Here is a 55,676-nt window from a genome sequence, read left to right as displayed (position 1 = left end):
CCCGGCCAGCGCGGCGGTGTGGGCGAAGGCGGCGGCGACGGCGGTCTCGGTCGGTTCGGTGGCGAGCAGCACCGACGCGCCGGGACCGATCGCGTGCTCCAGCGTGGTCTGCCGGGCGACGGCGTCGAGCAGCACGCCGGTGTCGAAGCCGACCGCGTCACCGGTCCGGGCGCCCGCCTCGGCCCACCGGTCGGCCAGCCTGCCGGCCACCCCGGCGAACGCGGCGACCCGCAGCGCGCCGTCCCGGTCCACGACGTGGTCCCGGGTCTTGCCGGCCGCGAGTACCAGCGACACCGCCGCGGCCAGCCGGGCGCCGGGGTCCGCGGAGGAGAGCACCGAGGCACCCTGGAAGCCGCGCAGCGCGCACGGCCCCGCCTGCCGGTACCGGGCTGGCGCGGCGCTCTGCGCCTCCAGGAGTACGGAGATCAGCAGGCCGTCGTAGTTGGTGGTCAGCCGGGCCCGGTGCCCGTGTTCGTCGCGCAGGGTGAGGCAGAGTCCACAGAGGTGACCGAGCCAGGCATTATGCAGTTTTGCGCACATCCGGTGCCGACACGGCCGCACGATTCCGAACAACACGTCTCCTAGATCATCTCTGAGTGCTGGGCGGAGCTTAGCGACTCCACCCTGCCGAGATGAGCCCGAAACGGCGTCCCGCCCGTGGCCGGCCGACGGCTGTGTATGTGGGGATCGCACCCGGACCACGGCCCCGGCGCGGCCGGCTGCCGCGCCGGGACCGCCGGTGCGCTAGCGGCGGCTGGCGCGCAGGAAGTCCGCCAGTCCGGCGAGGTCGTCGGTGTTGATGTGGTCGACGTCGGCGGCGCGCAGCTCCCGCCAGATCGCGTCCCGCTCCGGGCCGGCGACGTCCGGAGTGGCCCAGAACCGCACCCGCTGCTGGTTGGCGTGCGCGGTCCGGACGAACGAGCGCAGCTTCGCCCGCTCCGCCGTGGGCATCGCGCCCACGCCCTGCCAACCGAAGAGGTTGCCCCAGTTGTCGCTGATCAGCGGGATCAACGAGGCCGGCGCGGTGGTGCCGAGGTCGGCGGCGCGGCCGTCGTAGAAGGCGTACCGGGTCCGCTGTCCGGCCATCAGGTCACGCGGCCGGTCACCGCTGACGACGACGGTCACCGCACCCCGGCGCACCCGGCCTGAGCTGTACGTGGTCAGCATCCGCTGGTAGTCCCGGAGTACCCGGTGCAGTTCGGTGTAGGTGTCCACGCCGGTGTTCTTGATGTCGACCAGCAGTTGCAGTTCCTGGTGGCTGTCCCTGAAGACCTTGCCGTGGTTCGCCCGTACCCGCCGGGCCAGCGGGTCGAGGTAGAGGCTCTGCAGGGTACGACCCGGAACCACGTCCTCGGGGTCGTGGCCGACCAGCAGTTCGCCGTCGACCAGGTAGATGTCGGCCTCCACGCTGGTGAAGCCGTGGTCGAGCGCGTCGAACAGCGGGCGCTCGTGCTCGTAGTCGTTGTGGGCGTGGGCCTGCGGCAGCGGCCGGAGCTTGCCGCCGGGCCGTCGGTCGCCGGCCGCGCCGGAGGCCGGCTCGTGGCCGAGGAGGGGCCCGGCAGCCTGGGCGGCCGGCGAGCCGAGTCCCACGACGGCACCGGCCACCACCAGCGCACCCAGCATTCGACGCTTCATCGCGATCGTCTCCCTGTTCCCGTGGATCATGTCGGATCGCTCCGGACGGTAGGCGAGGGGTCGTGCGGCCCGACTGCCTCGCGGTGAACCACGGATGAAGAGCGCTCGACGCGGCGCCGGGATGGACGTCACCGAGCGCTGTGGACCCCGACCCGGCGGGCCGGTACGGTTCGACCGGCCGGTCGAACCGGTACGGTGCACCGGATCCGTTCGCGGTACGTCGGCCCGGGCACCGACGCCCACCGTGGCCGACGAGCGGAGGACCCGCCGCATGAGTGTCGAAGCCGCCAACGCCCTCAGCGCGCGCTGGGCGTCCACGTTGGACGGGACGCAGACGGTCTTCTCCGGCGTCGGCGTGTACCCACTGCTGGCGCTGCTCGCGCCGTACGCGGCCGGCCCGGCCCGCGACGAACTGCTGGCGGTCGCCGGTGTTCCCGCGCGGTTCGACCTCGCCGGCTCACCGACGACCCGGCTCGCGATGGCCGTCTGGTCCCGGCACGACCTGCCGTTGACGTCCGGGTGGCTCGACGCGGTGCCCGAGTCGATGCGGGGCGAACTGACCGGCGACCCCGGCACGGACCGGCCGGTCCTGGACGCCTGGGCGTCCAGGCACACCGAGGACCTGATCCCGAGGATGCCGGTCGAGGTCGACGGGGAGACGCAGTTGCTCCTCGCCAGCGCGCTGCTGGTCGTGACGACCTGGGCGGAGCCGTTCAAGGAGCAGTGGGTCCAGCCCGGTTCGGGGCCGTGGCAGGGCCGGGACGTCACCGGGCTGCGCCGCCGTAGCCGGGACCTGAGCGTGTTGCGGGTCGCCGACACCGGGGCCGGGCCGCTGACGCTGCTGACCGTCCGGGGCAGCGAGGACGTCGACGTCGTCCTCGCGCTCGGTGCGCCGGACCGGAGCGCGGCCCAGGTCCTGTCGGCCGCGATCGCCACGCCCGGCCCCGGCCCGACGCTCGCCGCCACCGACGGCCCCGGGGTCACCGAGGAGGTGGTGACGGCACTGGACGACCAGCCCGAGCTGGAGCTCTCGACGGTCCGGTTCACCGTGGAGGGCGACCACGACCTGTTGGCGAACGCCGAACTGTTCGGCCTGCGCAGCGCCACGGACCGCGGCCGGGGCCACTTTCCGGGGATCAGCCCGAGGCCGCTGGCGGTCTCGGCGGCCCGGCAGAGCGCGGTGGCCACCTTCGGGGCGAAGGGATTCAAGGCCGCCGCCGTCACCGCGATCGCGATGACCGTCGGCTCGCTGCCGCCGAAACCGACGAAGCAGAAGCGGCTGGTGCGGGTCGCCTTCGACCGTCCGTTCGGATTCCTCGCCGTACACCGGCGGACCGGCCTGGTGCTGGTCGCCGGCTGGGTCAGCGAGCCGGACCCGTACCAGCGGAGCGCCGTCCCCCCGGGCTTCTGACCGGTCGACCCGTCGAATCGGAGTTGCGATCGGTCCGGCAGGTGGTCCATGATCTCCGCCATGGTCTACAGGAAGGGCGGCCACCGCCCACTGCGGTGAGCGCCGGGACGCCGACCCGTCGGTCGGTTCCACCCGTCTCCATTCCGGTTCGTCGTGGGCGTTCGCCGACGAGCCATCCCCGCGTCCGGTCGCCGCGACGCCTCTCGTCACCGGCCGATCCCCGGCGTCGTCCGAGGACGCCAGTTCCGTTTCCGTTTCCCGCGCCCGGGACCTGCGCCGGGCGGGCCAGCCCAGCACGGGCCGGTGGGTGGGTTCGTTGTGCGGCAATTTCACATTCGAGTACGGAGGTTGCGCGGTGAGTGACGGCCTGGGCAAGGCGTGGGAGCTGGTGGAATCCGGTGATGCGGGGGCGGTGGTCCGGCACCTGCGGTCCACGGTGGACACGATCGCGCTCGGCGATCTGGCCCGGCTGCTCGAACGGGTGGCCCAGCTGGTCGAGCTGACCGACCTGGCCGAAGCGGCGGCGCGCCTGGCGGCGGATCCGGAACGCCCGCAGGCGCTGTACGACTTCGGCTACGCCTGCGTCGAACACGGCCTGGCGTTCGTGGCCGTACCGGCGTTGCGCGAGGCGGTGCGGCGGGTGCCCGAAGCGGACGGCGTGCTGGCCGAGCTGGTTTCCGCGTTGGAGGACGAGCATCGGCACGCCGAGGCGGTGGCCACGCTGGAGCAGCGGGACGCCACCCTTCCGCCGTGGCCGCACCGCTACCTGCTGGTCTACAACGCGATCATGGCTGGCGACCTGGACCGGGCGTTCCGGCACCACGACCGGTTGCCGGCGCCGCAGGACGAGGACTGGCGACCGGCGCACCAGCGGGTCCAACTGATGCTCGGCCGGGCCGGGCTGGTCGGTGCCGTCGGTCGGCTCGACGGTCAGGACCTGCGGGGCTGGCACTTCGTGCTGACCGGCGGCGTGCTGAGCAGCCTGTCACCGTACGGGTTCGACGCGGGGATGACCGGCCGGTACGCGTACCAGCAGGACAGCTTCGGGCTCTGCCGGCTCGGCCTGCACCGGTTGGCGTTGATCCTCGACGCCGCCGGCCGACGACCCCGGTCGGTGTCACTGTTGCCGGACCGGTCCAGCCGGATCCTGGGCCACGCGGTGGCGCAGGTGCTCGGCGTGCCGGCCGAGCCGTTCACCGGCGCCCGGCCGGAGAGCGTGGTGGTGGCCTACGACCTGAGTGAACTCGCCGACGGCGAGCTGTTGACCGCGCTGCGCGACCGGGCGCCCGGACAGGTGCTGTTCGAGCACGCCACCTGCTGGACCGACCCGCCGGCGGTGTCGGCCGACGTGAGCACGATGTTGACCCAGGTGGTTGTCGCACCGTGGGGCGAGCGGCTGCGGCAGGGCCCGGACGGTCGGGTCGAGCGGGGCGCTGCCGACGACCGGCCGATCGAGGAGATAGCGGCCGACATCCTGCGGGCCGACGGCGAACCCGACCCCGGTGACGGGGCCACCCCGCCGGACCCGGACGGCGCGCTGGTCGCCTTCGTGTCCGCCGTCGCCGGCCGCTGGCTGGCCGGGCCGCGCGGCCGGGTCCGGTCGCCGGGTCCGGTGCCCAGCTCGCGGTTCCTCTAGACCCGGGCGGTCCTGCCGGACGGCTGACGGGCCAGCCGTCAGCCTTCCGGCAGGGCGACCTCGCGGGCCGGTCCGGCGGTCGTACGGGGCAGCAGGCCGAGCCCGTTGACCGCCGCGGTGACCAGTTCCTCCGGGGTCAGTGCGACGTCCAGGGTCAGGATCCGCTCGTCCGGCTGCGGTGGCTCCAGGGTCGCGATCTGCGAGTCCAGCAGGCTGGCCGGCATGTAGTGCCCGGACCGCCGGGCCATCCGTTCCCGGATCACCTCGGCCGACCCTTCGAGGAAGACGAAGTCGACGCTCGGCGGCCCCTGCCGGAGCACGTCCCGGTACGAGCGTTTCAGCGCCGAGCAGGCCAGTACGGTGGAGACCCCCTCGGCGGCGCGGTCCGACATCCAGCCGGCCAGTTCCCGCAGCCACGGCCACCGGTGCGCGTCCTCGAGCGGCACCCCGGCGCGCATCAGGTCCACGTTGGACGCCGGATGGAACCCGTCCGCCTCGGCGAAGGTCAGCCCGGTGACCGCGCTGATTCCCTCGGCCACGGTGGTCTTGCCCGACCCGGACACACCCATCACCACGATGTGCCGGGTCGGAGCCGACCGTGCGGCGGTGCCGGCGGGGCCGTCACCAGTCATGGACCGTACCGTCCTTGAGCCGGTTGAACGGGAGGTACGCCGGCACGTACGGGAACCGCTCGGCGGCCGCCTCGTCGAGTTCGACGCCGATCCCGGGCTGGTCGCCGGGGTGCAGGTACCCGTCGGTGAAGGTGAACGACTGCCGGAAGACCTCGTCGGTCAGCGGACCGTGCCGCATGTACTCCTGGATGCCGAAGTTGTGGATCGCCAGATCCAGGTGCAGTGCGGCGGCCATCCCGACCGGGGAGATGTCGGTCGGCCCGTGGATGCCGGACTTGATCTGGTACTGCGCGGCGAAGTCGAGGAGTTTGCGCATCGCGGTGATCCCGCCGGTGTGCGTGACGGCGGACCGGACGTAGTCGATCAACTGTTCCCGGATCAGCGTCTGGTAGTCCCACACCGTGTTGAAGACCTCGCCGATCGCCAGCGGGGTGGTGGTGTGCTGACGGACCAGCCGCAGCGCCTCCTGGTTCTCCGCCGGGGTGCAGTCCTCCAGCCAGAACAGGTCGTACGGTTCGAGCGCCTTGCCGAGCTTGGCGGCCTGGATCGGGGTCATCCGGTGGTGCCCGTCGTGCAGCAGCGGCAGCTCGGGGCCGAATTCGTTGCGGACCGCCTCGAAGACGCCGGGCAGGTGCCGCAGGTAGGCCCGGGTGTCCCAGTCCTCCTCGGCGGGCAGCGGAGTGCGCTGGGCCGGCTCGTAGTCGTACCGCTTGCCGTCGGCGCTGGGCTGGGCGGCGACGCCGTACACCGCGTTGATTCCCGGCACCGAGGTCTGCACCCGGATCGACTTGAATCCCTCGTCGAGGTGACGCCGGATCGAGTCGAACAGCTCCGGGACGTCCCGCCCGGAGGCGTGCCCGTACGCCATGATGCCGGTCCGGGACGCGCCGCCGAGCAGTTGGTACAGCGGCATCCCGGCGGCCTTGGCCTTGATGTCCCAGAGCGCGACGTCCACCGCCGCGATCGCGGCCATGGTGACCGGGCCGCGCCGCCAGTACGACGACCGGTACAGGAACTGCCAGGTGTCCTCGATCCGGTGCGGGTCACGCCCGAGCAGCAGCGGAACGACATGGTCGGTCAGGTACGACGCGACCGAGAGTTCCCGGCCGTTGAGAGTGCCGTCGCCAAGTCCGGTGATGCCCTCGTCAGTGGTGATCTTCAGGGTGACGAAGTTGCGATCAGGGCTGGTGACGATCACGTCGGCGGCGACGATCTTCACGACACGCCTTTCTTCCGGTATGGAATGTCTTCCGGTATGGAATGTGAATGGCCGGCGAGGTGGGCTGGTTCACCACTCCGCGAAGGAGCCGTCGGGGTGGCGCCAGGTCGGTCCGCGCCAGGCGTGCCCGCGCTTGTCCGCCAGCCGTACCGCGTTCTCGTCGATGTCGACGCCGAGTCCCGGGCCGGTGAGCCGGGCGATGTGCCCGTCGGCGAAGTCGAACGGCGTCCGGTCCACGACGTAGTCCAGCACCTCGGCGTCGGAGTTGTAGTGGATCCCGATGCTCTGCTCCTGGATCAGGTAGTTCGGCGTCGCGAAGCCGACCTGTAGGCAGGCCGCCAGGGCGATCGGTCCGAGCGGACAGTGCGGGGCGAGTTGTACGTCGTACACCTCGGCCAATGCCGCGATCTTACGTACCTCGGTGATCCCGCCCGCGTGCGAGACGTCCGGCTGGGCGACCGCGATGCCGGCCTGGAGGACGGGCAGGAACTCCTGCCGGCTGTAGAGCCGCTCGCCGGTGGAGACCGGCGTGGTGGTGGACCTGACGAATTCGCCGATCAGGTGCGAGTTCTCCGGTACGACCGGCTCCTCCAGGAAGAACGGCCGGAACGGCTCCAGCAGCGGGGCGACCCGGCGGGCGTTGGCCAGGGTGAACCGGCCGTGGAAGTCGACCGCGACGTCCCGGTGCTCGCCCAGCACCTCGCGGGCGGCGGCGACCCGGCGGACCACCCCGTCGAGTTCGGCGACGGACGCGACCGGGCTCATCCGACCGGACGCGTTCATCTTGACCGCCGTGAGCCCGGCGGCCAGCTGTTCGGCGATGTGGTCGGCGACCTCGGCCGGCTCGTCGCCGCCGACCCAGCCGTAGACCCGGATCCGGTCCCGGACCGGGCCGCCGAGCAACTGGTGCACCGGTGCGTCGAAGTGCTTGCCGGCGATGTCCCAGAGCGCCTGGTCGAGCCCGGAGACGGCACTGGCCAGGATCGGCCCGCCCCGGTAGAACGACCCCTTGGTCATCAACTGCCAGTGGTCCTCGATCCGCAGCGCGTCCCGGCCGATCAGCAGCTCGCTGAGTTGCTCCACGGCGGTGCGTACGGTCTCCGACCGGCCCTCGCAGGTCGCCTCGCCCCAGCCGACGATCCCGCTGTCGGTCTCGATCCGGACGAACAGCCAGCGGGGCGGGACGAGAAAGGTCTCGACCCTAACGATCTTCGTCACTTCGTCTCGACCTCAGCCCTTGGTGGCCCCGGCGGTGAGGCCGGAGACGACGTACTTCTGCACGAACAGGGCGATCAACATGATCGGCAGGGTGACCACCGTCGACGCGGCCATCAGGCCGCCCCAGTCGATGCTCGCGTAGCCGACGAAGTCGAAGATCGCGACCGGCAGGGTCTTGGTGTCCGCGCCGGAGAGCACCAGGGCGAACATGAAGTTGTTCCAGGAGAAGATGAACGACAGGATCCCGGCGGTCGCGATGCCCGGTGCGGATAGCGGCAGCGTGATCCGGCGGAACGCGCCGATGTGGGTGAGCCCGTCGACCAGCGCGGACTCCTCCAGCTCCAGCGGGAGCCCGTCGAAGAAGCCCATCATGATGTACACGACCAGCGGCAGTGACACGAACATGTGGCTGAGGATGAGCACCGAGAAGCCGCCGACCAACTTCAGGTTGGAGAAGACGTAGTACCAGGGCACCAGCAGCGAGACGCCGGGGATGACCCGGGCCATCAGCACCACCAGGGCCGACTTGCGCATGTTGAACCGGCTCATCGAGTACGCCGCCGGCACGCCCAGGATCAGCGACAGCACGGTGGCGGCGAACGCCACCCACAGGCTGTTGCCGATGAACTGGAAGTAGTTCGCCTGGTCCAGGACCTTCGTGTAGTTGTCCAGGACCGGGGTGAAGGCGAACGCCTTGCCCGTGTCGTAGATGTCGACGTTCGTCTTGAACGAGGCGGCGACCATCCAGACCAGCGGGGCGAGCAGCGAGACCACCACGAGGGCCAGGGCAACCGCCCGGAACACCTTGTACGGGGTACGGCGGGCCTTCATCGCGCGCCCTTCTTTCGCCGGGAGGTCAGTGCCCACATCGAGCCGATGATGATCAGGAAGAAGATGATGAGGACGGTCGAGGAGATGCCGTACTCGTTGTAGTCGAAGCTCAGGCCGTAGGCGTACACGTTGAGGGTCTCGACCTCGTGGAACGACCCGCCGCCGCGGCCCTTCGTGGCGTAGAGGATGTCGAAGGTCTTCAGGGCGTCGATCCCGCGCAGCAGGATCGCGACGATGACCGTCGGCATCAGCAGCGGCAGGGTGATGTGCCGGAACCGCTGCCAGGCGTTGGCGCCGTCGACCCGGGCCGCCTCGTCCGGCTCGTTGGACAGCGAGGTCAGCCCGGCGAGCAGGATCAGCACGACCATCGGCGTCCACTGCCAGACGTCGATGAAGATCGTCGTCGGCAGGGCGCTGTGCTGACCGGCGAGCCAGGGCTGCGGGCCGATGCCGACCCAGCCGAGCAGCTGGTTCGCCATTCCGATGTTCGGGTCGAAGATGAGCCGCCACATCATGCCGACCGCGACCGGGGTGGCGACCAGCGGCATCAGGATGGCGACCCGGACCCACTTCTCGCCCCGGAACGGCCGCCACAGCAGCAGCGCGATTGCCATTCCGAGCACGACCTCGAAGAGCAGTGCGACGCCGGTGAACCCGACGGTCCGGAGTACGGCGGGCCAGAACCGGTCGGTGTCGGAGAGGACTTCGAGGTAGTTCGCGAATCCGATGAACTCGGACTCGGCCCGGACCGATCCCTCGGCGTCGGTGAGGCTGAGGTACAGCGTCCAGGCGAGCGGGAAGATGATCAGTGCACCGACGAACACCATGGCCGGCGCCGCGAACAGCCACTTGCGGTGGCTGTTCGCCCAGCGGCTCCAGGCGGACGTGTCGGTCGAGGACGGTGGGGTGGATGCGATGACTGCCATGAGGGGTCTCCGGCTTCGGCGGGCCATGTGACGCGGGGGTGACGGAACTGGTCCGTCACCCCGCGCGGTTGGCTTACTTCTCGTCGTCCAGGAGCTTCTGGAAGGCCTCGTTGGCCGTGGCCGTCGAGCCGGCGACGTCCTTGCCGGTGATGGCGTCGACGATCGGCTGGCCGACGATCTCGCGCGCCTCGGCCACCTTCACGACCAGCGGCCGGTCGTGGCCGACGCCGTTCGCGGTGCTGATCGCGATGGCGTCCGCGAGGTCCTTGGGGTAGGTCGCGATGCCCTCGGGGTTGGCCCAGACCGAGGTACGGGCGCCGGGGACGCCGGCCTTCTGCTGCGCCAGCGTCTGGTCCTTGCCGGCCGCCCACTCGATGAACTTCCAGGCGTTGCTCTGGTTCTCCGAGGACTCGTTGATGCCGAGCGCCCACGAGGGGACGTTGTACGGCTTCGAGCCGGCCGGACCGGCCGGGAACGGCGCGAACCCGACGGTGTCGGAGACCTTCGACTTGGCCGGGTCGGTGGCGTTCTTGTAGAGCGAGTTGGCCTCGGTGTAGAACGCGGCCTTGCCCTGGGTGAAGATCGCCATCGCCTCGGACCAGCTCATGTCGGTGCTGATGTTCTGCGGCCCGTGGTCCTTGAGCAGCCCGCCGTAGTAGGCGTACGCCTGCTTGGCCTGCTCGCTGTTGACCGTGGCCTTGCCGCTGCCGTCGACGAAGTCGCCGCCGAAGCTGTAGAGGAAGCTGGAGAACTGGGTGACCGCGGCCGCCTTACCGGTCCGGGCGACGAAGCCCGCGGTGCCGGCGTTCTCGGCCTCGACCTTCGCCGCCATGGTCTTCAGCTCGTCGAGGGTCTTCGGCGGCGCGCTGTAGCCGGCCTTCTGCAACAGGTCCTTGCGGTAGTAGAGGACCTCCTGCTCGGTGATGATCGGTACGCCGACCACCTTGTCCTCATAGGTGGTCGCCTGGACCGGTCCGGCCTGGAAGTCGTCGAAGCCGAAGGCGGCGTTCCCCTTGGTCTTGTCGGTGAGGTCGGCGAGGTACTTGTTCTTGGCGAACAGCTTCCCCTCCTGCAACGGCCGGTACATCATCACGTCGATGTCGCTGGATCCGGCGTTCAGCTTGACGTTGTACTGGTCAGACAGCTGGTCCTCGCCCAACTGAGTGACCTCGACCTTCAGGCCGGTCTGCTTCTCGAACTCCGGCAGGGCCTGCTTTATGTTTTCCGTCCAGACGTGGTTGACCAGCGTCACGCGCAAAGTATTCGATTCGCCGCTGTCGTCCCCGCCGCCACCGCAGGCGGACAGGCCGAGGGCAGCCACCACGGCCAGAGAGGTTCCGATTACCGACCGACGTAACACGTCCATCTCCCCTTCCGTCGCGGCGACCCGCCGTTGGGGCGCCGCAGCGGATGCCCTACATCCGCTTAATGCCGGATGCTAGGCCGATAAACCAGACTTATGCAAGAGTGGCCCTCCCACTGATAGGCTTTATTTATGGACATGCCGTCACCAGAGGATGCGTCTGTCCGGCTCGGCACCGCCGAACCGGGCCTGCACGCCCGCGTGCTCGACCTCCTCGGCACGGCCGTCTGCGCCGGCCAACTCGCGCCCGGCTCGGTGCTCTACATCGACGACCTCGTCGAGCAGTACGCCGTGTCCCGCTCGGTCGTCCGCGAGGTGCTGCGGGTGCTCTCCTCGATGGGGCTCGTGGAGTCCCGCCGTCGGGTCGGCACCCTGATCCGGGCCGCCAGCGAATGGAACGTCTTCGACCCCCAGGTGATCCGCTGGCGACTCGCCTCGGCAGGCCGGATCGCACAACTCCGCTCGATCACCGAACTCCGGGCCGCGGTCGAGCCGCAGGCCGCCGCGCTCGCGGCCGTCCGGGCGACCCCACAGGAGGCCAGTGAGCTGATCGGCCTCGCCGCGAAGATGTGGGCGGCCGGCAAGGCCGGCGACGAGCCCGAGTTCCTCCGGCTCGACATCGAGTTCCACCGGCAGGTGCTGGTCGACTCCGGCAACGAGATGTTCGTGAAGCTGCACGAACTCGTGGCCGAGGTGCTCGCCGGTCGGTACCACTACGACCTGATGCCGCACTACCCCCACGAGGAGGCGTTGCAATTGCACGCCGAGGTGGCCCAGGCGATCCAGCGGCACGACGGCGAACGCGCCAAGGTCGCGATGGTGCAGATCATGGAGCAGGCCATGAAGGAGATGAGCGCCATCTGGGCGCAGACCGAGCCCACCACGGTCACCGGAACGGCCGCGCCGGCCTGATCCTGTCGTCCCTTCACGGGGCCGGGGGTGGCCGACGGGCTGGCCGGGCCCGGGGCTGGTGATCATCTAGCTCGGTGTGGCGGACTATGGTTGCCGGATCGCGCCGTCGCGGTACGCGAAGCCGGCGCGTACCGACAAGGAGCCCGCGTACAGAAGCAGAGGGGACCCCCCATGGATGCATCACCCCGACCGCCGTTCCGCGCCGACCACGTCGGCAGCCTGTTGCGGCCGGCGCGACTGCTGAGCGCCAGGCAGGACCGGGCCGCCGGGCGGATCACCGCCGAGGAGTTGCGCGCCGTCGAGGACGACGCGATCCGCGAGGTGGTACGCCTACAGGAGAGCATCGGCCTGCGTACCGCGACCGACGGCGAATTCCGTCGTACGTCGTGGCACATGGACTTCATCTACCAGCTCGGCGGCATCGACCCGGCGGACGAGAAGCTGACCGTGCAGTTCTTCAACGAGGCCGGCGCGCTGGAGTTCAGCTCGGCCGCGCTGCGCGTACACGACCGGGTGACGCTGAAGGACACCATCTTCGGTGACGCCTTCTCCTTCCTGAAGGAGCAGACCACCACCGCGACGCCGAAGCTGACCATCCCGTCGCCGAGCATGGTGCACTACCGGGGTGGCCGGGCGGCCATCGACACCGGCGTCTACCCGGACCTGGACCAGTTCTGGACGGACCTGAGTGCCGCGTACGCCGAGCAGGTGAGCCGGCTCGCCGCACTCGGCTGCACCTACCTCCAGTTCGACGACACCAGCCTGGCGTACCTGAACGACCCCCGGCAGCGGGACATGGTGGCCGCGCAGGGCGGCGACCCGGAGCACCAGCACGAGCGGTACATCCGGCAGATCAACGCGTCGCTGGCCGGGCGCCCGGAGAGCATGTCCATCACCACGCACATGTGCCGGGGCAACTTCCGGTCCTCCTGGGCCGCCGAGGGCGGGTACGACTTCGTCGCCGAGGCACTCTTCACCCAGCTCGACGTCGACGGCTTCTTCCTGGAGTACGACGACGAGCGCTCCGGCGACTTCGCCCCGCTGCGGTTCGTGCCGCCGGGCAAGAAGGTGGTGCTGGGCCTGGTCACCACCAAGCGCGGCGAGTTGGAGAGCAAGGACGACCTCAAGCGCCGGATCGACGAGGCCGCCCGGTACGTACCGCTGGAGCAGCTCTGCCTCTCCCCGCAGTGCGGCTTCTCCTCGACAGTGGAGGGCAACGCGCTCACCCAGGAGGAGCAGGTGGCCAAGCTCCAGCTCATCGTGGAGACCGCCCAGGAGGTCTGGGGCGACAACTAGTAAGGGCCGGGTGACCGGCGTGCTCTGACGAGCTGGTACGACCTGACCGGTGCGATGGGCGGCCTCGAGCTTTCGCTGCCCATCGCACCGGCAGTCCTCGGTCAGGCGGTCGGTACCCAGAATCGCAACATCCCGCCGCGTTGATCCTCGAAGACGCCACCGTTGGCCTCGATCACCTTGCGGGATGCGACGTTGTCTACGTCGCAGGTCAGCAACGCGGACTCGATGCCCAGGCCGTGTGCCACCGGCAACGCGGCGCGCAGCATCGCGGTGGCATGGCCCCGACGCCGCGCCGATGGCCGCACGTCGTAGCCGATGTGGCCGCCGGCCTCGCGCAAGTGAGGGGTCAAGCGGTGCCGGATCGCGAGGCGGCCGAGGTAATCGTCATCCTGGATCCACCACAGGCTGGTCGACGGCACGTAGCCGTCAGGTCGGGGTGAATCCTCCAGGGCTTGGGACCGCAACCAGTCGACGTACGCGGCGAAGTCCTCAGGTACCGCCCAGCGGCTCCCGAACTCGCGCAGTTCAGCCCCGATCATGGTGTCATCGCCGGAGCTACCGCGTCCTTCGGCGCGGAACTCGGCCATGGCGGCAACGAACGATCGATGCACCCGTACGGTGGGCGGACTCAGCTCGGGCATAGCGACATTGGTATCGAATCGGCCATGCCTGCGCATCCTCAATTCCAGAGGCGGAAGCCGAGCGGCTCGATACGGGTGGACCTCCGCCAGGCCCCGCGCCTCGGCAACCGTCGCTGACCAGCCCCGCGTCGCTGGCGGAGTAAAGATTTATTGACACCGTGTCAGCGTTGCTTTACATTCCTAGTGTCAAACTTGTTTTACATGGGAGCGGGCATGTCCTCCGAAGAGAAGCAGTCGTGGATCTACGCCTTGGTGGCGGTCGTCGTACCCCTGGTCTACTTCGCGACTGTCCTGTCGAAGGTCCCGGGAACGGACGTCGCGACGATCGGCTACGTGTGGCCGATGTTCACCGCGATCGGGGTCGGGATCGGCGCGAACATCGTCCTGAACATCACGGCCGCGATCATTTCGCCGAGGGAGGCCGGCAGGACCGACGAGCGCGACCGGCAGATCAACCGGCGGGGCGAGCACGTCGGGTTCTACGTCATGAGCGTCGCCGCGATCGTTCCGCTCGGCCTGGCGATGGCGAGGATCGACCAGTTCTGGATCGCCAACGCGCTCTACCTCGCGTTCGTCCTGGCGGCCCTCACCTCGTCGGTCGTGAAGATCGTCGCGTACCGGCGGGGCTTCTGACCATGGCCAAGCCCACCAGGGTCACCAACTCGATCCGAGCCCTGCGGTTCGCCCATGGGGAGATGACGCAGGCGGAGTTGGCCGACCGCATCGGCGTAACCCGCCAGACCATCATCGCCGTCGAGCAGGGGCGCTACTCGCCGTCACTGGAGGCGGCCTTCCAGATCGCCCGAGTGTTCGGGGTGCCGCTCGACGACGTCTTCCAGTACCCCGACACCGAGGACTGACCGCTACACCACTACCACCGGCGCGCGAGGACACTGCCTCGCGGCCATCCTCCTGCACACCCGAGAACAGGAGAGAACCATGTCCACCTCTCAATGCCCCGTCCGGATCGCCAGCCCGGCCGAGCTGGTCCGCACCGCCCGTATTACCGGGCTGTTCTATCTCGGTATGGCCATCGTGGCCGTGCTTGGATATCTGGTCATCCGGCCGCGACTTTTCGCGGCCGACGATCCCGGTGCGACGCTGGCGCACCTGGTCGGGAACGAGTCGCTCGCGCGCACCGGGGTCGTGCTGGAAATGCTCATGGTCCTCACCCAGGCGCTCACCGCCATCTGGTTCTACCGCCTGTTCCGCACCGTGGAGGCCTTTGCCGCCGGCAGCATCGCCGCCTTCGGCCTGGTCAACGCGGTCCTGGGCCTCAGCAGCGCGGCGTTCCTGGCGACGGCGGTCGAGGTCGCGTTCGACCCGGTCGGCGACGCGCCGGCAACCGTCTACCTCCTGTACCTGATGAGCGGCAACCTGTGGGGCGTGGGAGGGATGTTCTTCGGCCTGTGGCTCGTCCCCATGGGCTTCTGCGTGCTCCGCTCGGGGTGGATGCCCCGGCCGCTGGGCTGGGCGCTCATCGGAGGCGGCGTCGGCTATCTGCTCGGCGCGTTCATCGTGTACCTCGCTCCCGAGGCACGAGTCGTCGCCGAAATTCTCGCGGTGCCCGCGCACGTGGGCGAGTTCTGGATGGTCGGCTACCTGCTGGTACGCGGCGTCCGCCGTCGCGCGCTCCGGGGGTTGGACTGAATCCACGGCTTTCGGCGACATCTCAGGTGTGGTGACGCCCTCCCGATGCATTATGCATGAGGCCGCCGATTGGTCCCGGATGCGCTTTCGGAAAGTGCCATACGACGCGTGGACCGTCTCGAATCCGCCGATCTCCACTCTGGAGCTGATCTTAGGAACAGCGGAAGATGGGCCGGGTACAGCGCTCGATATTTCGAGGTCAGGCACTTACGTGGCGCGTCCGGGAACAATTCGACCCGGGCGAGAAAGGTCCGGTAATAAATGAGGAACACTGGTCTTCCGAAAATCATCAAGGTCCTGCGGTCGACTCACGGGGTAACTCAGGAGCGGCTTGCCGAACGCCTGAGGGTCAGCACGTCGCTCATCGCCAAGTTCGAGACGGCCCGGCTCGTGCCGATGCCGGACACGGCGAAAAATCTGGACGAGGTGTTCGGCTCCGGAGACCTGATCCAGGAGTTGGCGACCGACGCCCGGAAGGCTCTGCCACCGGAGTGGTTCCAGGCGTGGCCGGAGATCGAGCTTGAGGCCGTTTCGCTCCGATGGCACGAACCCAACTACGTTCCCGGGCTGCTCCAGACCGAGGAGTACGCGCGGGCGGTGCTCAACTCGGGCCTGCTCAGTCCCGAGGAGGCAGAGGACGGTCTTGCGCTTCGGATGCAGCGCCAGGCAGCCGTGTTCGACCGGGAGAAGCCCCCGGTCTGCACCTTCATCATCGACGAACTGGGGCTGATGCGCGGGTCGCCGACGCTGATGAAGCCCCAACTGGAGAAACTGGCCGAGTGGTCGACCCGACAACGGATCTTCATCCACGTCGTACCGCGATCCGCCGGTCTGTACGTCGGACAGACCGGACCGCTGATCCTGGCGGCGCTGCCCGGTGGGGGTGAGACGGCGTACCTCGAAGACCAGGCGGCGGGGCGGGTGATCGCCGATCCGGACCAGGTTGCCGCGATGGTGCGGGTCTGGGACGCGATACGCTCGGTGGCACTTCCCCGAGACATGTCCCGGGACCTGATCGTGAGGATGGCGAGCGAGCTATGACCCCGAGCTGGCGGAAGGCGACGAGGAGCAACAGCAACGGCGGCGCCTGTATCGAGGTGGCCGACAACCTGCCGGGCCGGGTGCTGGTCCGGGACAGCAAGGATCAGCGGGGACCGGCCCTGACCTTCGGGCCGAACGCCTGGCGCGCGTTTGTCGTCGAGGTGGCCCGCCGGCCGTAGCGCCGAACAGCGCACGACGACGCCGCGCTGTCCGATCAACCCGGCGGCTCAGCCGGGGCGGGCGAACCCGCCCTTCGGCGCGATGAGTTCGAGGTTGGTTCCGTCCGGGTCGTTGAAGTAGGCGACCTCGGTGCCGGCCGCTTCCGGCGGCGACACCTCCTGGGCCGTGAAGGTGTACGGCGGGCCGAGGAAGTCCAGTCCGGCGTTGCGCATCCGGTCGTACACCGCCGACAGGTCGTCGACCTCGAAGCAGAGGTGCATCGAGCCGGGCCGGTTCGCGGCCAGCTCCGCCGGCTGACCGGCCGGCTCCAGAAACTGGATCAGGTCGATCCCGAGGTTGCTGAGTCGGAAGGTGGCGTACCGCAACCGGGTGCTGGCCAGGCCCTGGGAACGGGCGAACCCGGCACCGTGCATCGTCTCGTCGCGCACCACCGGTTCCACCCCGGTGAGCACCTGGTAGAAGGCGACCGAGCGGTCCAGATCGGCGACGGAGATCCCGACGTGCGCGGCCGTACGGAGCCCGATGGTTACCGTCGACGGATCCGGAACGGCGTTCGCCATCGCGCTTCCCTCCGACGGCCCGGCGGCGATCCTGTCGAGGTCAACGTAACCGCCCGTGACGTCACCCAGCAGGCGAATCCGGCCGTTGGCCTCCGGCGGTCCGGGTCGCGGCCCCGTCGTCCCGGCGTGCCATCCGGAGCAGCGAGGCGGTGGAGATGATCGCCCAACTTCCCTCCAGCAGCAGGAATCCCCACGACTGGTGCAGGAGTGCGATCACCGCCAGCACGGCCGAACCGACGATGTTGAGCAGCAGGTAGCGCACGGAGTGCGGGGAGAGTCGGCGGGTCTGGGCGGCGGCGAAGGCCGAGAGGATCAGCAGCGAGCCGCCGACCTCGATCAGATCGACAGGAGTCATGATTTTCTGCGCGCCGTCTTTGCTGGGCCGGGTACGGCAGCGCTCTCGTCCGGGGCGGTCGCGTGCCGGCGCCGCCTAATGATCAAGTTTAGCTCGGGCCACCCGCCGATGGGCCAACCGGTGTGAAACCTCACCAGGGCGCTGGACCCGGGACCGGACGGGTGGCCGGCGGATGGTTCGATGCACGCCAGTGACCGCGCGCGGGAAGGGGCATCCGGGGATGACGGGGTACGAGCGGAACACTGGTTTCGGCGGTACACGCACCCGGTGGGCCGAGCCGGTACGCCGGGTGATGGCCCGGATGTTCAACGTCGACGGGCTGCCCGCGTACACCCCGGGGCAGAACAGCCAGAACGCGGAATGCGTCGTGGACTGCGCGACGTACGTCGACGGCCGCCGGATGCCGGGGCGGCCCGACTACCGTGAGGCGCTGGCGGCGGCGCGCCGGGGTCGGGGCTTCGTCTGGCTGGGGCTGCACGAGCCGACGGAGCAGGACTTCGCGCCGATCGCCCGGACGTTCGGGCTGGACGACCTGGTCGCCGGGCACGCGCACAACCGTGATCACCGGCCCGCCGTCGAGCGGTACGACCAGGTGACGGTCATCGTGCTGCGCACCACCCGGTACGTCGAGCACTCGGAGCTGACCGAGACGTCCGAGGTGGTGGAGACCGGGTCGGTGACCGTGTTCGTCGGCCCCCGGTTCGTGATCACCGTGCGGCACGGCGCGCCGGGTGCGCTGGGGCCGGTCCGGGCCGACCTGGAGGCCCGGCCCACCCTGCTGGCACTCGGCCCGTGGGCGGTCGCCCACGCGGTCTGCGACCAGCTCATCGGCTCGTACGTCCAGGTGGCCGCCGCCGTGGAGGCCGACATCGACGCGGTGGAGGAGCAGGTCTTCGCCGCCGTGCGGGGCCGGGAGCGGATCGCGCACATCTACCAGCTCAAGCGGGAACTGATGGAGTTCAAGCGGGCGGTGGCGCCGCTCCAGCGCCCGTTCGCCGAACTGCTCGACGACCGGGAACTGCCGAGGCCGGTCGTCCGGTACTTCCGGGACGTCAACAGCGTGCTGGTCCGTACGGTGGAACGGGTCACCGCCTACGACGACCTGCTGAACTCGATCCTCCAGGCGCGGCTGGCCCAGGTGTCGGTCGACCAGAACAACGACATGCGCAAGATAGCCGCCTGGGCGGCGATCTTCGCGGTGCAGACCTTCATCGCCGGGATCTACGGGATGAACTTCGAGGCCATACCGGGGCTGAAGGCACCGTACGGCTTCTGGGTGGTGCTGGTGGTGATGCTGGTCGGCGCGGTCGCGATGCACCGGGGCTTCCGGCGCAACAAGTGGCTGTAGGTCGTGCCGCCCGACCGGTCACAACCAGTCGCGGCGCTTGAAGAGGATGAACAGGGTGCTACAGACCAGCAGCATCAGGAACAGCGCGAACGGGTAGCCGAGGGTCCAGTGCAGCTCGGGTATGTGGTCGAAGTTCATCCCGTACACGGTGCCGATCACCGTCGGGGCGAACAGGATCGCCGCCCAGGCGGAGATTCTCTTGATCTCCTCGTTCTGGGTGTAGCTGGCCTGGGTCAGGCTCTTGACCTCTTCGTTCTGCGACTGCGAGACCAGCGTGGCGTTCAGGGTGAGGATGTCCGCCAGGATCAGTCGGAACTCGTTCACCCGCTCCGAGGCGGTGGTGGCGTGGTCGGCCACGTCGCCGAGGTAGCGCCGCAGCTCCTCGTCGGTGCCGTACTTCTCGAACCCGGCCGTCAGGCCCGACAGGATGTCGAGCAGCGGCCGGGTCGCCCGCTGGAACTCGATCACCTCACGGGAGAGTTCGTAGATCCGGCGGCTCACCCGGGGATCGCCGCCGAAGACCTCGGTCTCGATCTCGTCGATGTCGTTCTGCAACCCGCCGACCACCGGGGCGTACCCGTCGACCACGCTGTCCAGGACCGCGTACAGCACCGCTTCCGGACCGAGGCGCAGCAGGTCGGGGTCGTTCTCCATCCGTCGCCGTACGGCGGTCAGGTCGGGAGCCTGGCCGTGCCGTACGGTCAGCACGAAGTTCGCGCCGACGAAGATGTGTACCTCGCCGAAGTCCACCTCCTCCGACTCGTCGAGGTAGCGGGCGGCCCGGAGCACCACGAAGAGGGTGTCGCCGTACCGTTCGAGCTTGGGGCGCTGGTGCGCGACGATGGCGTCCTCGATGGCCAGCTCGTGCAGCCCGAACTCCTCGGCCACGGTGAGCAGTTGCGCCTCGGTCGGCCGGTACAACCCGATCCACGCCATCGTGCCCGGCTGATCCCGCAGCCGCTGGCAGGTCTCCGCGAGGTTGGGCGGACCGTCCACCCGCTGGCCGTCCCGGTAGATCGCCGAGGTGACCACGCTCTCCTCCGCCGGCGGGGCCTTCTCCGGCTCGCCGCCGCGCGGGTCCATGGAGAGTTCCGGTGGCGACTGCGGATACCGGTCCTGCGAGCGGCGCAGAGCCCGCTTCGCGGGACGCAGGGCGCGCGAACGCCAGTCGGACATGGAAAGCCTCCACAACGAAGACATCGAGCGACGCGTGCGGGGATCCCACGGAAGACTCCGGTCACGTCTCCGGCCGCCGGCCCGGACCGGGCCGCCGTCCCATCCCACGCCCGCCCCTGGCCGAGGACAACCAACCGCCAGCCAACACCAGGAAGATGTTGACCAACAATCACCACGGTAGGCCGACCGACGGCCGTTCGCACCCCGAGTCGGCGGACAGCCCGAACCCGCCCGGGTGCCGGTCAGCCGCCAGCGACCGAGGGAATGACCTGGACCTCCGCATCCTTACCGACCGGGGTGTCGAGACCACCGGACTGCCGGCAGTCCTCGCCGTCGACGTACACGTTGATGTAGCGGCGCAACTCGCCCTGTTCGTCCCGGATCCGCCGGGTCAGCCGGGGCCAGTGCAGATCCATCGCGTCGAGTACGGCGCGCAGGGTGCCCGCCGTATCGACGGTCAGCCGGCCGGCGCCGCCCGAGTCGGTCCGCAGCGCGCCGGGCACGAGTATGGTGACCACCTCACACCTGCGCGGCTCGGACGCAGAGCACGTCGGGAAGGTGGGCGGCGACCAGCGACCACGAGTCGCCCTCGTCCCCGCTGGCGTAGACCTCGCCGGACCGGGTGCCGAAGTAGACGCCGGCCGGGTCGAGATCGTCGACGCACATCGCGTCGCGCAGCACCACCGGGTAGTACGGCTCGGTCGGCAGTCCGTTGGTCAACGGCTCCCAGGTCGTACCCGCGTCGGTGGAGCGGAACACCCGGCATCGCCGGTCGACGGGAAAGCGCTCACCGTCCGCCACCAGTGGGAAGGTGAAGATGGTGCCGCTCCGGTGCGGATGGGCGACCATCGCGAACCCGAAGTCGCTCGGCAGGCCGTCGGCGATCGACTCCCAGGTGACGCCGCCGTCGCGGGACCGGTAGACGCCGTGATGATTCTGCGCGTAGAGCAACTCGGGGTCACCGGCGTCCCGGGCGACCTTGTGCACGCACTGGCCGAACTCGGGCCACTCGTCCGGCAGGAAGTAGGCGCGGATTCCCGTGTTCTGCGGTCGCCAGGACGCGCCGGAGTCACCGGTGCGGTAGACCCCGCCGGTCGACATGGCCACCAGGACCTGCGCCGGATCGGCCGGGTGCGGGAGCACGGTGTGCACCGCCTGGCCGCCGAAGCCGGCATCCCACTGCTTGCGGTGCGGATGGTCCCACAGCGGGCGGATCATCTCGTAGTGGATCCCGCCGTCGACCGACCGGAAGAGGGCCGACGGCTGGGTGCCGGCGTAGACCACGTCCGGCTCGTCCGCCGTGCCGGGGGAGAGCTGCCAGACCCGTTCCAGGCTGGCGCCGGTGCCGGACGGGAAGGCCAGCGGCGCCTCCGCCGGCTCCTGCCAGGACGCGCCCAGATCGTCACTGGTGGCCACGCTCGGGCCGAAATGTGAGCTGGTGACGCCGGCGAGCAGCCGGGGCGCCGCCCGCCGCTTGTCGATGGCGACCGCGTACACGCCGGTCATCGGGAAGTGCGGCCCGCTGACCTGCCAACTCCTGCGGTCATCACCGCTGGTGGCGAGGAAGAGTCCCTTACTGGTGCCGATGGCGAGCAAGGCTGTCATGATCATCCCTCCGATCGGAACATGCGTCGTCGATGGCTGCCGGTCAGTATGCCCACGGGCACCGACAGAACGGTGCGACCACAGCCGCGGCGACGCGGTTTCGGGACCTATCGGGGGCGGTCCGGCCAGAGGCGGTTGACCTGGGCGTAGCCCAGCACGTCCTTGCCGAACCGGAAGGTGCCCGTCTCGTGGATCTCCCGGGCCGCGTCGACGAACGCACTCAGTGCCGCCCTGGCCAACGCCGAGCCGACGCTCACCCGACGTACGCCGCAGTCGGCGAGCATCGCCACCGTCACCGCGGGCGAGCCTCCGGCCAGCGCGTTCACCGGCCTGCCCACCGCCGCGCAGACCGAGCGGACCGCGTCGAGATCGGGCAACCCGGGCGCGTACAGCACGTCGGCGCCGGCCGCCTCGTAGGCCCGCAGCCGGCGGATGGTGTCGGACAGGTCCGGCCGGCCGTAGAGGAAGTTCTCCGCCCGCGCGGCCAGGGTGAACGGGAACGGAAGGGCGCGGGCCGCGGCCACGGCCGCCTCGACCCGGCGTACCGCCTCCGGCAACGGCAGGATGGGAGCGGCGGGATCCCCGGTGGCGTCCTCGACCGACCCGCCGACGGCGCCGGCCTCGGCGGCCAGCCGGATGGTGTCGGCGACGTCGTCCGGCGAGTCGCCGAAGCCGCTCTCCAGGTCCGCCGCCACTGGTAGCGGGGTCGCCCCGGCGATGGCCCGGATGTTCTCCAGCGTCTCGGCCCGGCTGACCAACCCCGCCCCGTCGCGGCGACCGAGCGCGAAGGCGAGGCCGCCGCTGGTGGTGGCGAGCGCGGGGAAACCCAACTGGGTCAGCACCCGCGCACTGCCGGCGTCCCAGGGGTTGGGGATCACGAAGGTCGGCCCCTCGTGCAACCGCTGGAAGGTGACGGCGCGGCGGTGCTGGTCGGCGGCGTCGAGGCTCATCGGGTGGCATCCTCTCCGGGGTACGGCTGCTGACTGGTCGTCCGCCCCAGGCCGACGGCGCCCACGTTTCGACGTGGGCACCAGTCTAGGAGGATGGCGCTTGCCGGCCCGGCTCCGAGGCGACCGGCCACCGGTGGAACCGGTCGCACCCCGAATCCGGCTCCTAGACTCGCGGGATGGTCAAGATGGTGGATCGCAGGGCGGCGGCGGTGTGGTCCGCCTTCGGGATGATCGCGATCGTCTCCTCGGTGCTGGTGCTGCGCCGACCCGATTGGGAACGCCTGTCCGACCTGCACATCTACTACGGGGCCATCCGCCACCTCCAGACCGGCCAGCCGCTGTACGACTTCGTCGCCGAGAACGGCGGCCCGTTCACCTATCCGCCCTTCGCGGCCCTGGTGCTCTTTCCGATCGGTGCCGTACCGGAGTGGCTCGTCCAACTGACCTGGCTGATGCTGACCTGCGCGGCGATCGCCGTCATCGCCGTGGCGGTGGGCCGGGCGGTCACCGTGGCCCAGCACCGGCGCCCCGTCGCCGTCGCCGCCATCGCCTGCGCGCTGATGCTCTCCGCGCCGGCCCAGAGCAACCTGCGGTTCGGGCAGGTCAGCGTCTTCATCGTGCTACTGGCGCTGGTCGACGGCATGGGGCTGACCCCGGCCCGCTACCGGGGGGTGCTGATCGGGATCGCCGCCGCGATCAAGCTGACCCCGCTGCTGTTCGTGGTCTTCTTCCTGCTGTCCCGGAGATACCGCGACGCCGGCCGGGCCATCGCGGCGTTCGTCGCCTGCGCCGTGCTCGGTGCCGCCGTGCTGCCCGCCGACAGTTGGACGTTCTGGACCGGGACGTTCCTGAACACCTCCCGGGTCGGCGACCTCGCCTCGCTGGGAAACCAGTCCCTGCACGGCATGCTGCTGCGGGTCGGCGTGGCCGGCGAGACGTTCCCGCTGCTCTGGGCCGCGCTCGTCCTGGTCGTCTGCGGCACGGCACTGCTGCGGGCCCGGCAACTGCACCTGTCCGGGCAGCCGGCCCACGCGGCCGTGCTGGTCGGCTGCGCCACGGTGGCGGCCTCGCCGGTCTCCTGGACCCACCACCAGATCTGGCCGGTGCTGGCCGCGATGCTCCTGATCGGGGCGTACGGAGTGGCCCGGCGGGTCGCCGGGGTCGTGCTGCTCGGTGTGATGGTGCTGTCCCTCGGCGTCCTGCTCAGCCGGATCTCGATGACCCCGGGACTACAGTTCCTGTTCGAGAACTCCCGGACACTCGCGGCGGTAACGGTCTGCCTGGCCGGATTCGGCGGGATCACGGTGGCGGTGGTCGCCGCCGGCCGGCGTACCTCGAACGCCCGGGGATGGCTGCGGGTCGGCACCGCCGCCGTGGCGACGGTGGCCTTCTTCGCCGTGCAGCCACTGCCGGCCGGCGCCGATCCGACCTTCAAGGCGTACAGCCTGGCCGACGTCGACAATCCCCGGTACTTCTTCGTCTGTCGCGGTGAGGTCGACTGTGCCGAGTTCTCGGGCGGTGCGCCGATCACCTTCGGCGTCACCGCAGAGAAGACCAAGGTCCGGGTCAACGGAATCGTCGACGCCACCGTCAGTCGGCTCGAATACCAGTCCGCTCCCGGAGGGGCCGCCCGGACCATCCCGCTGTTGCCGGTCTATCCGGGACAGTGGCACTTCTCGTTCCGGTCGGCGAACCTCTCACACGGCCGCCTGACCGCGTTCGGCGCCGACGGTACGCCGATCGCCGCGTACTCCGCCGAGCTGCGCCCGGGGTGAGCCGTGGGCCGGGACGGCGGGTTCGGGCATACGCTGGATCGACCGGGCCGCAGGCTGACGGGTGGGACCGATGTGGTTGCTGACGATCGCCGCGCTCGGCGGTGGGCTCGCCGGTGCGGGGCTGATGGCCCTGCGCACCCGCCGGACGGGTGCCGCGCGCAGCGCCGAGTTGGCCCAACTGGAGGAGCTGGTCCAGCGGCGGGCGGACCAGGTGACGTCGCTCAGCCACGAGCTGCGTACCCCGCTGAGCATGATCAGAGGCGCGGTCGAACTGCTCCGCGAGGGTACGCCGGGCCCGCTGACCCCGGCGCAGGATCGGTTCCTCCAGGTGCTCGACCACCAGTCCACCCAGGTCATCGGGCTCTGCGAGAGCCTGCTGATCCAAGCCAAGATCGAGGCGGGCCTGTTCGTACCCCGGCTCGAACGGGTCGACGTGTCGGTGGTCGCCCGGGACGTGGTCACCGCGATGCGGTCGCTCTGCGCACAGCGCCAGCAGCGGATCAGCCTGGACACGCCGCAGGTGATGCCGAGGATCCCGGCCGATCCGATGCTGCTGGCCCAGGCGATCACCAACCTGCTCTCCAACGCCAGCCGGTTCACCACGACCGGTGGCAGCATCGACGTCCGGGTGACCCCGATCGACACCGGCGTTGCCGTGTACGTCACCGACGACGGCGCGGGGATGACGCGGGAGGAACGGCACCGGTTGTTCCACCGGTTCGCCACCGGTCGTCCGCTGGCCGACGGGACCGGCCTCGGCCTGGTCATCACCAAGACCATCGTGGAGCTGCACGGAGGCGAGATCATGGTGCACACCGCATCGCGACGCGGAACCACCTTCCTGCTCACCCTGCCCTGCGGCGCGCCGACCGGAAGCCCGTCGTGACCGGCCCGGCGGGGCAGCGAGCGGCCCGGGGTGCCGGCCCGACCGCGCTGGTCGTCGACGACGAACCGCAGATGACGATCATCATCGAGTTCGCCCTGCAGACCCAGGGCTTCACGGTGCTCACCGCGAACGACGGCGCGACGGCGCTGCACCTGCTGCGGTCCCGCCCGGTCGACCTGGTGGTGCTGGACGTCCTGATGCCGGCGATGGACGGGCTGACCCTGTGCCAGCGGATCCGGGCCCGGTCCGAGGTGCCGATCATGCTGCTCACCGCGCTCGCCCAGCCCGACGACGTGATCAGCGGTCTGGAGCACGGCGCCGACGACTACGTGACGAAGCCGTTCCATCCGCGCGAGGTGGCGCTCCGGGCCCAGGCGCTGGTGCGCCGCCGCCGCGTTCCCGGCTCCGCGATCCGGGTCGGGCAGCTGGTGATCGACCTGACCAGTCAGAGCGCCGTGCTGGCCGACCGGCGGCTCGACCTGCCGTACACGGAATTCAAGCTGCTGGCCCACCTCGCCGCGCGGCGTGGCGTGCCGCAGTCCTGGCAGGACCTGCTCCGGGAGGTGTGGGGGACGACCGACCTGATCGGCGGCCGGGACGTGGTCAAGTCCACCGTCTACCGGCTCCGGTCCCGGCTGGCCGGTCTGCCCGGCGGCGCGGGATACCTCCGCACCCTGCGCGGCGTCGGTTACCTGATGCCGGACCTCGCCCCCGAGAGTCCGGACGACCGGCCCGGATAGCGGACCGGTTCCCGGCCCGGTACAAGGACCTGGGCGGGATCTGGACCGGGAGCTACGTCGGAGCCCTCGGCTTCTGTAGCAACCCGCGGGATCGGGGTGGTGCTCCGGTCGACGTTCCACGGGCCGACCATCGACTACGACGTCGAGACGACCAGCGGTACGATCACCGTCACCGAGCCGGGCCGCGATCCCGGCCGGGCGCTCGACGAGGGCACCAACGTCCACGTGCTGATCGATCCCGACCGGGCCTATCTGCTCGCCCGCGACTGACCCCGACGGCACGCCCGGTGGTCACCGGCCCGGTGGCGGTGGTATCGAGGAATGGTCCAGCCACGACAGTCGGAGGATTCGCATCATGGGTGACACGGGTCTGACCCTGACGACGGTCAACCTGAGCGCACCGGACCCGGTCGTGCTCGCCCGTTTCTACCAGCAGCTCCTGGGCTGGGAGATCACCGAGGAGGAGCCGGAATGGGTCCTGATGCGGAACCCCGCCGGGGGCGTGGGCCTGGCCTTCCAGAGCGAGGCGACGTACACCCCGCCCGCCTGGCCCGCCAGGCCCGGTGGCCAGCAGATGATGGCGCACCTCGAGATCCGCGTCGACGACCTGGAGCGGGCCGCCGCGCACGCCGTTGCCTGCGGCGCCACCCGGGCCGACCACCAGCCACAGGAGGACGTCCTGGTCCATCTCGACCCGGCTGGTCACCCGTTCTGCCTCTACCTGGGCTGACGGCGCCTCCCCGCTGGGTAGCCGCTCAGCCGCGCAGGTACGCGAGCACGGCGAGCACCCGTCGGTGGTGCTCGGTGCTGGGCGGCAGATCCAGCTTGGCCAGGATGTTGTTGACGTGCTTGGCGACCGCGGCATCCGAGACGGCGAGCCGCCGGGCGATGGCGTTGTTCGAGCCCCCCTCGGCGATCAGGGCCAACACCTCCCGTTCCCGGACGGTGAGCCGCTCCAGCGGAGCCCGCATCCGGCGCTGGGCCAGCAGCTTGCGTACCACCTCGGGGTCGATGACCGTGCCGCCGGCCGCCACCCGGTCGAGGGCGGCGACGAACTCGGCGACGTCGCCGACCCGGTCCTTGAGCAGGTAGCCGATGCCCCGACCGGCCTCGACCAGCTCGGCGGCGTAGCTGTGCTCGACGTACTGGGAGAGCACCAGCACCGGTAGTCCGGGATGCCGGCGCCGGAGTTCGAGCGCGGCCCGGAGTCCCTCGTCGCGGAAGCTCGGCGGCATCCGGATGTCGGTGACCACGACGTCCGGCAGCTCCCGGGCGACCTCGGCGAGCAGGCCGGGCGCGTCGGCCACGGTGCGGACCCGGTGCCCGAAGTGGTCGAGGATGTGGGTGAGGCCCTCGCGGATCAGGGCGGCGTCCTCGGCGATCACGATCCGCACGGCAGCTCCACCCGCAATACGGTAGGGCCGCCGGGCGGGCTGGTCACGGTGAGCCGGCCGCCCAGCACCGATGCCCGGTCGGCCAGACCGACCAGCCCGGTTCCGGCGGTCGGGTCCGCGCCGCCGCGCCCGTCGTCCGAGATCTCGACCACCAGCCGCCGGCGGTCGGCACGGACACCGACCCGGGCGTGCCGGGCGTCGCTGTGCCGGGCGACGTTGGTGAGCGCCTCGCCGACGATGAACCAGACCGCCGCCTCGACCGACTCGGGCGGGCGTCGCGGCAGGTCGATGTCGACGTCGACCGGGACCGGGCTGCGCTCGGCGAGTTCCGTCACCGCCGGAGCCAGCCCGTGGTCGGTGAGCACCTGGGGATGGATGCCGTACACCAGCTCGCGTAGCTCGGACAGCGCGGCGCCGGCCTGCTCGTACGCCTTGTCCACCAGGGCACTGACCGGGGTGGAGACCCCGTCGAGGTGCAGCCGGGCCATGCCGAGGGTCATCAGGAGTCCGCTCAGCCGCTGCTGTGCACCGTCGTGCAGGTCGCGTTCGATCCGTCGCCGCTGCGCGTCCATGGCGTCCATGATCCGGGCCCGGGACCGGGTGAGTTCGGTCAGTTCGACGTCGAGTCGGCGATCCGGCGGTGCCAGCAGCGCCCGGGTGAGCGCGGCCCGGCCGACCGCGTACCCGGTGACGAGGTAGCCGACGACCGGCAGGAGCAGCAGCCCGGCGGCGGTGGCGGCGAACGCCTCCGGCAGTTCGGCGGCGGCGAAGCCGAGGATCGGGTCCGGCTGGTACTGGGGGACTCCGACGACGATGGCGGGAAAGCAGACCAGGAACAGCACGCACGGCACCAGCAGCGCGACCGCCGCGTCGAGCCAGGCGAGCCCGAGCGAGAAGACCAGGGCGTACGCCAACTCCCGCCAGGTCGCCGGCTCGCGGAACCGGGTGCCCAACCAGCCCCACAGGCCGGGACGGACCAGTCGGGCGTGCGGCGACCGGATTCCGGTCGGATCGACCAGCCGGACCCGCCAGCGCTCCACGGCGGCCAGCGGGATGCCGGCCAGCAGCACCAGCAGGCCGACGGCGGGCACCACGAGCAGCACCAGCACCCCGGTCACCCAGAGCAGCGCCGGAATCCAGCCGGACAGCAGGTAGCCGGTCGCCCGCCACGGCCACGCCGAGGCACTGAACCGGACCGGACGACCGGTGAGCGCCTGTGCCGCCGTTCCCGCCGTACGGCCTGGAGTCGGGTCCATGGTGGTCCACCGTACGGCCGGCGGGGCGGTCGGACCGGCCGCACCGCGCGAAGGTAACGCTGGCACTACCCGGGCCGGTAACCCCGGCACCAGTGACCCCGGCCGATCCCGCCGCGATCCTGAGCCGGTGACGGACAAACAGGCAGCCGTGGTCCGGCTGCGTCAGGTACGCAAGGTCTACGGGACCGGCCCGGCGGCGGTGACCGCGCTGGACGGGGTGACGATCGACTTCCCGGCCGGAAGTTTCACCGCCGTGATGGGCCCGTCCGGATCGGGCAAGTCCACGCTGTTGCAGACGGCGGCCGGGCTGGACCATCCGACGGCCGGAGACGTGTCGATCGGCGGAGTGCGGTTGGCCGAGCTGAGCGAGAGCCGGCTCACTCGGTTCCGCCGGGACCGGCTCGGGTTCGTCTTCCAGTCCTTCAACCTGCTGCCCTTCCTCGACGCGGAACTCAACGTGGCGCTGCCGCTGCTGCTGGCCGGCCGGCGTCCGGGCCGGGCGGCCGTTACGGCGGCGCTGGCGGCCGTCGGGCTCGCCGACCGGCTACGGCACCGACCGGCCGAACTCTCCGGCGGACAGCAGCAGCGGGTGGCCCTGGCCAGGGCACTGGTCACCGGGCCGGACGTGCTCTTCGCCGACGAGCCGACCGGAGCGCTCGACTCGGCCACCGGCGCAGGGGTGCTGACCCTGCTCCGGAACGCGGCCGACGAGCGCGGTCAGACGATCGTCATGGTGACCCACGATCCGGTCGCCGCCGCGTACGCGGACCGGGTGGTCTTCCTCCGCGACGGGCGGTTGGTCGGTGACCTCGTCGACCCGACTCCGACGGCGGTGGCCGGCCGGATGACGGTCCTGGAGGCGGCCCCGGGATCGGCTCCGGGGACGGCACCGGAGCGGTTCGGGGAGGTGGAGACCCGATGATCAGAATCGTCCGGCACACCCTGGCCGCCCGCTGGGCCAGTTTCGTCGGCTCGTTCGTGGCGCTCGCCCTCGGGGTCGCGCTGTTCGCCGCCGCCGGTCTCGCGCTCGTGTCCGCACTGGAGCAGCAGGTCCGGGAGCCACGGTGGTATCGGAGTCCGGACGTGGTGGTCGCCGGGCCGTCGATCGCCGGCACCGGTGTCGACGACCAGCGGAAGCCCAGCGGGCAGACCCTGTTGCCGCCCGGCGAACGTGGCCAGGTCCCGAACGTGGTCCCCGCCCGGTTGGGCACGCTGCCCGGAGTCGCGCGGCTGGTGACCGACCGGGCCGGAGTCGCCCGCTCGGGAGCCGCGACCGAGGCGCATCCGTGGACGGCGGCGGCCCTGCATCCGTACGCCTTCGTGGCCGGCGGTCCGCCGGTCGCCGCCGACCAGGTCGTCGTCTCCGGCCCGGACCTGCATCGTCCCGGCGACCGGATCACCGTCGACACCGCGGCCGGACCGCGCCGGTTCACGGTCAGCGGAGTGCTGCGCTCCGCCGCACCGCCCGCGCTGTACGTCACCGAGGAGGTCGCCACCGCGTTGTCGTACGGGCGGATCGCCGCGGTGGCCCTGTTCGCCGCCCCCGGCACCGATCCCGACGCGCTGGCCCGGGACGTCCGGGCGGCGCTGGCCGACCAGCCGCAGCTACGGGTGCTCACCGGTGCCGAACGTGGCGACGCCGAACCCGACCCGGACGCCGGACTGCTGGTCGCGACCACGTCACTGCTCGGCTCTGCGGCCGGCCTGGCGGGTTTCGTCTCGGCGTACGTCGTGGCCGGCACCTTCGCGTTCACCGTGGCACAGCGGCGGCGGGAGTTCGCGCTGCTCCGCGCCGCCGGTGCCACCGGGCGTCAGGTGCGCCGCCTGGTGCTCGGCGAGGCGGTCGGCACCGGCGTGCTGGCGGGGCTCGCCGGCTGTGGGCTCGGCGTCCTGCTCGCCCCGCCGCTCGCCGGCTGGCTGACCCGGGCCGGACTGGCGCCGGACGGGTTCACGGTCCGGTCTACTCCACTGCCGTTGCTGGTGGCGTTCGGCGCCGGGCTGCTGGTGGCGGTCGCCGGGGCCTGGCTGCCGTCCCGGCGGGCCGGCACGATCCGTCCGGTCGAGGCGCTGCGGACGTCCACCGTGGACGCTCCGGCTCGGAACTGGGCGCGTCGGCTGGCCGGACTGGCCTGCCTGCTCGGCGCCGGCGCGGTGACGCCGCTGCTGCGTACCCCGGAGGGCGCGGCCTACCTCCTGGTCGTGGCGATGCTGCTGATCCTCGGCGGCACCCTGCTGGCCCCGGTGCTCGTTCCACCACTGGTCCGGCTGCTCAGCCTCGGCGCCCGTGGCCCGGTCGGGATCCTCGCCCGGGAGAGCGCCCTGACGGCGGCCCGGCGTACGGCGGCGACCGCGGCCCCGGTGCTGGTCACGGTGGGCCTGGCCAGTGCGACCCTGGCCGGGACCGACACGCTGTCGGGGGCGCAGGCCCGGTCGGTCCGAGACCACGTCGTCGCCCCGCTGGTCGTGCTGCCGCAGCCCGGTGCCGTGCTCTCCAGGCAGGTTGTCGAGACCGTCCGCACCGCACCCGGGGTGGCCGTGGCGATGCCGGTGAAGCAGACGTTCGGTTACGACCGGCGGGGCGACCAGGTCCGGCAGCGCGGAGCCTGGTATCTCGACGGGGCGAGCGCCGGGCAGGCCCTCCGGCTTCCGGTGACGGCCGGAACGCTCGCCGAGCTGACCGGCGACACGGTGGCGGTGACCGGGTCGATGGCCGGCGAGCATGGCTGGCGGCTCGGCGACACGGCGACGGTGTGGCTCGGCGATGGCGTGCCGGTCCGGTTGCGGATCGTGGCGATCGTCGACGAACGGCCGGGCCTGCCCGCCATGCTGCTGCCCTGGTCGATGGCGAGCGCCCACTCGGGTTCGCCGGTGCCGGACGCGGTGTATCTCGCGCCGCGCGCCGGGTCGGATCCGGCGGTCGTCGGTCGGGCCGTCGCGGATGCCGTGGGCCCGCTCGGTGCGACGTCCACCGGCACCGGGGATTATCTGTCCACACTGGATGCGGAGTTCGACCGGCTGTCCCGGCTCGCGTTGCTCGCCGTCGTCGGGCTCGCCCTGGTCTACACAGCGTTGTCGATCGCCAACACCCACTACATGGCGACCGCCGGCCGGGTGTCCGAACTCGCGGTGCTCCGGCTCGCCGGGGCCGGCGTCGGGCAGGTGCTGCGGATGGTGGCCCGGGAGGCGGCGCTGGCCAGCGGGATCGGCGTACTGCTCGGGTTCGGGGTGCTGGGCGCCAGCCTGGCCATCGTCGTCCTGGCGCTGCGGTCGGTCGTCTCCGGCGTACCGGTGGTGGTGCCGTGGTCGGCCGTGCTTCCGCTCGCCGGCGGATGCGTCCTGGTGGCGCTCTGTGCCAGCGTCGCGCCACTGCTGCCGGCCCTGCGCAGGCCGCCGGGCCGTTGAGCGAGTCGGGAGTACCGGCAGTCGGTGCGTCAGGGGGTCGGCGGCGCGGGGTGGGGCAGCGGATGGGCGCCCTGCGGGCGTAGGCCGTCGAAGATGATGGCGAGGTACCGCCGCCACAGGTCGGGTGAGGCATCCGGCACGTAGCTGGCGACGTAGTTCGGGGCGCACATCAACAGGATGATGTCCGCGCCGGTGACGTCGTCCCGCACGGCGCCGTGCTTCCGGGCCCGGTCGAGGAGCCTGTGCACGGTATCGGACATCTCCTCGCGGGCCCTGGTGACCTCCGTGGGCAACTCGCCGGACTCGTGCAGGAACGACAGGTCGCGTTGCTGTCGCTGATGGGCGGCGACGGTGAGGAATTCCAGCAGCGCGGCGCCGGGGTCCGCCGCGTCGAGCAGTTCCGCGCCGACCGCGTTGAGCGCGTCGATCCGGTCGAGGACGATCGCGGCGATCAGGTCGTTCTTGGTGGCGAAATGGCGGAACACGGTGCCTTTCCCGACGCCGGCCCGGCGGGCGATGTCGGCGACCGAGGCGTCCAGACCCCGCTCCGCGAACTCGTCCGCGGCGGCGGCCAGCAGCAGTCGCCGGTTGCGGGCGGCGTCGGCACGGAGGGGACGGGTCGAGGTCACGCCGTGATCCTAACAAGTTGACCGCCCGGTCCGTTTATTGCTAGCGTCGCCGGAGAACATGACCGCCCGGTCCGTTTATGGAGGAAAGACATGAAGGCAGTCGTCGCGACCCACTACGGGCCACCGGAGGAGTACACGGTGACCGAGCTGCCGGCGCCCCGCCCCGGGCCGGGACAAATCCAGGTCCGGATCGCCGCCGCGTCCATCAACCCGGCCGACGTCCGGCTGCCCAGCGGCGATTTCCGCGACACCGTGCCACTGCCGTTCCCGCACGTACCCGGCAACGACTTCGCCGGCACGGTCAGCGAGGTCGGTGCCGGCGTGGCGGCCTACCAGGTGGGCGACGAGATCTTCGGACAGGCCGTGCCCCGGGCGCTACGGGCGATGGCCGGCGTGGCCCGGCCGTCGCTGAGCACCGGCTCGCTGGCGGAGTACGCGGTCTTCGAGGCCGACACCCCGTTCCTGGCGCACCGGCCCGCCGGCCTCGACATCGAACAGGCGGCGGCCCTGCCCACCGTCGGCCTCACCGCGCGGGCGCTGATGGCCACCGCCGGGGTGCAGCCCGGGGAGACCGTCCTGGTCGTCGGCGCGACCGGCGGTGTCGGTACCGCCGTGGTCCCACTGCTCGCCGCCGCGAAGGCACGGGTGATCGCCACCGCGACCGACGCCGACGCCGACGTCCTGCGCGCGCTCGGCGCCGACGACATCATCGGGTACCCGGCGTCCGGCTATCCCGCCGAGGTCGACGTCGCGTTCAACCTGACCCTGCCGAGCGACCAACTCGGGGCGGTCGCCGACACGATCCGCCCGGGCGGACGGCTCCTCACGATCACCTACCCCGTACCGCAGCAGGAGTGGATCGGCCGGGACGACGTACGGCTGCACTTCGTCCTGGACATGGACGGCAGCCTCGGCGGGATGCGCGAGGTCGGGGAACTGGCAGTCTCGGGTGAACTGCCGGCCACGATCGGCCGCCGCTACACCCTCGACGAGGGCGTACAGGCGTGCGTCGACTTCGTCCGCCGGCACACCACCGGCAAGCTGCTCGTCACGATGTGAGGCACCCGCTGGTCGGGACTCCTCCGGGTCAGTCGGCGAGCCGGGCCGGGAAGCCGCCGGTCGCGAGCGGACCCCAACTGTCGACCGTGACCCGGATCAGCGACTTGCCCTGCCGACGCATGGCCTCGCGGTACTCGTCCCAGTCCGGGTGCTCCCCGGAGATGCAGCGGAAGTACTCCACCAGCGGCTCCAGCGCCTCCGGCAGGTCGAGTACCTCGGCGGTGCCGTCGACCTGCACCCACGGGCCGTTCCAGTCGTCGGAGAGGACACAGACCGAGACCCGGGGATCCCGGCGGACGTTGACGGCCTTCGCCCGCTCCGGATAGGTCGAGACGACGATCCGACCCTCGGTGTCGACACCGCAGGCCACCGGCGAGGACTGGGGTCGGCCGTCGGGCCGGGTGGTGATCAGGATGGCGCGGTGTCGTGGACGGAGGAACTCGACCAGGTCCGGCCGTTCCACGCGGGTGTTCGTCGCGATGCTGCGGGGCATCCGTCGTTTCTACCAGGTACCACCGGACCGGCTGGCCGGAGGCGGGTCTGGGTCCACCTGCCGGCCAGCCGGAGTTCCTCCCGGTGCCGACCGCCTACTCGTAGACGGCTACCCCGGTCTCCCGGGCCCGAATCCAGTCCCAGTCCAGGGTCACCCCGAGACCGGGCCCGTCCGGCACGGTCACACACCCCTGCGCGTCGACCGATTCGAGATCGTCGTTGTACCCGTCGGCGTACACCTGGTAGTGCCGGCTCTTCGGATCGAGGCCGGGGGCCACCAGCCCCAGTTCGTAGTAGTTGGTGTTGCGGATCGCCGCCATGGCGTGCCGGTGGGCCGGACCGGAGGCGTGGATCTCGCAGTCCAGCCCGAAGCCCTCGGCGGCGTGCGCGATCTTCATGACCCCGGTGATCCCGCCGTCGTAGTCCGGGTCGGCCCGGACGAAGTCGGTGCCGTCGGCGACGATCTGGTCGACGTGCGCCTCCAGGCCCCGGACGTGCTCACCGAGCAGCAGCGGCGTCCGGATCAGTTGCCGCAGCTTGCGGTGGGCGAAGGCGGAGACGCCACCGTCGGAGTACGGGTCCTCGTACCAGAGGTAGTTCGCCTCGTCGCAGGCCCGGCCCACCTTCAGCGCCGCCGCGAAGGTCGGGTAGTGGCAGGCCGGGTCCAGCATCAGGTCCATCTCCGGGCCGACCGCCGCCCGGGTGGCGAGCACGGTCGCCACCTCGCGGGCGATGTTCCCGTCGGTCCAACCGTGGATCTTGAACGCCGGATAGCCCAGCTCCCGGCACCGCACGGCGAAGTCCGCGAACGCCTCCGGGCTGTCCAGCCCACCGCTCGGGTCACCGAAGTACGTCGACGCGTACGCTGGCAGCTTCCGACGGTACGTGCCGAGCAGCGAGTGGATCGGCGCACCGAGGCTCTTGCCGGCGAGATCCCACAGCGCGATGTCGATCGGGCTGATCCCGAACCGGTCGTGCTTGCGCAGCGCCCGCTTCAGGTCGTTCCAGATCAGCTCCCGGTCCAGCGCGTTCTTGCCGATCAGATACCGGCCCACCATCGCGATCTGGGTGGTGGAGACGCCCCGGCCCCCCTGTGACCAGGCGTACTCGCCGGTCACCCCGCCATCGGTCTCGATCGTGATGACGTAGCCCATGTTCCGGGCCTGGGCGCCCTTGGCGTACACCGGGTTGAAGCCGAGCGGGTCGCGCCCGAGGTCGGGCATCGTCCACGGCACCTCACGCGTGACCACCCGACGGATCCGCAGGTCGTCGCCCATCACCACTCCTCGCTCTGCGCGTCGGTCGACCAGGTCGACTCCCGTTGCGTCCTCACCAGTTCAGCGCCACGTACTTGGCCTCGGTGTATTCCAGCAGCCCGTCCCGGGCGCCCTCGCGGCCCAGCCCACTCTGCTTCACGCCGCCGAACGGCGCCGCCGGATCCGAGACCAGGCCACGGTTGATCGCCACCATCCCGCTCTCCAGCCGGTCCGCGACCGCCAGGCCGCGGGCCAGGTCCCGGGTGTAGACGTACGCCGAGAGCCCGTGCTCGGTGTCGTTGGCGGCGGCCACCACCTCGTCCTCGGCGGCGAACGGGATCACCCCGGCGACCGGCCCGAATACCTCCTCGCGAGCCAGCTGGGCCTGCGCGGCGACCCCGTCCAGCACGGTCGGCGGGTAGAAGTACCCGGGGCCGTCGAGCGGCCTGCCGCCGAGCACCACCCGGGCACCCCCGGCGACCGCCTCGGTCACCAGCCGGTCGACCTTGTCCACGCTGCGCTGGTCGATCAGCGGGCCGCAGAGCGTCTCCGGCGCGGTGCCGGGGCCGACCGGAAGTGCGGCCATCCGCGCGGCGAGCCCGGCGACGAACCTCTCCCGCAGGCCGTCCTGCACGTAGATCCGGTTCGCCGCCGTACAGGCCTGGCCGCCGTTGCGCATCTTGGCGATCATCACGCCGTCGAGTGCGTCGTCGAGGTCCGCGTCGTCGAAGACGATGAACGGGGCGTTGCCGCCCAGTTCCATCGAGCACTTCAGCACCTGGTCCGCCGCCTCGCGCAGCAGCAGCCGGCCCACCTGCGTGGAGCCGGTGAAGGAGAGCGCCCGGACCCGGGGGTCGTGCAGCATCGCCGAGACCACCGGCCCGGGATCGCTGGTGGTGACGACGTTGACCACCCCGGCCGGTACGCCCGCCTCGTGCAGGATCTCCGCGACCGCGTACGCGGTGAGCGGGGTCTCCGCCGCCGGCTTGAGTACCACGGCACAGCCCGCCGCCAGCGCTGGTGCGATCTTGCGGGTCGCCATCGCCGCCGGGAAGTTCCACGGTGTCACCAGCACCGCCACCCCGATCGGCTGGTGCTGGACCAGGATCCGGTTCGCCCCGCTGGGCGCGACGCTGACGTCGCCGATGATCCGTACCGCCTCCTCGGCGTACCAGCGGAAGAACTCGGCGGCGTACCGGACCTCGCCGTGCGCGTCCGGCAGCGCCTTGCCGTTCTCCAGCGAGATCAGCGCGGCCAGTTCGTCCTCGCGTTCGATCATCACCTCGTAGCAGCGCCGGAGGATCTCGGCCCGCTCCCGGGGCGCCCGCGCGGACCAGCCCGGCCGGGCAGAGGCGGCGGCCCCCACCGCCAGCAGGGCATCCTCGGGATCCGCGTCCGCCACCGAGACGATCGGCTCCCCGGTCGACGGGTTCACCACGTCGAGGCGCCGGCCGCCGCTCGCGGGCCGCCACCCGCCGTCGACGAACAGGTCGGTACGAAGTGTGGCTACGTCGGTCATCCGTGGTTCACCTGTCTTCGGTTGCTGGCTTAGGTGTGCCGGGCAGCAGCCCGGTCAGGTCTCCGGCGAACGCCGCCCCGACGATCCGGCGCAGCTGCGTGGCGTCCAGTGGCCGGGGATTGTTGTCGACCAGCCGGGCCGCCGTCATGCCCTGCTCGGCGGCCCAGTCGAGCCGGTCCGCGCCCAGCCCGAGCTCGGCCAGGTCGCGCGGGATGCCGACCGCGCCGAGCAGCTCCGCCACCCGCCCCACGGCGGCACGGGCCCGGTCGAACTCGCCCGCACCCGGCTCGGCCGGTACGCCGAGCGCCGTCGCGACCTCGGCGAACTCCGACACCCGGGCCGGCAGGTTGTAGGCCATCACGTACGGCAGCAGCGCACCCACCCCGGCGCCGTGCGGCGTGTGCGTCGCCGCGCCGATCGGATATTGCAGGGCGTGTGCGGCGGCGGTGCCGGCGGTGCCGAGCGCCAGCCCGCCGTAGAGCGCGGCGAGTTGCAGCTCGTTCCGGGCGGTCCGGTCGGTGCCGTCCCGGTCGGCGGCGACGAGACTCCGGCCGATCAGCTCCATCCCGGCCAGCGCGTAGCTGTCGGTCAGCAGCGACTTGCCGACGAAGACCCGCGCGGTGCCGAGCAGCGGAGTGGGCTCGCGGCGGACGGCGGTGAACGCCTCGACGCAGTGCGTCAGCGCGTCCGCGGCGGCGTGCGCGGTCAGCGGCCGTGGACAGGTGTACGTCAGCTCGGGATCCACCAGCGCGGTGTGCGGGATCAGGTGCGGGCTGGAGATCCCGACCTTCATCTCCCGATCCGGGTCGGCGAGTACGGCCACCGGAGTGACCTCGGATCCGGTGCCCGCCGTCGTCGGCACGGCCACCACCGGCAGGGCCGGACCGGGAACCTTGAACTCGCCGTAGTAGTCCCGGGGATGTCCACCGTGCACCAACAGCAGCGAGACGACCTTGGCGTGGTCGATGCAACTGCCGCCGCCGATCCCGACCACCACGTCGATGGTCTTCCCGGCCAGCCCGTCGACGCAGTCCACGATCGTGCCGGTGGGCAGTTCCGCCGCTACCTGGGCGAAGACCTCGACGGTCACGCCCGAGGCGCGCAGGTCGGCGACCATCTCCCGGAACTCCGGCTGCTCCGCCATCCGGCCGTCCGTGCAGACCAGGGCGTTGCCGCCGAGCGAGGCGACGATCTGACCCAGCCCGTGCCGCTGGCCCGGCCCGAAGACGATCTGCCGTGGCCCCCGGAGCAGCCCGTACGGGTGGGATGCACTCTTTTCGCTCATCGGCCCAGCTCGCTTCGCTCGCTCATGGACGTTCGCTCTCCGCTCTCTCCGGGATGGTTCCGTGGCTGTCCGCCGGTGTTGTCGCGCTGTCCGCGACGACGTGCGTCCGCGCGGCGTCGTGCAGGGTCTCCAGGTGCTGCCACACCTCGTCGGCGACCTCGACGCCCTGTTCGGCGGTGAGCCCGCTGCGCAGCCGGGACCGGTCGCCCGGCACCTGCACCGGGGCGTCACCGGTCGGCTCGGTGTCCCGGACCGCTTGCAGGTACGCCCCGATCGACTCCACGACCGCCCCGGGCGGCCGGTCGAAGACGATGAAGAGGTCGCCCTTGGAACTGGGCTGGTCGGAGTCGAGGGTGCCGCGTACCGCCGTGCCGGTCTCCGAGGCGGTCAGCGTCGCGACCAGCACCTCGAGGGTGAGCGCCAGTGCGTACCCCTTGGCCTCGCCGAACGGCGCGATCGAGCCGGCGGTCGCCGCCCGCGCGTCGGTGGTCGGTTCGCCCGCCGCGTCCAGCGCCCAGCCCGGAGGCAGCGGCAGGCCCCGGTTGGCGTAGTCGTGGATCTTTCCCATCGACACCAGCCCGGTGGCCATGTCGAGGACCAGCGGATGCGGCTGGGCCGGTACCCCGATCGCGATCGGGTTCGTCCCGATCATCGGCCGCCGGCCGCCCCACGGATGCACCAGTGCCTCGCTGGTGCAGGTGGCGATCGCGACCTGACCGGCCAGGGCGACCTGCTCGACGTACCAGCTCAGCATGCCGAGGTGGTTGTTGTGCCGGATGACCGCCGCCGCCACGCCGGTGCTCCGGGCCCGTTCCCGGACCGCGTCCAGCGCCGACATCGCCACCACCGGCCCGAGCCCCTGCTCCCCGTCCACCCGCAGCAGCGCGGTGCCGGCCCAGTCGTGCCGTCCGGTCGCCACCGGATCGGCGACGCCGGCCCGGAGCCGCTCGACGATCCGGCGTAGCCGGAACACGCCGTGCGACGGATGTCCGCGCAGTTCGGCGGCGATCAGCAGGTCGGACTGGAGTCGCGCGGCCCGCTCGGGCACGTCGTGCGCGTGGAGGATTTCGCGGACCATCCGGCGGAGCCGGGTGACCTCGACGAGAGCCATGACGTTGCTCCGAATCGTTCGTGGTTCGCAGACCATCCCGGCGTCGGCGGACGGTTCGCCCGCCGACGCGTCGGAACGGTCAGGAGGCGCCGGTCGGGGCGAACTCGTTGCTGAACCACTGGCTCGGGTCCTTGCCGGCCTCGACGAGTCCGGCCTTGACCAACTCGTCGTAGGTCTTCTGCCAGGCGGCGGGATCGGTCTGGAGCAGCTTGTCGGCGCCACCGGTCTGCCAGGAGTCCACGTAGACGTCCATCGCCTGCTGGGTCACCTTCTGGTCCTTCAGGCTGGCCACGTCGTACTTGGAGGAGATGCACTTCTTGGTCTCGGCGTACCCGTTGGCCTTGTCCGCGATGATGGCCTTCATCGACGCGGCGACGCCCCGCATGAACCGGCGGATCTGGTCGGACTTGACCGGGTCCTTGGCGTTGGCGGACGAGGTGACGTAGTTGTTCGAGCCGGCCGAGGTCACCGTCGACGGGTCGAACACCACCGCGTCCGGCTGCTGGCCCTGCAAGGTGAACGCGGTGTCCAGGGAGACCACGTAGCCGTCCAGCTTGCGGGTCTCGACCAGGTTGAACACCGCCGGCGTCAGGCCCACGACCTGGCGCTTGAGCGCCTCGGGCTTCAGCCCGGCGGAGGCGAGCACCAGGTCGAGCGTCACCTTGGTGGAGCCGCCGGTCGAGCCGACGCCCATGGTCTTGCCGTTCATCGAGGCCGCCGTGTCCAACGGGCGGTCGCGGTGCGACACGACGCGCAGCGTCGAGCCGCCCTTCTGCACCGCGCCGACGTTGACGATCGGCGCTCCGGTGACGATCGACTGCATGGTGTCGGTGTCACCGGGGCGGACCAGCAGGCCGGTACCGGCCAGGATCGCCTGCACCCCGGCGGGAGCGCCGTTGATGTACTGGAATTCGACGTCCAGCCCTTCCTTGGCGAAGTGGCCGCAGGTCTGGGCGACCAGCTCCGCGGCCCAGGTCAGCCCGGCGGTCGGCACGTTGGTCAGGAAGGTGACCTTCTGAAGTCCCTCGGTCTTGCCGCCCGCCTCGGAGCCGCCGCAGGCGGTCAACGCCAGCACCGCGCTCAGGCCGAGTGCGGCGCCCGCTCGAAACGCGTACCCACGCCGCCGCCGAGTCGCCGGCGTGCCGGACTGATCCAGCACGGTCATATTCGGTCTCCTTCTCGAAAGCCGAGGCGGTTCTGGTCGGCCCTCGCCGGTACCCACTCCCAGTGGTCCTCGGCCGCCTCCGTGCACCCTGCACCCTTGTCAACCGGGTCCTCCAGCGCTAGCCTCCGTTCCGACATGCGGAACCAAGGCTCATCCCTCAGTAGGGCGCTCTCCCTGCTCGACGCGTTCGACAAGGGCGACGGAGAACTCACCCTGACCGAACTCGCCGACCGCGCCGGGCTGCCGAAGTCGACCGCGCACCGGCTGGTCGGCGACCTCGTGAAGTGGCGGGCCCTGGAGCGTACGCCGAACGGGCTCCGGCTCGGGATGCGACTGTTCGAACTCGGACACCTGGTGCCATCGCCCCGGGAACTGCGCGATATCGCCCTGCCGTATCTGGAGGATCTGCACACCACCACCCGCAAGACGGTGAATCTCGCCGTACGGGACGGGATCGACATCGTCTATGTCGAGAAGCTGCTCGCACCGAACGAGCCGGTGCCGCACTCGCGGGCCGGTGGGCGGCTGCCGATGCACTGCACCGCGCTGGGCAAGGCGATCCTGGCCTATTCGAGCCCGGCGCTGCTCGACGAGGTCGTCGCGGCCGGGCTGCGCCGGATGACCCCGAAGACCATCCAGGATCCGAAGGCGCTGCGTGCGGAACTGGCGACCGTACGGGAGCGGAGGATCGCGTACGACGTCGAGGAGTCCCGGATCGGGCTGCACTGCGTGGCGGCGCCGCTCTTCGACCGACGGGGCGAGATCGTGGCCGCCGTCTCGGTGACCGGGATGCAGAGCCGGTCCACGGCGCGGAATTTCGCGCCCGCCGTACTCACCGCCTCGCTCTCGTTGTCCCGGCAGCTCGGCGTCTAAGTCCCCGGCGCGGCGGCGGCATGCCTCCGTCGTTGCGGGGAAGTCCGGGCAGAGCTCTGACGGGTTCGAAACGGATGGGAGGCCCCACGTGGCTGTCAAGACCGAAGCGCCAGCGGCCGTCGCGGAGATCCGACCGTTCACGGTAGAGGTCCCGGAGGCGGAACTCGAGGCGCTGCGTGCGCGGATCGCAGCCACGCGCTGGCCCGAAAAGGAGACCGTCGGAGATCAGTCGCAGGGCGTGCAGTTGGCGACGATCCAGGCACTCGCGCGCTACTGGCAGAAAGAGTACGACTGGCGCGGGGTCGAGGCGCGACTGAACGCGCTACCGCAGTTCGTCACCGAGATCGACGGACTGGACATCCACTTCATCCATGTCCGTTCGAAGCACGAGGACGCGTTGCCGCTCATCGTCACGCACGGCTGGCCCGGCTCGATCATCGAGCAGTTGAAGATCATCGACCCCCTCACCAATCCCACGGCGCACGGCGCGAGCGCGTCGGACGCCTTTCACCTGGTTATTCCGTCGTTGCCGGGATACGGGTTCTCCGGCAAGCCGACCAGCAGCGGCTGGGGTCCGACCCACATCGCGCGCGCCTGGATAGAGTTGATGAGGCGGCTCGGCTACCCGCGATTCGTGGCGCAGGGCGGCGACTGGGGTGCGCTGATAACGGATCTGATAGGTCTGGAAGCGCCTCCGGAACTGCTCGGGATCCATACCAACATGCCCGGCGCCGTTCCCCCCGACCTCGACAAGACGCTCCTGTCCGGCGGCCCACCGCCGTCCGGCCTCTCGGCCGAAGAGAAGCACGCGTGCGATCAGTTGGGCTTTTTCTACCAGCACCTCGCCTACGCCCTCGAGATGGGGACGCGCCCGCAGACGTTGACCGGACTCGCGGATTCGCCCGTCGGCCTGGCCTCCTTCATGCTCGACCACGACGAGAAGAGTCTGGAACTGATCTCGCAGGTCTTCGCCGGACAGCGCAGAGGTCTCACCCGGGACGACGTACTGGACAACGTCACGCTCTTCTGGCTGACGAACACGGCGATCTCCGCGGCTCGTCTCTACGCGGAGAACAAGTTCCCCTTTCTCTCCGCGAAAGGTGTCTCCCTCCCGGTCGCCGTCAGCGCCTTTCCCGACGAGCTCTACCAGTGCCCGCGGAGTTGGGCAGAACAGTCGTATCCCAACCTGATCTACTACAACAAGCACGACAGGGGCGGGCACTTCGCGGCCTGGGAACAGCCGCAGCTCCTCTCGGAGGATCTTCGCGCCGGTTTCCGGTCGCTTCGCTGACGTCGCGCGACCGGTCAGGCCCTTTCCAGCATGTCCTTCGTGGTGTTGACGGAGACGGGGACCGGGTAGTCGCCGGTCATGCACGCGGTGCAGAAGTCACTCGGCTCGTCGCTGATGGCGTTGAGCATCCGGTCGAGTTCGAGGTAGACCAGCGAGTCGACGCCGAGGTAGTCGCGGATCGCGTCCACGTCGAGGTTCGCGGCGATGAGCGTGCCACGGTCGCCGGTGTCCATCCCGTAGAAGCAGGGCCACCGGTAGGGCGGGGAGCAGATCCGCAGGTGGATGGCTGCGGCACCGGCCTCGCGGAGCATCCGCATGGTTCCGCGGAGCGTGGTGGCCCGGATGATCGAGTCCTCGACGACCACCAGCCGTTGTCCGGCGACGTTCTCGATGATCGGGTTCAACTTGATCCGCACCGCGTTGTCCCGCAGTTCCTGGGTGGGCGCGATGAAGGTCCGACCGATGTAGCGGTTCTTGATCCAGCCGTCGCCGTACGGGATGCCGGACTGCTGGGCGAATCCCTGGGCGCCGGGGATGCCGGACTCGGGCACCGGTACCACCAGGTCGGCGTCGACCGGTGCCTGCACCGCGAGCTGCATGCCCATCCGCTTCCGGGCACCGTGTACCCCCTGCCCGCGGAGCACGCCGTCGGGGCGGGCGAAGTAGACGAACTCGAACGAGCACAGCGTCGGGTTGACGGCGGTGGCCGGGAACGGGCGGACGGACCGCACACCTGCCGCGTCGATCACCACCATCTCGCCGGGTTCGACCTCACGCACCACCTGCGCGCTCACGACGTCGAGGGCCGGCGTCTCCGAGGCGAGCACCCAGCCGTGCGGAAGTTGTCCGAGGAACAGTGGGCGGAAGCCGTTGGGGTCCCGGACACCGATCAGCCGGTCCTCATCCATGATCACGAAGGAGAAGGCGCCCCGGAGCCGGGGGAGTACCCGGGCCAGCGCACGTTCGAGGGGATCCGCGTCGCCGACGGCATCCGGCGCGGCGAGTTCGGCGACCACGAGTTCGGCGACCAGGTCGCTGTCACTGCCCACCGTGCCCGGAGCCAGCCCCAGCTCCTGAGCCAGTTCGGGCGTGTTGACCAGATTGCCGTTGTGCGCGAGGGCGAACTGGATCTCCTGGGCCATCCGGTACGACGGCTGGGCGTTCTGCCAGGCGCTGGCTCCGGTGGTCGAGTACCGGGTGTGTCCGATCGCCAGATGGCCCCGCAGCGCCGCAAGGCGGTGGTGGTCGAAGACGGTCGACACCAGGCCCATGTCCTTGTTGACCCAGATCTTGGTGCCTTCGCTGACGGCCATGCCCGCCGACTCCTGGCCGCGATGTTGCAGTGCGTACAGGCCGAGGTACGTCATGTGGGAGACGGGCTGGTCAGGCGCCCGTACCCCGAAGACTCCACAGGCTTCCTTGATTATGTCGCCGCCATCTCCCACTGGTCCGACTATACGGCTGACATGATCGTCATGCCGGACGACGGCCCGGCTCGGCGGCCCGCACCGGCGCTACCGGCTCGACGGGCTCTACCGGATCCGCCGGCTCGGCGGGTAAGGCGGATCCGGGGCCAGCAGACCGCGGTCAGGGTGTTCCAGCAACGCCGTCGCCCCGTCGGAGCGCCGGGCGCATCATGCTGCTGGCCACCTGGCTCGGCTTCATCGGCGGTTGGCTCAGCGGGTGGGCGCGCTCTGGTCGGATGCTGTCGAGGAAGAGTTCGGCGTTTCGCCGCCACGCGCCGGGTGCGACGGCGCGGGTGACCTCGGCCACCCGGCTGTTCGACAGGGTGATGAAGATCAGGTCCTCGACGGTGAAGTCGGCGCGTACGGCGCCGGCCTCGCGGGCCTGGCCGAAGAGTTCCTCGATGCGTCGCTGGATCTGTTCGCGGATCGCCAGGAGCCGGGGGGCGCCGTCGAACCGGACGGTCATCAGGTTGAGATAGCCGCCACGTTCCGCCTCCAGTGCGCAGGTCTCCATGATGTATCCGGCCGCCCCCGCCCATCGGTCGGGATTCGCCACCGCGCGCTCGACCAGTTCGAGTTGGGCGCGCAACGGCTCCTCCAGCACGGCCTCCCAGAGCTTGAGGCGGGACGGGAAGTGCCGGTAGAGGGTGCCTGGCCCGACCCCGGCACCGGTGGCGATCTTGTCCATCGGGGCGCCGAGCCCCTCCGTGGCGAACAGCGTCCGTGCCGTCGCGACAAGTTTCTCGCGGTTGCGGAGGCTGTCGCTGCGTTCGGCACGCTGCGGCCGCCGCGCCGTGCCGGTCGCGCTCGCTTCCTCGTCCATGACCGTGATCGTACCGGGAATAGTGGAGAGCTGTCTCCGTTATAGCCTGTACCGGAGAATGGTCTCCGGTACAGGTCACGGCCGGACGGGCCTCGGTATCGGCGGTCGTCCGCCCTCGTCAGGCCCCTCAGCTAGGAGTCAGGATGTTCGTCACCACCCTCGTCGTCAGCCTCGCCTTCGCCGCCCTCCTGGTGGCGTCCGCTGTCGGAAAGCTGCAACGTTCCCCGTCCCAGCTCGCGACGCTGGAACGGGTCGGAGCCCTGAAGATCGCCCCGATCCTCGCAGTCCTCGAACTCGCGGGGGCCGTGGGACTTGTCGTCGGTCTGTTCTGGTGGCCGATCGGGATCGCCGCTGGCATCGGCCTGGTGCTCTACTTCGCCGGGGCTATCAGTGCGCATCTTCGGGTAGGCGACCGTACGATCGTCGCGCCCGCCGTGCTCTTGATCGTCTCGCTCGCCGCGGTCGCGCTGCGCCTGTGGTCCGCCGGCACCCTGTCCTGATCCGTTCGGGCCTGGCGGTCCATCCCGGGCCGCCTGGTTCGTTCCGGATCACCCGATTCGTGCCGGATCGACAACAACGCCCCTTGGGGCCGCGATGAGTAGGAGATCTGATGTCCAGTGGCAAGCGCGTGTCAACAGGATCGCCGCTACCCGGGCTCACCATCAGCACGGACGCGTTCGAGGGATGGCCGGTCCACGAGGTGTCGCCTCGTCCGGGCGACGGCGCCGGACACGTTCTCTACCTGCACGGCGGTGGCTACGTCAGCGAGCTGCAACCGCCGCACTGGGAATTCGTCGCCCGGCTGGCCACCCTCACCGGGCGTACGTTCACGGTGCCCGAGTACCCGGTCGCACCCGGACACACCCATCGCGACGTCTTCCCGACCCTGCGGCGGCTCTACGACCGTCTGGCCGGGCGCCACGCCAGGGACCGGTTCGCCGTGGTGGGCGACTCCGCAGGCGGCACCATGGGCCTGGCGCTCGTCCAGTCACTGCCGCCGGCAAGCCCCCGGCCGGCCGACATCATCCTGATGTCTCCCTGGCTCGACGCGACGATGACCAATCCCGACATCAGTGCGATCGAGCCGTACGACCCGATGTCGTCGACCGGGAACCTCATCCGGCTGGCGGGGATGTGGGCCGGGCCCGATGACCCGTCCACGCCATGGTTGAGCCCGATCAACGGACCGCTCGAGGACCTGGGGCGGGTCACCATCTTCGCCGCCACGAACGACATCCTCACGCCGGACGCCCGGCGGCTCGAACACCTCGCCGACGGGGTCGCCGGTACCGACCTGGTACTGCGCGAGTTCCCGGACATGACTCACGCGTGGATGCTGCTGCGACCGGGCCCGGAGACGGACGCCGTCGTCGCGGAGATTGTCGGGCAGCTCGGCCACGCCGCCAGCTGAGGTTCGGGCTATCGGGACCGGGGGAACGGCGACCCGGTCTCGCCGGGGTAGCGGTGGAGGGCGCCCTCGTCCACGACCACGCCGAGGCCGGGTTCGGTGGGCAGGCTCGCCCGGCCGTCGGCCAGGACCGGCCCGCCGGAGAGGACGCCGTCCCGGAACGGGTTCTCCACCGAGCCGTCCGCCTCGAACACGCCGTCCCCACCGGCGGCCGAGAGCAGGTGCAGGGTGGCCGCGTGGTTCAGGACGCTGTGCGAGATGTGCGGCGCGAACCGGAGATTGGCGGCCCGGGCCAGCGCCGCGATCCGCAGTGCCTCGGTGATCCCACCCACCCGGCTCACATCCGGCTGCACGACGTCCAGGGCGCCCCGGTCGATCCAGTCCGCGAACTCGTGCGCGCCGCCCAGATTCTCGCCGGCCGCGACCGGAACCAGGCCGCGCGCGCGGAGCGCCACGAACCGGGCCGGGGATCCCGGGGCGTACGGCTCCTCCAGCCAGCCCACGCCGAGGTCGGCCAGTGCCGGCGCCACCCGGGCCACGTCGTACCGATGCCCGAGGTTGGCGTCCACCATTATGGACAGTTCCTCGCCGAACACCTCTCTGATGTGGCGTACCCGGGCCACGTCGCGCTCCGGCGAGTCGCCGATCCGGAGCTTGACCGCCTGCCAACCGAAGCTGTCGCGCATCCGCCCGACCTCCTCGGCCAGCTCCGGCGGTGGCTGGAAGCCGAGGGTGAACCCACCGCCGTACAGGGCGAAGTCGGTCGCCGAACCGCCCAGCAGGTGATGCACCGGCTCGCCCTTGATCTTGCCCCAGGCGTCCCACATCGCGAGGTCGATGCCACTGAGCGCGAGCAGGAACCCGCCGGACATCCCGGCCGAGAGGATGAAGCGCGCGAACGTCTCCCGGTTGACCGCGAGCGTCTCGTACGCCTCCCGGCCGACCACCACCTCCTGCATCGTGGTGTTGACGATCTCCGCGACGGCGCTGCCGGCGTGCCCGTGGAAGGACTCGCCGTAGCCGACGGTGCCGTCCTCGCACACCACCCGGACCAGCACGACGTCCCGGCGCAGCGCGCTGCCGAGGCTGAGTGGTCGCGGTCGGTTGTCGAAGCGGTAGCTGACGACTCGGGCGTCGAGACTGGTGATCCGGGGCACGGGAACTCCTGGGTAGCTGTCTGGAACGGGGGTGGCGCGGACGGGGTTCAGCCGCCTACCGGATGGGCCCGGATGGCCTCCTCGTCGGGTTCGCAGCCCCAACCGGGCCCGGACGGCACGACCAGGTGACCGTCGACGATCTCGGGCACCTGGCTGAAGACCTCGTCCCGCCACGGCACCCCGTCGACGTCGTACTCCAGGACGGAGAGGTTCGGGGCCACCGCCGCGAGGTGTGCGCTCATGTAGGTGAGCAGGTGACCGGCGTAGTTGTGGGGCGCGATGTTCAGGTCGTACGAGTCGGCCAGGTCGGCGACCCGGACCGCCTCCGGGAACCCGTTCCAGGCCACGTCGACGATCGGCACGTCCATCGACCGCGCCTCGAAGAACGGCCGGTAGGCCCGCGCTGTGTACAACGCCTCACCGGAGGCGATCCGGACGTGGGTGTTCCGGCGCGCGGCGACCAGGGCGTACGGCTCGAAGGTATCGACCTCCAGCCAGGACAGGTCGTACGGTTCGAGCGCCCGGGCCAGCCGGCCGATGCCCTCGCCCTTGACGTTGAAGTTGACGTCCAGCAGCACCTCGACATCGGGTCCGGCACCCTCCCGGAAGGCCGCGACGACCTCGACCACGTCCCGCAGGAACGACGGCGTCAACTCCAGTTCGGGAAAGCCGTCCCCGCCCCAGGCCGGCAGCCGGAGGGCGACTTGGCTGCCGTCGTACCCCATGAGGTTGGTCTTCAGGGCCCGGAAGCCGCGGTCGCGCACCTCCGCGCCCAGCGCCCGGATGTCGTCGAGGTCGCGCAGCGGGGGAGTGCCGAGCGCCTCGGACATCCGGATCCGGCCCAGCCCGCAGTGTGACCAGTACAGCGGGATGCGTTCGCGCACCGGACCGCCGAACAGCGCGTGCACCGGTACGCCGAGGGCTCGCGCCTTGGCATCCAGCGCGGCGTTCACGATGGCGCCGATGGCGCGCTGGGTCAGCCCGCCGGCCGCCTCCCGGGTGGTCGAGTGCAGGGTCGCCTCGATCAGGCGGAGCTGTCCCGGGTCCGCGCCGACGACCCGCTGGCCGAGCCGGGCGATGATCTCGCCCAGCGCGGTGCTGCCCAGTTGGTTGTCGGTGTATTCGGCCCATCCGGTGATTCCCGAGTCGGTGGACAGTTTCAGGAACGACCAGACGCGTGTTCCGGCGGCACAGTGCAGGCTCTCCAGGGCCGTGATGCGCATGTTCTTCACCGACACTCGCGCCGTCGTCAGGACCTGGGCGCGTTGCGGTCGTCGAGCCACTGGACCGGGTCCTTGCCGCCGCCGAGCAGTCCGGCCTTGACCAGTTCCTGGTAGGTCGCGGACCACCGCGCCGGATCGGTCTGCACTGCCGTCTCGATGCCACCCGCGGTCCACGTCGTGACGTACGTGTCCAGGGCCGCCTTCGCCACGTCCGGGTTGGCGAACGACGGCACCTTGTACTTGCCGCTGATCAGCTTGATCGTGTCGGCGTAGCCGTCGGCCTTGTCCTCGGCGATGAACGTGATCGCCGACTTGATGGCCCGCAGATAGCGCTGGATCTCGTCCTGTCGCGCCGGGTCCTTCGCCTGTTCCGTCGAGGTGATGTACGCCTGCGTGCCCGCCGCGGTGTACTGCGACGGGTCGAGGAGGATGGCGTCCGAGTGGTCCGCCCGCACCTGCAACGAGGTGTCCAGCGACGTCATGAAGGCGTCGAGGCGACCGCCCTGCACCAGGTTGAAGGTGCCCGCGCTGAGTCCCACCACCTGCTGCTTGACGTCGGTCAGCTTCATGTTCTGGGACGCGAGCACCAACACCAGGATGCCCTCGGTGGTGCCGCCCAGCGCGGACTGGCCGATGGTCTTCCCACGTAGTTCGGTGGCGTTGGTGATCTGGTTCCGCTTGCTCGACACGACCCGGATGGTGGTGCCGCCCTTCTGCACCGTGCCGACGTTCACGATCTGGGCGTTCTTGTCGCCGATGCTCCGCATGATGTCGGTGTCGCCGGCCCGGGTGAGCAGACCCTTGCCGGACATCACGGCCGCGATCGCCGGGGGCGTCCCGTTGATGTACTGGAAGTTGACGTCCAGCCCCTCGGCCTTGAAGTACCCGTTGGTGTCGGCGATGAGTTCGGGGGCGTAGGTCAGACTCTCCAGCGGCAGCGTGTTGAGGTAGGTGACCTTCTTCAGCTCGGCCGTGGACTCCTGGTCCGACGAGCCGCCGCCGCAGGCGGACAGCGCGAGGCTCCCGGTGAGCAGCAGCGCCAGCGCGCCCCGGGCGCCGTACCGGCGCGGCGGTCCGCTCGTCCCGGCGGACGATCTGGTCTTCCCGGCGGAAATCAGCGCACTGAGCATGGGTATCTCCTAGGCGAATGTCCGGTGTCCGCTCCGCCTGGAGCGGCCGCCGACCGCGCGGACGGGGCAGCGGATGTCCGGCGCGTGAACGTGGCGTTTCGGTGGAAGTGCGGTGGTGCTGCCAGCACGCTCGCAGCCGGCCCCGAAGCCCACAAGAAGCGGTTCCGCTATTCGGCACACCCGCGCCCGCCGGCTGCCGGCGGGAGGGTCAGCCCCGGTACGTCAGCGCGTTCGGCCCGGGTTCCGGACGGCCACCCGCAGGTCCTCCTGAAGGATGTTGGCGGTGTCGAGCAGCGCGGGAAGCAACTCCCGGCGGATGCTCTCGGAGCTGCCCCGGCTCACGTGAGCCGACAGGTTCATCGCGGCGGCGACGGACCCGTCCGGGCGTCGGATCGGCACCGCGATCGATCGCAGGCCCTCCTCCAACTCCTGGTCCACCAGGGCGAAGCCCTGGGACCGCACCCGGTGCAGCGTCGATCGGAGCCGCTCGGGATCCGTGATGGTGCGCCGGGTCATCGGCCGCAGCTCGGTCCGGGCGAGGTAGCCGTCGAGCCACTGCTCGGGCTGTGCCGCCAGCAGCACCCGCCCCATCGACGTGGCGTACGCGGGAAACCGGGTCCCGACACTGATCGCGATCGTCATGATCCGGTGGGTGGGCACCCGCGCGATGTAGACGACCTCGTCGCCGTCGAGCACCGAGACCGAGCACGACTCGTGGACCTGCGCGACGAGGGACTCCAGGTGCGGCAGGGCGACCTCGGGCAGATTCAGGCTGGAAAGGTAGGCGTACCCGAGTTCGAGAATCCGGGGGCGGAGGGCGAAGAGCCGCCCGTCGCTGCGTACGTAGCCGAGTTCGACGAGAGTGAGCAGGAACCGGCGCGCGGCGGCCCGGGTGAGATCCGCGGCGCGGGCGACGTCGGAGAGGGTCAACTCCGGGTGCTCGGCGTCGAAGGCGCGGATGACGGCGAGCCCCCGCTCGAGCGACTGCACGAACTCCGGACTGCGGGACTGCGTCTCGGTCAATGGTCCACCATGGTCCTGCTCGATCCGGACAGGGTCCCGCTGGCCAGAAGCGACCGCGTCGGCCGACACCGCCCACGAGGCGGGCCGGTGTCGGTACCCCAGCGTAGACGGACCGGCACCCCAGGTGAGGAACCGGAGGTCAGGGTGTGTCGCGTCGGGGGATGCGACGGAGTCCCCGAGCGGGACCGAGGGGAAGGGGGACCGGCAGCCCGCCGGGCCTCGTCAGCGAGCCTCGTCAGCGGGCGGTGACGGGCCGGTCGGCCCCGGTGGCCGCCTTGAGCGCGCGCAGCACCGTGAGTTCCGCTTCGCTGGGCGGCTCGTTGGTACGGAGGTCGTCGGCGACCACCAACGCCCAGCCGGTGGCCGCGCGGGCCTGCTCGACCGTCGCGCCCGGGTGCAGATGCGTCAGCACCAGTTCCCGGGTCGACGGGTCGGGCCGGAGGATGCCGAGATCGGTGATGACGACCTGGGGGCCGGCACCGCGCAGTCCGAGTTGCTCCCGATCGCCCGGACCGGAGCCGTAGCCGAACGAGGTGACGAAGTCGACGCGCTCGACGAAGGTACGCGGACTCTGCCGCATGATGACGATGACCTCACGGCAGGACGCGGCGATCTCGGGTGCGCCGCCGGCTCCGGGCAGCCGTACCTTCGGGTCGGCGTAGTCGCCCCCGATCGCGGTCGTGTTGATGTTGCCGTACCGGTCGAGCTGGGCACCGCCGAGGAAGCCGACGTCGATGTTGCCCGGCTGGAGCCAGTAGTTGAAGACCTCCGGGACGCTGACCACCGCGTCGGCGGTGTCGGCCAGGATGCCGTCGCCGATCGAGAGCGGCAGCCGGTCGGGTTTGGCGCCGAGGCAGCCGGACTCGTAGATGAGGACGAGCCGGGGCGCGTGGGTGGCGCGGGCGAGGTTGGCGGCCGTACTGGGCAGGCCGATCCCGACGAAGCACGCGGTGCCGTCCCGCAGTTGGCGGGCGGCGGCGACGGTCATCATCTCGTCGGAGGTCCAGTTCTCGGTCATGCCGTTCCCCTCGGTCATGCATCCCTCCGGACGTTGAGGACGTGCTGTTCCATCCAGGTGGCGAACGTGTCGCGGTCGCGGCTGATCGCGTCCCATGCCTGGTAGAAGCCGTTGTCGCGGACGGAGTAGCCCTGCGCGTAGGACGGATGGGAGCCGCCGGGTACGAGGGCGACCGCGTTGACCGCCCAGGTCGGCAGCACCACCTGGTTGGGCGTCGGGTCCAGCGAGTCGACGATCTCCTCGACGGTGACCAGCGAGCGTCGGGCGGCGAGCACCGCCTCCTTCTGCACGCCGGTGATGCCCCACATCTGCACGTTGCCGGCCCGGTCGGCGCGCTGGGCGTGCACGACGGTGACGTCGGGGTTCAGCGCGGGCACGGCGGTGAGGACCTCGCCGGTGAAGGGGCAGGTGATCGGCTTGATGTTGCCGGTGTGCTTCGGCAGGTCGGTGCCGGTGTAACCGCGGAGCACCGCGAACGGCAGTCCGGACGCACCGGCGACGTACCGGTTGGCCATCCCCGCGTGGCTGTGTTCCTCGATCTCCAGCGGCGTCGGCCAGCCGCGTTCGACGGCGTCACGGAACCGGTGCAGCGAGCCGACCCCGGGGTTGCCACCCCAGGAGAAGACCAGGCGTCGCGCGCAGCCCATGCCGATGAGCTGGTCGTAGACGACATCCGGGGTCATCCGGACGAGTTCCAGGTCGCGGCGTCGCTGCCGGATGATCTCGTGACCGGCGGCGAACGGGATCAGGTGGGTGAACCCCTCCAACGCCACCGTGTCCCCGTCGTTGACCAGTTCGGCCACGCCCTCGGCCAACGAGACGATCTCAGCCATCCGTCCCCAGTCTCCTGATCACGTGTCGCCGCCGTGCCGAACGGGACAGCAGCTGGTCAGTCGTTCGTTTTGCGTACGGTTGTTCTTACAACGAACGTAGCGTGGCCCCTCCGGCCCCGTCAACGGCGCCGCCTCGCACCATCGGAAAAACCGCGACGCCGCAACGGGGACGAGCCGTTGGGTCAGAGCGCGTGCGAGAGGGCGAGGGCGCCGCCGTCGACCGGGAAGACGGCGCCGGTCATGAAGCTCGACGCGGGGGACGCGAGGAGCAGCGCCAGCCCCTTGATCTCCTCGGGATCCGCCATCCGGCCCAGCGGAATCGTGCGCGCCCACGTCGCCTCCGACTCCGGAGTCCGGGGGCGTTTGCCGCCGATGTTCGTCCGGAACGGCCCCGGCGCGATGGCGTTGACCCGGATCTGGTCCGGAGCCAGGTCCAGCGCCGCCTGCCGTACGACGTTGACGATCGCGGCCTTGGACGCCACGTACGCGTAGCCGACCATCGGGTCGGCGCGGAGCCCGGCGGTCGACGCGGTCACGATGATCCGGCCGGATCGGCGGGGTCGCATCACCGAGGCGGCGGCCCGCATCGTGTTCAACGCGCCGGTCAGGTTGACGCCGATGACCCGCTCCCAGTCGTCGAGCTGGACCCGTTCCAGTCGCCGGGACTCGGCGTCGGTCCGGGGCGCACCGGGGATGCCGGCGTTCACGAAGGCCACGTCGAGGCCGTCGAACCGGTCGGCGGCCTCGGTGACCGTGGCCTCGACGGCATCGGCGTCGGCGACGTCGCAGACGGCGTGCGTCACGGTCGCGCCTCGACCGGCGAACTCGTCGGCGAGTTGGCGCAGCGTTCCGGCGTCCCGGTCGACCAGGGTGACGTTCGCCCCGGCGTCGACCATCGCCTCCGCGATGGCCCGGCCGAGGCCGCTCGCCGCACCGGTGACCAGGACGTGGCGGTCGCGGATGTCGAAAACCCGTCCGAGGTACGCGGTACGAGCGTCCGATTCCACGCTGTGGTCCGTTGATGTCACGGTTTGCTCCTTACTCGATGCGGGAGGCGCGCCCGCTGTGGCGGCCGGGAACGCGCGGGTGAGACCCGGGGGGCGGTCGGCCCGGGATGCCCGGTCGGGTGCACAGCCCGGCCCGGGAACGGGGTCCGCCCCGGTGCCGGCCCGTGGCGAGGTGATCCGGCCGTCGGGGACGGTGGCGGGAATCGGGGCACGGTACCTCCGCCGACCCGGTTTCGCACAGATCCCTCTTGGCCGGTCGGCAGGATTTCGACGCGGAGGGCATCGATCCGGGGCCGCGTTCTGAGCGTGCTGGGAGCGGAGCGTGACCGCCCGAGGGGTGGCTAGAACGTTCGGCCAGCTTCGGAGACGTCCGGATGAACCGTTGACGGCTAGTCGTGACGCGGATAACGTCCGTAACACGTCCGATACGAGCACAGTCGTTCGGATGCCGTACAACAAGATTTGGTAACGGTCGGTCACCTCGGGATTCGAGCGTACGCGTCCCGGCCGTAGTCAACCGGCGTGCTTTGCGTTATATCGGTGCTACTCAATAGGAGACGGCGCATGACAAGTTCGGCCCACGAGTCGCGGCGCAACCCGTTCGTCCTTCCGACCCGGCGCGGCTTCCTCGGTGCGGTGGCCCTCGGAGCCGGCGTCACGGTGCTCGCCGCGTGCGGCGACGACGGAGCCGCCGGCACCGGGGGCGACAGCGCCGGCGGCGGGGAAGCGGAGGTGACCTTCCTCAGCATCATCCCGGCGGCCAGCATCTCGATGTCTCCGGAGCTGCTGGCGGAGACCGGCGGTCACTTCAAGAAGCATGGACTGAATGTCAAGATCCAGGTGACCCAGGGCTCTCCGCCGGCGATCCAGACGGTGATGGCCGGGTCGGCGCTGATCACCAAGATCGGTGACATCGAGACGATCACGGCGATCTCCGACAAGAACGCGCCGCTGGTGAACCTCGGTGGCGTGGAGAAGCAGGGCCTGCTGCGGTTCATGTCCAGCAAGCGGAAGCCGCTGACGAAGGCGGAGGACTTCCGTGGTGTGACGATGGGCCTGCCGTCGGCCGGTGGCACCAGCGAGAAGACGCTCGACCTCGTCCTCGCGTCGGCCGGGATCCCGAAGGAGTCGGTGAAGCGGCAGGTGGTGGGGCTGGCTCCGGGTGTCTTCGAGTTGGTGAAGTCGGGCCGGATCGACGGCTACATCGTCTCGCTGGACACCTCGCTCTCGGTCCTCAAGCAACAGCCGGAAGCGGTGGCGTTCGCGCCCAGTTCGGCGGTCTCCGCCGGGGTCCAGCTCTACGTGACGTCGACCAAGCAGAGCGAGGACGCGGGCAAGCAGGACCAGCTCCGCCGGTTCCTCCAGGCGATCGCCGACTCGATCAAATTCATGATCGACGACGAGAAGAACGAGTTCAAGGAGACGATGCGGTTGATCGGGACGAAGTACGACGTCCCGGCGTTCAAGGACCCGGCGGTCGCGGTGGAGGCACTGAAGCTCTTCGTGAAGTCGTGGACGGTGGACGGGCCGGAAAAGATCGTGCAGACCAATCCGCAGAGTTGGCAGGCCACCTACGACGAGATGGTGAAGTCGCAGCTCGTCGCCGGGGGCAAGGACCCGTCGAAGTGGATGACCGACAAGTTCGCCCCCACTGCCTCCTGAGGGCCCAGCGGGACGCCGCCCGAGTCGGCGGGCGGCGCTCCGACCTCTCTCGCCAGCCGCCAGCGGTCGGCGAAACATCCAGGGATCGATAAACATGACACAAGAGGCAACGGTGCAGGACGCTGCTAGTGAGAACACGACGGGGTCGCCGCCGCGGCCGGAGTTGGGGCCGGTGGAGCTTGAGCTGGCGGGGGTGAGCAAGGTCTAT

The 55,676-nt window shown here is 70.6% G+C and carries 56 protein-coding genes (1 of these 56 running past the window's edge); 23 read left to right on the top strand and 33 right to left on the bottom strand.

The genetic code is table 11. The annotated features are described in order from the left end of the window. Positions 1-573: the start of a DUF5685 family protein gene (locus ACFP2T_RS34695; RefSeq protein WP_377429366.1), read on the bottom strand. 636 nt of this gene lie to the left of the window's left edge; 573 of the gene's 1,209 nt are visible here — the first part of the coding sequence; its start codon is at positions 571-573; its stop codon lies off the left edge, out of view. 171 nt (positions 574-744) lie between these two features. Further along, positions 745-1,635 carry a phosphatidylinositol-specific phospholipase C/glycerophosphodiester phosphodiesterase family protein gene (locus ACFP2T_RS34690; RefSeq protein ID WP_377429364.1) on the bottom strand — a complete coding sequence of 297 codons (891 nt, stop codon included), beginning with the start codon at positions 1,633-1,635 and terminating at the stop codon, positions 745-747. A 271-nt stretch (positions 1,636-1,906) separates the two neighbouring features. Between ACFP2T_RS34690 and ACFP2T_RS34685 the strand changes: the two genes are divergently transcribed. Together ACFP2T_RS34685 and ACFP2T_RS34680 are read left to right on the top strand one after the other, a co-directional pair. Beyond that, complete coding sequence (locus ACFP2T_RS34685; RefSeq protein ID WP_377429362.1) at positions 1,907-3,046, top strand: serpin family protein; 1,140 nt, start codon at positions 1,907-1,909, stop codon at positions 3,044-3,046. A gap of 355 nt (positions 3,047-3,401) precedes the next feature. Further along, positions 3,402-4,682: a tetratricopeptide repeat protein gene (locus ACFP2T_RS34680; protein WP_377429360.1), complete on the top strand. Its 1,281-nt coding sequence runs from the start codon at positions 3,402-3,404 to the stop codon at positions 4,680-4,682. Between the two features lie 38 nt (positions 4,683-4,720). On the opposite strand, the gene ACFP2T_RS34675 is transcribed toward ACFP2T_RS34680, so the two are convergent. From ACFP2T_RS34675 to ACFP2T_RS34650, 6 genes are all read right to left on the bottom strand, one after another. Beyond that, positions 4,721-5,314, bottom strand: coding sequence for a gluconokinase (locus ACFP2T_RS34675; protein ID WP_377429358.1), 594 nt, complete (start codon positions 5,312-5,314; stop codon positions 4,721-4,723). Then, a complete protein-coding gene (manD, locus tag ACFP2T_RS34670; RefSeq protein WP_377429356.1) occupies positions 5,304-6,533 on the bottom strand; it encodes a D-mannonate dehydratase ManD in 1,230 nt (409 codons plus the stop codon). Before manD ends, ACFP2T_RS34675 begins: the two co-directional genes overlap by 11 nt. A gap of 69 nt (positions 6,534-6,602) precedes the next feature. Next, on the bottom strand, positions 6,603-7,751 hold the full coding sequence (gene dgoD / locus ACFP2T_RS34665) for a galactonate dehydratase (protein ID WP_377429354.1): 1,149 nt from the start codon (positions 7,749-7,751) through the stop codon (positions 6,603-6,605). Between the two features lie 12 nt (positions 7,752-7,763). Further along, positions 7,764-8,582 carry a carbohydrate ABC transporter permease gene (locus ACFP2T_RS34660; protein ID WP_377429352.1) on the bottom strand — a complete coding sequence of 273 codons (819 nt, stop codon included), beginning with the start codon at positions 8,580-8,582 and terminating at the stop codon, positions 7,764-7,766. Then, positions 8,579-9,508, bottom strand: a complete 930-nt coding sequence (locus ACFP2T_RS34655) for a carbohydrate ABC transporter permease (RefSeq protein WP_377429350.1) — start codon at positions 9,506-9,508, stop codon at positions 8,579-8,581. Before ACFP2T_RS34655 ends, ACFP2T_RS34660 begins: the two co-directional genes overlap by 4 nt. A gap of 73 nt (positions 9,509-9,581) precedes the next feature. Continuing rightward, positions 9,582-10,760, bottom strand: a complete 1,179-nt coding sequence (locus ACFP2T_RS34650) for an ABC transporter substrate-binding protein (RefSeq protein WP_377429348.1) — start codon at positions 10,758-10,760, stop codon at positions 9,582-9,584. Between the two features lie 249 nt (positions 10,761-11,009). Here ACFP2T_RS34650 and ACFP2T_RS34645 point away from each other — a divergent pair, with 249 nt between their 5' ends. Then, the gene (locus ACFP2T_RS34645) at positions 11,010-11,783 is read left to right on the top strand and encodes a FadR/GntR family transcriptional regulator (protein ID WP_377429346.1); all 774 of its coding nucleotides are present in this window, start codon (positions 11,010-11,012) and stop codon (positions 11,781-11,783) included. Between the two features lie 171 nt (positions 11,784-11,954). After that, positions 11,955-13,079, top strand: coding sequence for a 5-methyltetrahydropteroyltriglutamate--homocysteine S-methyltransferase (locus tag ACFP2T_RS34640; protein ID WP_377429344.1), 1,125 nt, complete (start codon positions 11,955-11,957; stop codon positions 13,077-13,079). A gap of 101 nt (positions 13,080-13,180) precedes the next feature. Here the strand turns inward: ACFP2T_RS34640 and ACFP2T_RS34635 are convergent, their stop codons facing one another. Beyond that, entirely contained in the window at positions 13,181-13,720 is a 540-nt protein-coding gene (locus tag ACFP2T_RS34635) for a GNAT family N-acetyltransferase (protein WP_377429388.1), read from the bottom strand. Positions 13,721-13,933: 213 nt separating this feature from the next. Here ACFP2T_RS34635 and ACFP2T_RS34630 point away from each other — a divergent pair, with 213 nt between their 5' ends. The 5 genes from ACFP2T_RS34630 to ACFP2T_RS34610 all read left to right on the top strand — a co-directional run bounded on the left by ACFP2T_RS34630 (position 13,934) and on the right by ACFP2T_RS34610 (position 16,590). Then, positions 13,934-14,353 (top strand): hypothetical protein, encoded by a 420-nt coding sequence (locus ACFP2T_RS34630; RefSeq protein WP_377429342.1) that lies wholly within the window; start codon positions 13,934-13,936, stop codon positions 14,351-14,353. Positions 14,354-14,355: 2 nt separating this feature from the next. Further along, entirely contained in the window at positions 14,356-14,580 is a 225-nt protein-coding gene (locus ACFP2T_RS34625) for a helix-turn-helix transcriptional regulator (protein WP_377429341.1), read from the top strand. 79 nt (positions 14,581-14,659) lie between these two features. After that, positions 14,660-15,370, top strand: coding sequence for a DUF4386 domain-containing protein (locus ACFP2T_RS34620; protein ID WP_377429339.1), 711 nt, complete (start codon positions 14,660-14,662; stop codon positions 15,368-15,370). 261 nt (positions 15,371-15,631) lie between these two features. Further along, positions 15,632-16,411 (top strand): helix-turn-helix domain-containing protein, encoded by a 780-nt coding sequence (locus tag ACFP2T_RS34615; protein ID WP_377429337.1) that lies wholly within the window; start codon positions 15,632-15,634, stop codon positions 16,409-16,411. Next, positions 16,408-16,590: a DUF397 domain-containing protein gene (locus tag ACFP2T_RS34610; RefSeq protein WP_377429336.1), complete on the top strand. Its 183-nt coding sequence runs from the start codon at positions 16,408-16,410 to the stop codon at positions 16,588-16,590. The genes ACFP2T_RS34615 and ACFP2T_RS34610 overlap by 4 nt, the downstream gene beginning before the upstream one ends. Before the next feature lie 48 nt (positions 16,591-16,638). Here the strand turns inward: ACFP2T_RS34610 and ACFP2T_RS34605 are convergent, their stop codons facing one another. Together ACFP2T_RS34605 and ACFP2T_RS34600 are read right to left on the bottom strand one after the other, a co-directional pair. Next, entirely contained in the window at positions 16,639-17,151 is a 513-nt protein-coding gene (locus ACFP2T_RS34605; RefSeq protein WP_377429334.1) for a VOC family protein, read from the bottom strand. A gap of 61 nt (positions 17,152-17,212) precedes the next feature. After that, a complete protein-coding gene (locus ACFP2T_RS34600; protein WP_377429332.1) occupies positions 17,213-17,506 on the bottom strand; it encodes a CBU_0592 family membrane protein in 294 nt (97 codons plus the stop codon). A gap of 220 nt (positions 17,507-17,726) precedes the next feature. Between ACFP2T_RS34600 and ACFP2T_RS34595 the strand changes: the two genes are divergently transcribed. Continuing rightward, positions 17,727-18,854, top strand: coding sequence for a magnesium and cobalt transport protein CorA (locus ACFP2T_RS34595; RefSeq protein WP_377429330.1), 1,128 nt, complete (start codon positions 17,727-17,729; stop codon positions 18,852-18,854). An 18-nt stretch (positions 18,855-18,872) separates the two neighbouring features. On the opposite strand, the gene ACFP2T_RS34590 is transcribed toward ACFP2T_RS34595, so the two are convergent. The 4 genes from ACFP2T_RS34590 to ACFP2T_RS34575 all read right to left on the bottom strand — a co-directional run bounded on the left by ACFP2T_RS34590 (position 18,873) and on the right by ACFP2T_RS34575 (position 22,585). Then, the gene (locus tag ACFP2T_RS34590; protein ID WP_377429328.1) at positions 18,873-20,030 is read right to left on the bottom strand and encodes a magnesium and cobalt transport protein CorA; all 1,158 of its coding nucleotides are present in this window, start codon (positions 20,028-20,030) and stop codon (positions 18,873-18,875) included. Positions 20,031-20,272: 242 nt separating this feature from the next. After that, on the bottom strand, positions 20,273-20,548 hold the full coding sequence (locus ACFP2T_RS34585) for a MoaD/ThiS family protein (protein WP_377429326.1): 276 nt from the start codon (positions 20,546-20,548) through the stop codon (positions 20,273-20,275). Between the two features lies 1 nt (position 20,549). Further along, on the bottom strand, positions 20,550-21,635 hold the full coding sequence (locus ACFP2T_RS34580) for a WD40/YVTN/BNR-like repeat-containing protein (RefSeq protein ID WP_377429325.1): 1,086 nt from the start codon (positions 21,633-21,635) through the stop codon (positions 20,550-20,552). Positions 21,636-21,742: 107 nt separating this feature from the next. Next, positions 21,743-22,585, bottom strand: a complete 843-nt coding sequence (locus ACFP2T_RS34575) for an isocitrate lyase/PEP mutase family protein (protein WP_377429323.1) — start codon at positions 22,583-22,585, stop codon at positions 21,743-21,745. A gap of 176 nt (positions 22,586-22,761) precedes the next feature. Here ACFP2T_RS34575 and ACFP2T_RS34570 point away from each other — a divergent pair, with 176 nt between their 5' ends. The 5 genes from ACFP2T_RS34570 to ACFP2T_RS34550 all read left to right on the top strand — a co-directional run bounded on the left by ACFP2T_RS34570 (position 22,762) and on the right by ACFP2T_RS34550 (position 26,716). Next, complete coding sequence (locus tag ACFP2T_RS34570) at positions 22,762-24,360, top strand: glycosyltransferase 87 family protein (protein WP_377429321.1); 1,599 nt, start codon at positions 22,762-22,764, stop codon at positions 24,358-24,360. Between the two features lie 70 nt (positions 24,361-24,430). Continuing rightward, the gene (locus tag ACFP2T_RS34565) at positions 24,431-25,246 is read left to right on the top strand and encodes a sensor histidine kinase (protein ID WP_377429319.1); all 816 of its coding nucleotides are present in this window, start codon (positions 24,431-24,433) and stop codon (positions 25,244-25,246) included. Further along, positions 25,243-25,986 (top strand): response regulator transcription factor, encoded by a 744-nt coding sequence (locus tag ACFP2T_RS34560; RefSeq protein WP_377429317.1) that lies wholly within the window; start codon positions 25,243-25,245, stop codon positions 25,984-25,986. The genes ACFP2T_RS34565 and ACFP2T_RS34560 overlap by 4 nt, the downstream gene beginning before the upstream one ends. 99 nt (positions 25,987-26,085) lie before the next feature. Further along, a complete protein-coding gene (locus ACFP2T_RS34555) occupies positions 26,086-26,256 on the top strand; it encodes a hypothetical protein (protein ID WP_377429315.1) in 171 nt (56 codons plus the stop codon). Between the two features lie 85 nt (positions 26,257-26,341). Continuing rightward, positions 26,342-26,716, top strand: coding sequence for a VOC family protein (locus ACFP2T_RS34550; protein WP_377429313.1), 375 nt, complete (start codon positions 26,342-26,344; stop codon positions 26,714-26,716). A gap of 25 nt (positions 26,717-26,741) precedes the next feature. Here the strand turns inward: ACFP2T_RS34550 and ACFP2T_RS34545 are convergent, their stop codons facing one another. Both ACFP2T_RS34545 and ACFP2T_RS34540 read right to left on the bottom strand, forming a co-directional pair. Continuing rightward, positions 26,742-27,380: a response regulator gene (locus ACFP2T_RS34545; RefSeq protein ID WP_377429311.1), complete on the bottom strand. Its 639-nt coding sequence runs from the start codon at positions 27,378-27,380 to the stop codon at positions 26,742-26,744. Next, complete coding sequence (locus tag ACFP2T_RS34540) at positions 27,368-28,636, bottom strand: sensor histidine kinase (protein ID WP_377429309.1); 1,269 nt, start codon at positions 28,634-28,636, stop codon at positions 27,368-27,370. Before ACFP2T_RS34540 ends, ACFP2T_RS34545 begins: the two co-directional genes overlap by 13 nt. A gap of 127 nt (positions 28,637-28,763) precedes the next feature. Between ACFP2T_RS34540 and ACFP2T_RS34535 the strand changes: the two genes are divergently transcribed. Together ACFP2T_RS34535 and ACFP2T_RS34530 are read left to right on the top strand one after the other, a co-directional pair. After that, on the top strand, positions 28,764-29,558 hold the full coding sequence (locus ACFP2T_RS34535; protein ID WP_377429307.1) for an ABC transporter ATP-binding protein: 795 nt from the start codon (positions 28,764-28,766) through the stop codon (positions 29,556-29,558). After that, positions 29,555-32,038 (top strand): FtsX-like permease family protein, encoded by a 2,484-nt coding sequence (locus ACFP2T_RS34530; protein WP_377429305.1) that lies wholly within the window; start codon positions 29,555-29,557, stop codon positions 32,036-32,038. The genes ACFP2T_RS34535 and ACFP2T_RS34530 overlap by 4 nt, the downstream gene beginning before the upstream one ends. A gap of 29 nt (positions 32,039-32,067) precedes the next feature. Here the strand turns inward: ACFP2T_RS34530 and ACFP2T_RS34525 are convergent, their stop codons facing one another. Next, the gene (locus ACFP2T_RS34525; protein ID WP_377429303.1) at positions 32,068-32,667 is read right to left on the bottom strand and encodes a TetR/AcrR family transcriptional regulator; all 600 of its coding nucleotides are present in this window, start codon (positions 32,665-32,667) and stop codon (positions 32,068-32,070) included. Positions 32,668-32,757: 90 nt separating this feature from the next. Here ACFP2T_RS34525 and ACFP2T_RS34520 point away from each other — a divergent pair, with 90 nt between their 5' ends. Next, entirely contained in the window at positions 32,758-33,726 is a 969-nt protein-coding gene (locus ACFP2T_RS34520) for an NADP-dependent oxidoreductase (protein ID WP_377429301.1), read from the top strand. 28 nt (positions 33,727-33,754) lie between these two features. On the opposite strand, the gene ACFP2T_RS34515 is transcribed toward ACFP2T_RS34520, so the two are convergent. The 6 genes from ACFP2T_RS34515 to ACFP2T_RS34490 form a co-directional block, all read right to left on the bottom strand. Continuing rightward, entirely contained in the window at positions 33,755-34,219 is a 465-nt protein-coding gene (locus ACFP2T_RS34515; protein ID WP_377429299.1) for a PPOX class F420-dependent oxidoreductase, read from the bottom strand. A 94-nt stretch (positions 34,220-34,313) separates the two neighbouring features. Continuing rightward, on the bottom strand, positions 34,314-35,495 hold the full coding sequence (locus tag ACFP2T_RS34510) for an enolase C-terminal domain-like protein (RefSeq protein WP_377429297.1): 1,182 nt from the start codon (positions 35,493-35,495) through the stop codon (positions 34,314-34,316). 52 nt (positions 35,496-35,547) lie between these two features. Next, positions 35,548-36,993, bottom strand: coding sequence for an NAD-dependent succinate-semialdehyde dehydrogenase (locus ACFP2T_RS34505; protein ID WP_377429295.1), 1,446 nt, complete (start codon positions 36,991-36,993; stop codon positions 35,548-35,550). A gap of 7 nt (positions 36,994-37,000) precedes the next feature. Beyond that, complete coding sequence (locus tag ACFP2T_RS34500; RefSeq protein ID WP_377429294.1) at positions 37,001-38,278, bottom strand: iron-containing alcohol dehydrogenase; 1,278 nt, start codon at positions 38,276-38,278, stop codon at positions 37,001-37,003. Between the two features lie 22 nt (positions 38,279-38,300). Next, the gene (locus tag ACFP2T_RS34495) at positions 38,301-39,389 is read right to left on the bottom strand and encodes an Ldh family oxidoreductase (protein ID WP_377429293.1); all 1,089 of its coding nucleotides are present in this window, start codon (positions 39,387-39,389) and stop codon (positions 38,301-38,303) included. A gap of 79 nt (positions 39,390-39,468) precedes the next feature. Next, positions 39,469-40,554, bottom strand: a complete 1,086-nt coding sequence (locus ACFP2T_RS34490; protein WP_377429291.1) for an ABC transporter substrate-binding protein — start codon at positions 40,552-40,554, stop codon at positions 39,469-39,471. A 135-nt stretch (positions 40,555-40,689) separates the two neighbouring features. Between ACFP2T_RS34490 and ACFP2T_RS34485 the strand changes: the two genes are divergently transcribed. Continuing rightward, entirely contained in the window at positions 40,690-41,427 is a 738-nt protein-coding gene (locus ACFP2T_RS34485) for an IclR family transcriptional regulator (RefSeq protein ID WP_377429289.1), read from the top strand. An 88-nt stretch (positions 41,428-41,515) separates the two neighbouring features. Continuing rightward, complete coding sequence (locus tag ACFP2T_RS34480) at positions 41,516-42,718, top strand: epoxide hydrolase family protein (protein WP_377429287.1); 1,203 nt, start codon at positions 41,516-41,518, stop codon at positions 42,716-42,718. Positions 42,719-42,732: 14 nt separating this feature from the next. On the opposite strand, the gene purF is transcribed toward ACFP2T_RS34480, so the two are convergent. Together purF and ACFP2T_RS34470 are read right to left on the bottom strand one after the other, a co-directional pair. Next, positions 42,733-44,163, bottom strand: a complete 1,431-nt coding sequence (purF, locus tag ACFP2T_RS34475) for an amidophosphoribosyltransferase (RefSeq protein WP_377429285.1) — start codon at positions 44,161-44,163, stop codon at positions 42,733-42,735. A 142-nt stretch (positions 44,164-44,305) separates the two neighbouring features. Next, positions 44,306-45,007: a TetR/AcrR family transcriptional regulator gene (locus tag ACFP2T_RS34470; RefSeq protein WP_377429283.1), complete on the bottom strand. Its 702-nt coding sequence runs from the start codon at positions 45,005-45,007 to the stop codon at positions 44,306-44,308. A gap of 143 nt (positions 45,008-45,150) precedes the next feature. Between ACFP2T_RS34470 and ACFP2T_RS34465 the strand changes: the two genes are divergently transcribed. Beyond that, on the top strand, positions 45,151-45,507 hold the full coding sequence (locus tag ACFP2T_RS34465; protein WP_377429281.1) for a DoxX family protein: 357 nt from the start codon (positions 45,151-45,153) through the stop codon (positions 45,505-45,507). A gap of 110 nt (positions 45,508-45,617) precedes the next feature. Continuing rightward, positions 45,618-46,418, top strand: coding sequence for an alpha/beta hydrolase fold domain-containing protein (locus ACFP2T_RS34460; RefSeq protein ID WP_377429279.1), 801 nt, complete (start codon positions 45,618-45,620; stop codon positions 46,416-46,418). Positions 46,419-46,426: 8 nt separating this feature from the next. Here ACFP2T_RS34460 and ACFP2T_RS34455 read toward each other — a convergent pair whose 3' ends face one another. From ACFP2T_RS34455 to ACFP2T_RS34425, 7 genes are all read right to left on the bottom strand, one after another. Continuing rightward, complete coding sequence (locus ACFP2T_RS34455; RefSeq protein ID WP_377429277.1) at positions 46,427-47,572, bottom strand: mandelate racemase/muconate lactonizing enzyme family protein; 1,146 nt, start codon at positions 47,570-47,572, stop codon at positions 46,427-46,429. 47 nt (positions 47,573-47,619) lie between these two features. After that, on the bottom strand, positions 47,620-48,795 hold the full coding sequence (locus ACFP2T_RS34450; RefSeq protein WP_377429275.1) for a mandelate racemase/muconate lactonizing enzyme family protein: 1,176 nt from the start codon (positions 48,793-48,795) through the stop codon (positions 47,620-47,622). A gap of 26 nt (positions 48,796-48,821) precedes the next feature. Next, a complete protein-coding gene (locus ACFP2T_RS34445; protein ID WP_377429273.1) occupies positions 48,822-49,925 on the bottom strand; it encodes an ABC transporter substrate-binding protein in 1,104 nt (367 codons plus the stop codon). 222 nt (positions 49,926-50,147) lie between these two features. After that, positions 50,148-50,948: an IclR family transcriptional regulator gene (locus ACFP2T_RS34440; RefSeq protein ID WP_377429271.1), complete on the bottom strand. Its 801-nt coding sequence runs from the start codon at positions 50,946-50,948 to the stop codon at positions 50,148-50,150. 235 nt (positions 50,949-51,183) lie between these two features. Then, positions 51,184-51,984, bottom strand: coding sequence for a CoA-transferase subunit beta (locus tag ACFP2T_RS34435; RefSeq protein ID WP_377429269.1), 801 nt, complete (start codon positions 51,982-51,984; stop codon positions 51,184-51,186). Next, positions 51,981-52,799 (bottom strand): CoA transferase subunit A, encoded by an 819-nt coding sequence (locus tag ACFP2T_RS34430; RefSeq protein WP_377429267.1) that lies wholly within the window; start codon positions 52,797-52,799, stop codon positions 51,981-51,983. Before ACFP2T_RS34430 ends, ACFP2T_RS34435 begins: the two co-directional genes overlap by 4 nt. Before the next feature lie 182 nt (positions 52,800-52,981). Then, a complete protein-coding gene (locus ACFP2T_RS34425; protein ID WP_377429265.1) occupies positions 52,982-53,827 on the bottom strand; it encodes an SDR family NAD(P)-dependent oxidoreductase in 846 nt (281 codons plus the stop codon). Between the two features lie 543 nt (positions 53,828-54,370). Between ACFP2T_RS34425 and ACFP2T_RS34420 the strand changes: the two genes are divergently transcribed. Further along, positions 54,371-55,468: an ABC transporter substrate-binding protein gene (locus ACFP2T_RS34420; protein WP_377429263.1), complete on the top strand. Its 1,098-nt coding sequence runs from the start codon at positions 54,371-54,373 to the stop codon at positions 55,466-55,468. Positions 55,469-55,676 lie beyond the last annotated feature (208 nt).

The sequence above is a fragment of the Plantactinospora solaniradicis genome, from assembly GCF_042658085.1.
GTDB lineage: Bacteria > Actinomycetota > Actinomycetes > Mycobacteriales > Micromonosporaceae > Plantactinospora > Plantactinospora solaniradicis.
Note: the sequence above shows the minus strand (reverse complement) of the source record. Positions and strands in the feature narration are given on the sequence as shown.

Coding starts and splice junctions, on each gene's coding strand:
- ACFP2T_RS34690 (WP_377429364.1), bottom strand. CDS start 1,635: ATGAAGCGTCGAATGCTGGGTGCGCTGGTGGTGGCCGGTGCCGTCGTG.
- ACFP2T_RS34685 (WP_377429362.1), top strand. CDS start 1,907: ATGAGTGTCGAAGCCGCCAACGCCCTCAGCGCGCGCTGGGCGTCCACG.
- ACFP2T_RS34675 (WP_377429358.1), bottom strand. CDS start 5,314: ATGACTGGTGACGGCCCCGCCGGCACCGCCGCACGGTCGGCTCCGACC.
- ACFP2T_RS34660 (WP_377429352.1), bottom strand. CDS start 8,582: ATGAAGGCCCGCCGTACCCCGTACAAGGTGTTCCGGGCGGTTGCCCTG.
- ACFP2T_RS34655 (WP_377429350.1), bottom strand. CDS start 9,508: ATGGCAGTCATCGCATCCACCCCACCGTCCTCGACCGACACGTCCGCC.
- ACFP2T_RS34645 (WP_377429346.1), top strand. CDS start 11,010: ATGCCGTCACCAGAGGATGCGTCTGTCCGGCTCGGCACCGCCGAACCG.
- ACFP2T_RS34640 (WP_377429344.1), top strand. CDS start 11,955: ATGGATGCATCACCCCGACCGCCGTTCCGCGCCGACCACGTCGGCAGC.
- ACFP2T_RS34635 (WP_377429388.1), bottom strand. CDS start 13,720: ATGCCCGAGCTGAGTCCGCCCACCGTACGGGTGCATCGATCGTTCGTT.
- ACFP2T_RS34630 (WP_377429342.1), top strand. CDS start 13,934: ATGTCCTCCGAAGAGAAGCAGTCGTGGATCTACGCCTTGGTGGCGGTC.
- ACFP2T_RS34625 (WP_377429341.1), top strand. CDS start 14,356: ATGGCCAAGCCCACCAGGGTCACCAACTCGATCCGAGCCCTGCGGTTC.
- ACFP2T_RS34620 (WP_377429339.1), top strand. CDS start 14,660: ATGTCCACCTCTCAATGCCCCGTCCGGATCGCCAGCCCGGCCGAGCTG.
- ACFP2T_RS34615 (WP_377429337.1), top strand. CDS start 15,632: ATGAGGAACACTGGTCTTCCGAAAATCATCAAGGTCCTGCGGTCGACT.
- ACFP2T_RS34610 (WP_377429336.1), top strand. CDS start 16,408: ATGACCCCGAGCTGGCGGAAGGCGACGAGGAGCAACAGCAACGGCGGC.
- ACFP2T_RS34605 (WP_377429334.1), bottom strand. CDS start 17,151: ATGGCGAACGCCGTTCCGGATCCGTCGACGGTAACCATCGGGCTCCGT.
- ACFP2T_RS34600 (WP_377429332.1), bottom strand. CDS start 17,506: ATGACTCCTGTCGATCTGATCGAGGTCGGCGGCTCGCTGCTGATCCTC.
- ACFP2T_RS34595 (WP_377429330.1), top strand. CDS start 17,727: ATGACGGGGTACGAGCGGAACACTGGTTTCGGCGGTACACGCACCCGG.
- ACFP2T_RS34590 (WP_377429328.1), bottom strand. CDS start 20,030: ATGTCCGACTGGCGTTCGCGCGCCCTGCGTCCCGCGAAGCGGGCTCTG.
- ACFP2T_RS34580 (WP_377429325.1), bottom strand. CDS start 21,635: ATGACAGCCTTGCTCGCCATCGGCACCAGTAAGGGACTCTTCCTCGCC.
- ACFP2T_RS34575 (WP_377429323.1), bottom strand. CDS start 22,585: ATGAGCCTCGACGCCGCCGACCAGCACCGCCGCGCCGTCACCTTCCAG.
- ACFP2T_RS34570 (WP_377429321.1), top strand. CDS start 22,762: ATGGTCAAGATGGTGGATCGCAGGGCGGCGGCGGTGTGGTCCGCCTTC.
- ACFP2T_RS34565 (WP_377429319.1), top strand. CDS start 24,431: ATGTGGTTGCTGACGATCGCCGCGCTCGGCGGTGGGCTCGCCGGTGCG.
- ACFP2T_RS34550 (WP_377429313.1), top strand. CDS start 26,342: ATGGGTGACACGGGTCTGACCCTGACGACGGTCAACCTGAGCGCACCG.
- ACFP2T_RS34540 (WP_377429309.1), bottom strand. CDS start 28,636: ATGGACCCGACTCCAGGCCGTACGGCGGGAACGGCGGCACAGGCGCTC.
- ACFP2T_RS34530 (WP_377429305.1), top strand. CDS start 29,555: ATGATCAGAATCGTCCGGCACACCCTGGCCGCCCGCTGGGCCAGTTTC.
- ACFP2T_RS34520 (WP_377429301.1), top strand. CDS start 32,758: ATGAAGGCAGTCGTCGCGACCCACTACGGGCCACCGGAGGAGTACACG.
- ACFP2T_RS34515 (WP_377429299.1), bottom strand. CDS start 34,219: ATGCCCCGCAGCATCGCGACGAACACCCGCGTGGAACGGCCGGACCTG.
- ACFP2T_RS34510 (WP_377429297.1), bottom strand. CDS start 35,495: ATGGGCGACGACCTGCGGATCCGTCGGGTGGTCACGCGTGAGGTGCCG.
- ACFP2T_RS34505 (WP_377429295.1), bottom strand. CDS start 36,993: ATGACCGACGTAGCCACACTTCGTACCGACCTGTTCGTCGACGGCGGG.
- ACFP2T_RS34500 (WP_377429294.1), bottom strand. CDS start 38,278: ATGAGCGAAAAGAGTGCATCCCACCCGTACGGGCTGCTCCGGGGGCCA.
- ACFP2T_RS34495 (WP_377429293.1), bottom strand. CDS start 39,389: ATGGCTCTCGTCGAGGTCACCCGGCTCCGCCGGATGGTCCGCGAAATC.
- ACFP2T_RS34490 (WP_377429291.1), bottom strand. CDS start 40,554: ATGACCGTGCTGGATCAGTCCGGCACGCCGGCGACTCGGCGGCGGCGT.
- ACFP2T_RS34485 (WP_377429289.1), top strand. CDS start 40,690: ATGCGGAACCAAGGCTCATCCCTCAGTAGGGCGCTCTCCCTGCTCGAC.
- ACFP2T_RS34470 (WP_377429283.1), bottom strand. CDS start 45,007: ATGGACGAGGAAGCGAGCGCGACCGGCACGGCGCGGCGGCCGCAGCGT.
- ACFP2T_RS34465 (WP_377429281.1), top strand. CDS start 45,151: ATGTTCGTCACCACCCTCGTCGTCAGCCTCGCCTTCGCCGCCCTCCTG.
- ACFP2T_RS34460 (WP_377429279.1), top strand. CDS start 45,618: ATGTCCAGTGGCAAGCGCGTGTCAACAGGATCGCCGCTACCCGGGCTC.
- ACFP2T_RS34450 (WP_377429275.1), bottom strand. CDS start 48,795: ATGCGCATCACGGCCCTGGAGAGCCTGCACTGTGCCGCCGGAACACGC.
- ACFP2T_RS34445 (WP_377429273.1), bottom strand. CDS start 49,925: ATGCTCAGTGCGCTGATTTCCGCCGGGAAGACCAGATCGTCCGCCGGG.
- ACFP2T_RS34435 (WP_377429269.1), bottom strand. CDS start 51,984: ATGACCGAGGGGAACGGCATGACCGAGAACTGGACCTCCGACGAGATG.
- ACFP2T_RS34430 (WP_377429267.1), bottom strand. CDS start 52,799: ATGGCTGAGATCGTCTCGTTGGCCGAGGGCGTGGCCGAACTGGTCAAC.
- ACFP2T_RS34420 (WP_377429263.1), top strand. CDS start 54,371: ATGACAAGTTCGGCCCACGAGTCGCGGCGCAACCCGTTCGTCCTTCCG.